39 protein-coding genes and 5 pseudogenes are annotated in these 49110 nt (G+C 39.4%); 15 read left to right on the forward strand and 29 right to left on the reverse strand.

Annotation, left to right across the window (positions count from 1 at the left end):
* Nucleotides 1-111: 111 nt before the first annotated feature.
* From nox to H7T99_RS08285, 6 genes are all read right to left on the reverse strand, one after another.
* Nucleotides 112-1485 carry a H2O-forming NADH oxidase gene (gene nox / locus H7T99_RS08260; protein ID WP_037600755.1) on the reverse strand — a complete coding sequence of 458 codons (1374 nt, stop codon included), beginning with the start codon at nt 1483-1485 and terminating at the stop codon, nt 112-114.
* A 289-nt stretch (nt 1486-1774) separates the two neighbouring features.
* Nucleotides 1775-3313, reverse strand: a complete 1539-nt coding sequence (locus H7T99_RS08265) for an ABC-F family ATP-binding cassette domain-containing protein (protein ID WP_004182134.1) — start codon at nt 3311-3313, stop codon at nt 1775-1777.
* Nucleotides 3314-3451: 138 nt separating this feature from the next.
* Nucleotides 3452-3982, reverse strand: coding sequence for an ECF transporter S component (locus H7T99_RS08270; protein WP_004182018.1), 531 nt, complete (start codon nt 3980-3982; stop codon nt 3452-3454).
* Complete coding sequence (locus H7T99_RS08275) at nt 3972-4829, reverse strand: pyridoxamine kinase (protein ID WP_037600752.1); 858 nt, start codon at nt 4827-4829, stop codon at nt 3972-3974. Before H7T99_RS08275 ends, H7T99_RS08270 begins: the two co-directional genes overlap by 11 nt.
* Nucleotides 4830-5339 carry an ECF transporter S component gene (locus tag H7T99_RS08280; RefSeq protein WP_037600748.1) on the reverse strand — a complete coding sequence of 170 codons (510 nt, stop codon included), beginning with the start codon at nt 5337-5339 and terminating at the stop codon, nt 4830-4832.
* A 138-nt stretch (nt 5340-5477) separates the two neighbouring features.
* The gene (locus H7T99_RS08285; RefSeq protein WP_002891182.1) at nt 5478-6008 is read right to left on the reverse strand and encodes a DUF5067 domain-containing protein; all 531 of its coding nucleotides are present in this window, start codon (nt 6006-6008) and stop codon (nt 5478-5480) included.
* A 159-nt stretch (nt 6009-6167) separates the two neighbouring features.
* Here H7T99_RS08285 and H7T99_RS08290 point away from each other — a divergent pair, with 159 nt between their 5' ends.
* Entirely contained in the window at nt 6168-7433 is a 1266-nt protein-coding gene (locus tag H7T99_RS08290; protein ID WP_037600745.1) for a PLP-dependent aminotransferase family protein, read from the forward strand.
* A 39-nt stretch (nt 7434-7472) separates the two neighbouring features.
* On the opposite strand, the gene H7T99_RS08295 is transcribed toward H7T99_RS08290, so the two are convergent.
* The 5 genes from H7T99_RS08295 to pheS form a co-directional block, all read right to left on the reverse strand.
* Nucleotides 7473-7811 (reverse strand): ATP cone domain-containing protein, encoded by a 339-nt coding sequence (locus H7T99_RS08295; protein WP_037600742.1) that lies wholly within the window; start codon nt 7809-7811, stop codon nt 7473-7475.
* A 91-nt stretch (nt 7812-7902) separates the two neighbouring features.
* Nucleotides 7903-8484: a hypothetical protein gene (locus H7T99_RS08300; protein WP_037600739.1), complete on the reverse strand. Its 582-nt coding sequence runs from the start codon at nt 8482-8484 to the stop codon at nt 7903-7905.
* Between the two features lie 68 nt (nt 8485-8552).
* Complete coding sequence (gene pheT, locus H7T99_RS08305) at nt 8553-10967, reverse strand: phenylalanine--tRNA ligase subunit beta (RefSeq protein WP_398577654.1); 2415 nt, start codon at nt 10965-10967, stop codon at nt 8553-8555.
* A 295-nt stretch (nt 10968-11262) separates the two neighbouring features.
* Nucleotides 11263-11781 (reverse strand): GNAT family N-acetyltransferase, encoded by a 519-nt coding sequence (locus H7T99_RS08310; RefSeq protein WP_037600733.1) that lies wholly within the window; start codon nt 11779-11781, stop codon nt 11263-11265.
* A 16-nt stretch (nt 11782-11797) separates the two neighbouring features.
* Complete coding sequence (gene pheS, locus H7T99_RS08315) at nt 11798-12841, reverse strand: phenylalanine--tRNA ligase subunit alpha (protein WP_037600730.1); 1044 nt, start codon at nt 12839-12841, stop codon at nt 11798-11800.
* A gap of 439 nt (nt 12842-13280) precedes the next feature.
* Here pheS and H7T99_RS08320 point away from each other — a divergent pair, with 439 nt between their 5' ends.
* Both H7T99_RS08320 and H7T99_RS08325 read left to right on the forward strand, forming a co-directional pair.
* Nucleotides 13281-13478 (forward strand): helix-turn-helix transcriptional regulator, encoded by a 198-nt coding sequence (locus tag H7T99_RS08320; RefSeq protein ID WP_021145166.1) that lies wholly within the window; start codon nt 13281-13283, stop codon nt 13476-13478.
* Nucleotides 13479-13504: 26 nt separating this feature from the next.
* Nucleotides 13505-14050, forward strand: coding sequence for a DUF3278 domain-containing protein (locus tag H7T99_RS08325; RefSeq protein WP_037600725.1), 546 nt, complete (start codon nt 13505-13507; stop codon nt 14048-14050).
* A 389-nt stretch (nt 14051-14439) separates the two neighbouring features.
* On the opposite strand, the gene smc is transcribed toward H7T99_RS08325, so the two are convergent.
* From smc to H7T99_RS08360, 7 genes and pseudogenes are all read right to left on the reverse strand, one after another.
* On the reverse strand, nt 14440-17973 hold the full coding sequence (smc, locus tag H7T99_RS08330) for a chromosome segregation protein SMC (RefSeq protein ID WP_037600724.1): 3534 nt from the start codon (nt 17971-17973) through the stop codon (nt 14440-14442).
* Between the two features lie 2 nt (nt 17974-17975).
* Nucleotides 17976-18665, reverse strand: coding sequence for a ribonuclease III (rnc, locus tag H7T99_RS08335; protein WP_021143992.1), 690 nt, complete (start codon nt 18663-18665; stop codon nt 17976-17978).
* Nucleotides 18666-18826: 161 nt separating this feature from the next.
* A complete protein-coding gene (gene dapA / locus H7T99_RS08340) occupies nt 18827-19762 on the reverse strand; it encodes a 4-hydroxy-tetrahydrodipicolinate synthase (protein WP_013990425.1) in 936 nt (311 codons plus the stop codon).
* A gap of 222 nt (nt 19763-19984) precedes the next feature.
* The gene (locus H7T99_RS08345) at nt 19985-21061 is read right to left on the reverse strand and encodes an aspartate-semialdehyde dehydrogenase (protein WP_037600721.1); all 1077 of its coding nucleotides are present in this window, start codon (nt 21059-21061) and stop codon (nt 19985-19987) included.
* Nucleotides 21062-21380: 319 nt separating this feature from the next.
* Entirely contained in the window at nt 21381-22268 is an 888-nt protein-coding gene (locus tag H7T99_RS08350; RefSeq protein WP_037600717.1) for a hypothetical protein, read from the reverse strand.
* A gap of 73 nt (nt 22269-22341) precedes the next feature.
* A pseudogene (locus tag H7T99_RS08355) lies at nt 22342-22665 on the reverse strand (phospholipase D-like domain-containing protein); the annotation flags it as partial.
* A 126-nt stretch (nt 22666-22791) separates the two neighbouring features.
* Nucleotides 22792-23949 carry a hypothetical protein gene (locus H7T99_RS08360; protein ID WP_037600712.1) on the reverse strand — a complete coding sequence of 386 codons (1158 nt, stop codon included), beginning with the start codon at nt 23947-23949 and terminating at the stop codon, nt 22792-22794.
* Nucleotides 23950-23984: 35 nt separating this feature from the next.
* On the opposite strand from H7T99_RS08360, the gene H7T99_RS08365 reads away from it, so the two are divergent.
* Nucleotides 23985-25163 (forward strand): DNA cytosine methyltransferase, encoded by a 1179-nt coding sequence (locus H7T99_RS08365; RefSeq protein ID WP_079119926.1) that lies wholly within the window; start codon nt 23985-23987, stop codon nt 25161-25163.
* 556 nt (nt 25164-25719) lie between these two features.
* Nucleotides 25720-25806, forward strand: a pseudogene (locus tag H7T99_RS10735) (IS3 family transposase); the annotation flags it as partial.
* 169 nt (nt 25807-25975) lie between these two features.
* Here the strand turns inward: H7T99_RS10735 and cls (H7T99_RS08375) are convergent.
* From cls (H7T99_RS08375) to cls (H7T99_RS08385), 3 genes are all read right to left on the reverse strand, one after another.
* A complete protein-coding gene (cls, locus tag H7T99_RS08375; RefSeq protein ID WP_037600708.1) occupies nt 25976-27550 on the reverse strand; it encodes a cardiolipin synthase in 1575 nt (524 codons plus the stop codon).
* Nucleotides 27551-27678: 128 nt separating this feature from the next.
* Nucleotides 27679-28191: a GNAT family N-acetyltransferase gene (locus tag H7T99_RS08380; RefSeq protein ID WP_037600706.1), complete on the reverse strand. Its 513-nt coding sequence runs from the start codon at nt 28189-28191 to the stop codon at nt 27679-27681.
* Nucleotides 28192-28271: 80 nt separating this feature from the next.
* Nucleotides 28272-29822 (reverse strand): cardiolipin synthase, encoded by a 1551-nt coding sequence (cls, locus tag H7T99_RS08385; RefSeq protein WP_195950893.1) that lies wholly within the window; start codon nt 29820-29822, stop codon nt 28272-28274.
* A gap of 145 nt (nt 29823-29967) precedes the next feature.
* Between cls (H7T99_RS08385) and H7T99_RS08390 the strand changes: the two genes are divergently transcribed.
* From H7T99_RS08390 to H7T99_RS08400, 3 genes are all read left to right on the forward strand, one after another.
* Entirely contained in the window at nt 29968-31068 is a 1101-nt protein-coding gene (locus H7T99_RS08390; RefSeq protein ID WP_037600704.1) for an IS30 family transposase, read from the forward strand.
* Nucleotides 31069-31202: 134 nt separating this feature from the next.
* Nucleotides 31203-32753, forward strand: coding sequence for a BCCT family transporter (locus H7T99_RS08395; RefSeq protein WP_002885312.1), 1551 nt, complete (start codon nt 31203-31205; stop codon nt 32751-32753).
* Nucleotides 32754-32967: 214 nt separating this feature from the next.
* The gene (locus tag H7T99_RS08400; protein ID WP_261787309.1) at nt 32968-33324 is read left to right on the forward strand and encodes a potassium channel family protein; all 357 of its coding nucleotides are present in this window, start codon (nt 32968-32970) and stop codon (nt 33322-33324) included.
* A gap of 12 nt (nt 33325-33336) precedes the next feature.
* Here the strand turns inward: H7T99_RS08400 and H7T99_RS08405 are convergent, their stop codons facing one another.
* The 3 genes from H7T99_RS08405 to H7T99_RS08415 form a co-directional block, all read right to left on the reverse strand.
* Nucleotides 33337-33576 (reverse strand): protein rep, encoded by a 240-nt coding sequence (locus tag H7T99_RS08405; RefSeq protein ID WP_002885362.1) that lies wholly within the window; start codon nt 33574-33576, stop codon nt 33337-33339.
* Nucleotides 33577-33888: 312 nt separating this feature from the next.
* Entirely contained in the window at nt 33889-35673 is a 1785-nt protein-coding gene (uvrC, locus tag H7T99_RS08410) for an excinuclease ABC subunit UvrC (protein WP_037600702.1), read from the reverse strand.
* Nucleotides 35674-35744: 71 nt separating this feature from the next.
* On the reverse strand, nt 35745-36440 hold the full coding sequence (locus tag H7T99_RS08415) for a YjjG family noncanonical pyrimidine nucleotidase (protein WP_037600698.1): 696 nt from the start codon (nt 36438-36440) through the stop codon (nt 35745-35747).
* A 276-nt stretch (nt 36441-36716) separates the two neighbouring features.
* Here H7T99_RS08415 and sdaAB point away from each other — a divergent pair, with 276 nt between their 5' ends.
* Together sdaAB and sdaAA are read left to right on the forward strand one after the other, a co-directional pair.
* On the forward strand, nt 36717-37388 hold the full coding sequence (gene sdaAB / locus H7T99_RS08420) for an L-serine ammonia-lyase, iron-sulfur-dependent subunit beta (protein ID WP_037600696.1): 672 nt from the start codon (nt 36717-36719) through the stop codon (nt 37386-37388).
* Between the two features lie 12 nt (nt 37389-37400).
* Entirely contained in the window at nt 37401-38270 is an 870-nt protein-coding gene (gene sdaAA / locus H7T99_RS08425) for an L-serine ammonia-lyase, iron-sulfur-dependent, subunit alpha (RefSeq protein ID WP_014634647.1), read from the forward strand.
* 83 nt (nt 38271-38353) lie between these two features.
* Here sdaAA and H7T99_RS08430 read toward each other — a convergent pair whose 3' ends face one another.
* The 3 genes and pseudogenes from H7T99_RS08430 to H7T99_RS08440 form a co-directional block, all read right to left on the reverse strand.
* Nucleotides 38354-42268: a GH32 C-terminal domain-containing protein gene (locus tag H7T99_RS08430; RefSeq protein ID WP_230578904.1), complete on the reverse strand. Its 3915-nt coding sequence runs from the start codon at nt 42266-42268 to the stop codon at nt 38354-38356.
* A 251-nt stretch (nt 42269-42519) separates the two neighbouring features.
* Nucleotides 42520-43440: pseudogene (locus tag H7T99_RS08435) on the reverse strand (multidrug resistance efflux transporter family protein).
* Nucleotides 43441-43564: 124 nt separating this feature from the next.
* Nucleotides 43565-44086, reverse strand: a complete 522-nt coding sequence (locus H7T99_RS08440; protein WP_225791432.1) for an RDD family protein — start codon at nt 44084-44086, stop codon at nt 43565-43567.
* Between the two features lie 217 nt (nt 44087-44303).
* Between H7T99_RS08440 and H7T99_RS08445 the strand changes: the two genes are divergently transcribed.
* The 4 genes from H7T99_RS08445 to H7T99_RS08460 all read left to right on the forward strand — a co-directional run bounded on the left by H7T99_RS08445 (nt 44304) and on the right by H7T99_RS08460 (nt 47912).
* Nucleotides 44304-45224, forward strand: coding sequence for a helix-turn-helix domain-containing protein (locus H7T99_RS08445; RefSeq protein WP_014632992.1), 921 nt, complete (start codon nt 44304-44306; stop codon nt 45222-45224).
* A 72-nt stretch (nt 45225-45296) separates the two neighbouring features.
* On the forward strand, nt 45297-46133 hold the full coding sequence (locus H7T99_RS08450; RefSeq protein WP_037600683.1) for an ABC transporter ATP-binding protein: 837 nt from the start codon (nt 45297-45299) through the stop codon (nt 46131-46133).
* The gene (locus H7T99_RS08455; RefSeq protein WP_004182331.1) at nt 46126-46845 is read left to right on the forward strand and encodes an ABC transporter permease; all 720 of its coding nucleotides are present in this window, start codon (nt 46126-46128) and stop codon (nt 46843-46845) included. Before H7T99_RS08450 ends, H7T99_RS08455 begins: the two co-directional genes overlap by 8 nt.
* 155 nt (nt 46846-47000) lie before the next feature.
* Entirely contained in the window at nt 47001-47912 is a 912-nt protein-coding gene (locus H7T99_RS08460) for a helix-turn-helix domain-containing protein (RefSeq protein ID WP_037600678.1), read from the forward strand.
* Nucleotides 47913-47999: 87 nt separating this feature from the next.
* Here H7T99_RS08460 and H7T99_RS08465 read toward each other — a convergent pair.
* Together H7T99_RS08465 and H7T99_RS08470 are read right to left on the reverse strand one after the other, a co-directional pair.
* Nucleotides 48000-48098 (reverse strand): annotated as a pseudogene (locus H7T99_RS08465) (XRE family transcriptional regulator); the annotation flags it as partial.
* Nucleotides 48099-48275: 177 nt separating this feature from the next.
* The gene (locus tag H7T99_RS08470) at nt 48276-48788 is read right to left on the reverse strand and encodes an NAD(P)H-dependent oxidoreductase (RefSeq protein ID WP_037600676.1); all 513 of its coding nucleotides are present in this window, start codon (nt 48786-48788) and stop codon (nt 48276-48278) included.
* 32 nt (nt 48789-48820) lie between these two features.
* On the opposite strand from H7T99_RS08470, the pseudogene H7T99_RS08475 reads away from it, so the two are divergent.
* A pseudogene (locus H7T99_RS08475) lies at nt 48821-49017 on the forward strand (transposase); the annotation flags it as partial.
* Between the last annotated feature and the right edge of the window lie 93 nt (nt 49018-49110).

Raw genomic sequence — 49110 nt, forward strand, 5'->3', positions numbered from 1 at the left:
AGGGGGACTTTTTTGATACATCGCTAAAAGCTTTTCGGAACCACTAGCACAGCTAGTGGTTTTCGTGAGACAAAAAAAAACAGCTAATTCGACTGAATTAGCTGTTTAAGATTATTTAGCTGAGATAGCTGCTTTAGCAATATAGCTAAGCGGTTGGTTAAAGTGTGGCAAGAAGAACAAATCAAGCAATTGAAGACGGTCAATAGTTACACCTTCTTGGATAGCCAATGAGAACATGTGGATTCCCATAGAGATGTCCATGCGTGATACCATTTGAGCACCAAGAACTTTGCGTGTATCTTTGTCATAGACGATCTTGATTGTAACGTCTTCATTTTCATCTTCCATAAAGGCAGCTTTTTGAAGATCTGTTGAAGATACTACTGCTGGATTGAAACCAAAGCGTTTTGCTTTTTCTTCTGTCAAACCAGTTGATACCATGTTCAAACCATAGATTGAGATACCATTTGATCCTTGAACACCGTTTGATTCAACATCGCCACCACCGGCATTATGACCACCGACAATACCTGAACGAACAGCGTTTGAAGCCAAGGCAATGTAGTTCACATCATCAAGGGCATTGTCATAAACGGTAGCACAGTCACCAACTGCATAAACATCTTTGATTGATGTTTCTTGTTTCTTATTAACAAGGTAAGCGCCATTACGGAATGTTTCCAACTTACCAGCACCGAGAGCTGTGTTAGGACGGAAACCAACAGCAAGAACAACCATATCGACATCGTAAGCATTTTTATCTGTAACGATGCGTTCTACCTTAGTTTCACCTTCTACTGCTTTAACAGTTTCACCAAATGCCAATTTAATACCGTGGCTTTCCATATTTTTAGCCATAAGGTCAGTCAAATCATGGTCGTAATAACCTGCCAAACATGTATCAACAACATCGATAAGGATAACTTCTTTTCCATGACGTTGGAAAGCTTCAGCCAATTCAACACCAATGTAACCAGCACCTACAACCGCTACACGTTTGATATCTTGAGATTTGTCGTTCAATTTATCAATAACTTCTTGAGCGTTTTGGAAAAGTTTAACGAATTGAAGGTTTTCAAGCGTAGCTTCGAAAGTACGGCTACCTTCTTTAATTTCGGCACCTTCGATTGGAGGCAATATTGGTTGAGAACCTGTAGCCAAAATCAATTTGTCATATGATTCAACATGCTCTTTACCATCTACGAGGGCTGTAACAGTTTTACCATCAAAGTCAATAGACTCAACTGGTGAGTTCATATAAACTTTAGCGCCCTTGCTTTCAAGTCCTTCTTTGTTGGCATAGAAAAGACCATCAGAACCTGAGATTTGATTACCGATCCAAAGGGCCATACCACAACCCAAGAATGAAATGTTAGAGTTTTGGTCGAAAACAACTACTTCATTTTGGTCTCCGTAATTATCGAGAATAGTATTAATACTAAAAGTACCAGCGTGGTTAGCACCAACAACTACGATTTTTGACATAAGTTTGTCCAACTTTCTTTTGATAATAGTTTACTGTTTTATTCTACCATAATCGGAAAACGGTTACACCTTTTATGCTCAGACTTTGTTACTTTTTGAACAAATTAAATTTGTATGCTCAAAACCCAAATAGGTCACGACAAAATCTGTAGAAAAACACTTTATGATGATGACGACCTTCCTCTACACCATCTCCGTCTTATCAAATCTTAGTAAGTCTACTCGGCTCTTTAACATAAAAAAAGAGTGAGCAACTCTCTCTTTAGAGAATGCCAACACTCTTTTATCACTATACTAACTCATTAAAATCCCAAACGTCTGTCCAACCTTCATAAAATTCTGGTTCGTGACATACCATAAGGATACTGCCCTTGAAGGCCTGAAGGGCACGCTTCAATTCATCCTTGGCGTCAACATCCAAGTGGTTGGTAGGTTCATCCAGAACAAGAACATTATTTTCACGATTCATAAGGAGACAGAAGCGAACTTTAGCCTGTTCTCCACCTGAAAGCACTTGAATTTGGCTTTCAATATGCTTAGAGGTTAATCCGCATTTGGCTAGAGCCGCACGGACCTCAGCTTGATTTAGGGCTGGGAAGGCATCCCAAACCGCTTCAAGAGGCGTCTGACGTGACCCTTCTGCTTCTTGCTCGAAGTAACCTAGGTCAATAAAGTCACCTGTTTCAACTTCTCCTTCTAGTGGTTGAATAATACCAAGCAGGCTCTTAAGCAAAGTAGTCTTACCGATACCATTGGCACCCACGATAGCTACTTTTTGATTACGTTCGAAGGTTAGATTCAAAGGAGCCTTGGTCAAAGGGCGGTCGTAACCAATAACGAGGTCTTTGGTTTGGAAAATAAAACGTCCAGGTGTACGGCTTTCCTTGAAATGGAATTCAGGTTTTGGCTTCTCAGCCTGCAATTCAATAATTTCCATCTTATCCAATTTCTTCTGACGAGACATGGCCATATTTCGCGTAGCAACACGCGCCTTGTTACGGTTAACAAAATCCTGAAGGTCTGCAATTTCTTTCTGCTGACGTTCATAGGCAGCTTCCAATTGTGCCTTTTTCATAGCATAGACAGATTGGAAATTATCATAATCACCTGCATAGCGAACCAAGTCTTGATTTTCAACATGATAGACAATGTTAATCACATCGTTTAGGAACGGAATATCATGCGAAATAAGAACAAAGGCATTTTCATACTCCTGAAGGTAACGTTTAAGCCAGGCAATGTGTTCTGCATCCAAATAGTTGGTTGGCTCGTCGAGAAGCAAGATATCTGGTTTTTCAAGTAGCAACTTGGCCAAGAGAATCTTGGTACGTTGACCACCTGAAAGGTCTGTTACATCTGTGTCCATACCAAAATCCATGACACCAAGAGCACGAGCAACCTCATCAATCTTAGCATCTAATGTATAGAAATCACGCGTTTCCAAGCGATCCTGAAGCTCTCCTACTTCTTCCATCAGAGCATCAACATCAGCACCCTCTTCAGCCATAGACATGTAAATCTCGTTGATGCGTTCTTCAGTTTTAAAAAGCTCATCAAAAGCCGTACGAAGGACATCACGAACTGTCATTCCCTTTTCAAGAACTGCATGCTGATCCAAGTAACCCGCTGTAACATACTTAGACCACTCTACCTTACCTTCATCTGGTTGCAATTTTCCAGTAACGATAGACATGAAGGTTGACTTTCCTTCACCGTTAGCACCGACAAGACCGATATGCTCACCTTTGAGCAAACGGAATGAGACATTTTCAAAAATAGCACGGTCACCAAATCCGTGACTAAGATTTTTGACTTCTAAAATAGACATAGTATATCTGGGCTAAACCTGCTTTCAGCCCTTTCCTTTCTTGACATTAACTTTACTATTTTACCATTTTTTAGTGAAAATTTGGACCTCTGCTTCTGGAAAATTAAAAAGAAAAAGCAGGACAAACCTGCTAAATCCTTAATGTTTCTGTAAAATACGTTTGAAGACAGGATAGAGGAGAGGCACCGCAATGATTGTCACTACTGATGTCCCAAAGGTCCCACCAATTTTAGTAAGTGCCAATGCCATGGCAGCATTTAGTGGTAAAGCCGCAACGACACTATTAATAATCGTATACTTAACAAAATTCAAAATAATTTTGGTTACTGCAGCTATCACGCCAACAATAATGATGTTCATCATTTTGTCATTTGATTTGAGTAGCTTTTCAAAAACAAGATAGAGAACAAAACAAACAATCAAAGATTCTAAAATAGTAATCCAAACCTCAGCAGCATAACCATTGAAAATATCAAATAAGCCTAGGCCCACTGTTGCGACTAGCGCACCTTTTCTAGCACCGAAAATCAAAACAGCAATCACAACTAGGGCATTTCCCAGATGGACAAATTGAGGTCCAAAAGGAATACGAATAAACTGTACACTCACAATAATTAAAGCTGCATACAAACTCAATTCAACTAATTCACGTGTTTTATCACTTTTCATTTTTCTCCTCCAATAGAGCATTAAAACCACTGAATAAATAACCGATATGAGGCTCATAGCAAAGACCATATTTTAAAGGACGACCATCAGACAGTGTTGACGAAAGAACCCTATCCATAACATCCAAGGCCAAATCACAAACCTTTAGTAAATCAAGATTATAAAAGTAACCTGCTGATAAGATTGCCGTTAGCAAATCGCCGCTTCCATAAAAATGATAGCGATAACGTTTTTGCATGCGATAAATCGTTCGATTAGTCTCTTTATCAAAATAAGCCAGCCCAATTTTATCTGTCTCAAATGAGATACCTGTCAAAATAACTTTTCTAGGTCCAAGCTTGGTCAACTCTCTCAGAAGCTTTTCAATAGTGGCCTCATCATAGGAACCTTCTTCAAGATAGGGAGTATCCGTCAAAAAGGCAGCTTCTGTCAGATTGGGAATGATGACATCTGCTTGTTGACAGAAAGCTTTCATGGCTTCTACATAGTTTCTATCAAAACCTTGATAGAGACTACCATTGTCACCCATAATAGGGTCAACAAATAGAGCTATCTGTTTATCGCGAGCCAATTGACCTACACATTTTAGTGCTTCTTCTGACTTAAAATAACCACTCACAAGGCCATCTACTATAAAATCCAAGTGCTCCCACTGCTTACAAAATCCCTTTAGGTCATCCGTAAGATCCCGTACATAGATATTTTCAAACTCTCCTGTATGCGAAGATAAAAGAACCGTTGGTAAAGGAAGGACTTCAGTTTGACAAGCTGACATGATAGGGAGGCTACTAGTTAAAGCAACCTTACCTAGACCAACCAGGTCATTGGCAACAATTACTTTGATCATCTATTTTCCTTCCCAGGTCTTTTTAAACTGTTTAACAAAACCTGTGTGGAAATAAATGTAGTAGGCCACTCCTAAACCAAGAATAGCAGCTACAATGTCAAAAGGAATCTTCATAATAGCATAGGCAGGCGTACCATAGATAAAGGCTCTTCCTAAGCCATAACCGACTAAGTCAATAATAGCCCCAATCAAGAGACCTAAAGCTGCCCTAGACTTACTCAATTTTCCTAAGCGTCCTCCAACAATGAGTGTAACAGCGAGAACTTGAAGGCTATGTGTTACTAGAGTTACCCACATAGGAAGGGGGTAGAAAAGAAAATCTCCAATAAAGGAACCTACTCCGGCAATAATAACTGCTTCTGTAGGTGGGAAAATTAAACCAACTAGGAAAATAATAATCCCGTTAAAATAGAAATGACCTCCTGGCACAGGAATAGATAGGAGACTCGAGCTCAAAATAATGACAAGTGCCATGAAAAATGCAGAAATGGTTAAACGTTTTGCTGACATACCTAAAACTCCTTAGTCAATAAATATAGTATAAGTTTATGAAAATTCTGACGATTAAACAAGATAGTATTTTCGTTACTGTCTGGGTACAGATTTAAGACAATAAAAAAACACCACACATTCATGTGGTGACAGGACTTATTGAGCTTTTTTATCAAAGTATTTGACAGGTGCCTTTTCAAGATTTTGTAGTGAAAGCTTGGCAGTCGCGTTTGCCTCAGTACCGTAATCAGAGAAATCAATGCTAAGATCATGATCAAAATCAGCAACGGCATAGTCAACAACGATTTCTTTAACTTCCTTAGGAGCAATCTTGGTCTTATTTGCAATCTTATCTCGATCATCATCTTTAGAAAAGACCAATGTAGCAACCTTCAATTCTTCCTTCTCTTGTTTCACATCAAGGACCACCTTCATCAAAAGAGTGTAGGCATTCATAGTTTCTTTACTTGAGTTGCTAAGTTTATAGTGAACGCGTACAGCTTTTTGACCTTCCGGTGATTCGATTTTAGTTGCAGAAAGAACTTGTACACTAGCATCTTGTCCTGTAAATAGCATTTTGTTTTTATCGTAGGTCCAAGTAGGCTCTTTCTCTGGTGTGCAAGCTGACAAACCGATAATGGTTAAGCATGCAAGAGCCAGAAGTCCTAAGATTTTCTTAAAAGTCATTCTTACAATCTCCTTAAACTTGTTTGGGATGGAAATTTAGTATTTCCTAATAACCTTTTTATTATGTCAAAATCTAATAATCTTGTCAAATGTCTCCAGACATCTTGCTCTCAGAGGACAAGTAGGGTACAATAAGGAAAAATCTGTAAGGGGTCAGTTATGAGTATTTATCAAGATATTGTCGAGACCATCATCAAAGATATCCAAAATGGGACTTTGAAAAAAGGGAGTAAGCTCCCCTCTATTCGTCAACTAAGCCAGAATTATGCCTGTAGTAAGGACACAGCCCAAAGAGCACTCTTGGAACTAAAGTATCAAAACTATATTTACGCCGTACCCAAAAGTGGCTATTACGTCCTCGAAGGTCGCAATGAAATCGATAATAAGGTTCTTCTTAACCTTAACGACTACAATCAATTGGCCTACGAGGATTTTAAGCTGTGTTTAGATGAAAGTTTGGCGGGTCATCAAGACTATCTCTTCAACTATTATCATGAACAAGCCGGACTCAAAGATTTGCTTGAAGCCTTAAAGAGTCGATTAATAGCTGACGATATTTATGTCAATTCGGATCAGATTGTCATAACCTCAGGAAGTCAACAGGCCCTCTACATCCTTTCACAGATGGATTTTGGTAATGGGGGCTACAAAATTCTCTTAGAACAACCTACCTATCATCGCATGAACCAGCTCGTCAACCGTCAGAATCTAGCTTACGAGACGATTAACCGTGGTTTTGATGGTTTAGATTTTGACCGCTTGGAAGAGTACTTTACATCTGGACAGATTAAGTTCTTCTATACCATCAGTCGTTACTCCAACCCTCTTGGATTAAGCTATTCTGCCAGTGAAAAAGAAAAGCTAGCCCAACTTGCCAATCAGTACAATGTTTATATCGTCGAGGATGACTATATGGGAGACTTTAGCGATAGTAAAAATCTCCCGATTCACTACTATGACACCAAAAATCAGACCATCTACATCAAATCCTTTTCCATGGCTCTTTTTCCAGGTTTACGTCTAGGTAGCCTTGTCTTACCTCCTAATCTTAAGCCTACCTTTTTGAGCCACAAGGGACTTATTGACTATGATACCAATCTCATTATGCAAAAAGCACTTTCCGTTTATCTCGCAAATGGCATGTTCCAAAAAAACATTAAGAAGCTGGGTGACCTCTTTCAACAAAATATGGCTAAAAGTCAAGCAATCATTGAGAAATCTAAGGTTAGCATTCCTTATCAGATTTCTCCTAGACATGTGACTTGGCAACTTCCTAAGGAGTTTTCACTTGAAAAATTCAAAGCCCACAAGCAGATTCGCTTTTTAGAATCCTCCTTTATTAGACCAACTTCTGAAACTTATCTGCAGATAGGTCATGGACAGGAACTGGAATCCTTTATAAAACTTTTAAAAAAGACAAAGTGACAATCAGACACAAAAAAAGCCATCGCTTGATGGCTTTTCTTATTTAGTCTGCTCAAAGCGTAGGTGTACAATGACCTTGTCACCATAACCGTTACGCTCCAAATCTCGTTGCAAACGGTATGAAATATAATGCTCGGCAATATTGATAAAGCCTGCTTCCATGAGACGATTTTCAACCAATGACTGAATCATGTTAATGGTTGGGCGTTCCACCTGAGCATCTTGAAGATCAAGCACTACTTTTTTCGTCACTTGAGCAAGGTTTTGGCGCCAAGAATCATCAAGAACATACACAGTCTGTGCTGCTTTTAAGATGGCTTGGTAAATTTTATCAGGATCAAATTCAGCAACTTGACCATTACGTTTAATAATTTGCATGGCTACCCTCTTTTCATGGCTTTTTCTTTTATTATGCAGAGAATTTACATATTTGTCAAGTGCAAATCCCTGAAAGAGCTATCCAGACCGCTTATTCCCAGAATTTAGAAATGTAAACTGGTTTGCCATGTTTATCAAAGGAAAGTGTTGCTGTGTAGGACTCTGACTTATGATGGCGCATATAATTAGCGATTCTCTTATCACCGTTTATCAGGTGAATGTCATAAGTCTGCCCGTCAGAGCTTACAAAGTGAGCATTAATCCTAGCACTACTCGTTTTTGTCCCAACATGACTAATATCTATTTGTTCCACTTGACCATCAATGGTTTTAGCTATAGGGCCTCTATAGTCTTTGTAAATAGTGACGGTAGCCAAAACATCATCAACTAAAACATAGGTCATTCCGAAAACGAACAAATAAACTATTGGAATGACAATGAAAGATAATTTAGTTTTGCGGAACGTTTCTTTATGCCAAGCCCAAATATCCTGAGGTGACATGGTTAAAAATTTTTTAAAATATTGATGAACGAGTAACCTGTAGACTAATAATACAAATATTACTTGCCCCAAGGGATAAGCAAGACTGGGTAAACCACCAATCAGAACATTGACTTTATCAGATTCAAAAGTGTAATGTCCTAATACCCCATCAAAAAACTCTAAAAACAAATTAACTCCTTTTTGTAATATAGTCTAGTCACTTAAAAATCCATCTTCTCAGATGGATTTTTTAACTATTAACGAACCTCTGCTTCGACTTTCTCAGTAAGAGCTTTGGTGATTTTTTCCATGTATTTAGCAACCTCTTCGTCTGTGAGGTTGTCATTTGGATTTTGGAAGGTAAGGCTATAAGCCATTGATTTCATTCCAGCACCAAGTTTTTCACCTGCGTAAACGTCGAAGAGTTTAACGGCAACCAAACGTTTCACTCCTGCAGAGTAGATAGCATCAAGAACTTCTTGATGAGTGATTTCTGCCTTGAGAAGAAGGGCGATATCACGTGATACTGCAGGGAATTTTGTGATTTCAACAAATGGTTGATCCGGTTGCAAGGCTGCTTCTACAGCACTAAGGTTAATTTCAGCCACATAAGTTTCTGGAATACCGTAGTTTTTAGCAGTTTGTGGGTGAACCTGACCAAGGAATCCAATCGTTTGACCATCAAGGACAATAGCAGCTGTACGACCTGGGTGCATACTTGCTAGGTCTTTTGTCGGTACATAGTCAACTGAAACTTCAAGTTTATCAAAGAGAGCTTCAACAATCCCTTTAGCATAGAAGAAATCAACTGGTGTTGCTTTAGTTTGGAAATCTTTTTCAGCTACAAGACCAGAAATAGCGAAGGCAAAGGTATTGATTTCATTTGGCAATTCCTCTTTTGGATTACCATTTTGTTCAAAGACCTTACCGATTTCGTAAATAGCAACGTTACTATTCTTACGGTTAACATTGTAAGCAACGGTATCAAGCATACCAGAGACCATGTTCTGACGGAGGGCTGAACGGTCAACAGTCATTGGCCACATCAACTCAGTCAAGTTAGTAGGTGTCACAGCAAATTCAACAGCTTTTTCAGGTGTTGTCAAAGCATATGAGATGATTTCCGTCAATCCAGCACCTTCAGCAATGGTACGAACCTTACGACGAAGCGCTTGTGTTTCAGTCAACTCACCAGCTGTTCCTGCTGCCTCTGGAAGTGTCGTAGGCAATTTTTCATAGCCGTAGATACGTGCAATTTCCTCAACCAAGTCTGCTTGGATACTGATATCCCAACGACGACGTGGTACAGATACTGTGAATTTATCAGCATCACCAGTCAATCCAAAACCAAGTTTCGCAAACACATCTTCAATATCCGCAAAAGTCAATTCTGTACCAAGGCGAACATTTACGTAGCCAAGGCTTGTAGAAACTTGAACTGGCTCTGTATCAACAAATCCCGCTTGAACACGGCCTGCAAGAACCGTTCCATTTGCCAATTCTTGCAACATAGCTGCAGCAAAATCAAGGGCTTCAAGGACAGTATCATTATTGATACCTTTTTCAAAACGTGATGATGATTCTGAACGAAGGTTGAGACGGCTACTTGTCTTACGAACTGATTTTCCATCAAAAACAGCAGCTTCGAGAACGACATTTTTAGAATTGTTGTCAATTTCAGTTGAAGCGCCACCCATAACACCTGCGAGAGCAACTGGTTTGTCAGCAACTGTAATAACAATATCTTCAGCAGTCAATTCACGTTCTTCACCATCGAGAGTGACTAATTTTTCCCCATCACGGGCATCACGAGCAACGATATGTGAGTCTTCAAATTTATCCAAATCGAAGGCATGCATTGGTTGTCCAAAGTAAAGAAGAACATAGTTTGTCACGTCAACCACGTTATTGATTGGACGGATACCAGCATTCATAAGAAGGTTTTGCAACCATTGTGGACTTGGTTGAACATTAACATTCTCAACCACACGACTAGCATAAGTAGCCACTTTATCACTTTCAATGGCTACTGAAATCTTATCAGAAGCTGGTTTGCTATCTTCAGTAACCGTTTTTTCTGGGAAGTGAACAGATTTTCCATAGATTGCAGCGACTTCATGTGCCACACCACGCATAGAAAGAGCATCCGCACGGTTGGGTGTGATTGACAATTCGATGATTTCATCATCAAGGTCAAGATATGGGAAAATACTATCTCCAGGTACAGCATCTTCAGGCAAAATTTGGATACCATCCGCAAATTCCTTAGGAATAATGCTATCTGGAAGTCCAAGCTCTGCCAAAGAACAGATCATCCCGAGAGATTCCATGCCGCGAATCTTACCTTTTTTGATTTTGTAATTGTCTGCAATACGGGCACCAGGAATGGCAACAATTACCTTGATGCCAGCAGTGACATTTGGAGCACCACAAACAATTTGACGTGGACCTTCAGCATCTCCTGTATCTACTTGACACAAGTGCAAGTGTGTTTCAGGCACATCTTCACATGACAAGACATGACCAACAACCAATTTTGACAAGCCTTCGGCAGGTGTCTCAACACCTTCCACTTCAATACCTGTCGTCGACATTTTTTCAGCGAGTTCAGCAGTGGTAACATCCACATCAACCAACTCTTTTAACCATTTATAACTAACTAGCATAATTATGATATTAAGACCGTGTCCTTGCAAAGCAAGGACCAAAGTGACAAGATTTTAGGAAGTCGCCTGAAATCCTGATTTCAGTAGCGACTTATCTAAATCTCGAACTTTGAGGTCGTATTCAAATCCTTTCTGTAAAATTATCAGTTCAACTGATAAATGAGAGAAGAGTTCAAACCTCTACTTAAGCGGGTTCAAATCCTTTCTGTAATTTAGGAATATGTATATCTGATATAAGAGGAAGACGAACTAACACGTTTAATCGCCTTTTAAACTCCTCTCTATCAACTTAATAATAGGTTTATAGTTTTAATTTAAGCAACCAGTCGCGGTCAACTTTACCATCACCAACTGGAAAATCGTGTTCTGCGAATTTTTCGAAGCCATATTTATCGTAAAATATCTGTGCTTTGAAATTCCTTTCCCAAACACCCAACCAGGCCCAATCACAACCTAGATCACGAGCTTCTTGTAAGGCAAACTCAAAGAGTTGCTTACCCAAGCCCATGCCTTGGAAGGCCTGACTGATATAAATACGTTGAATTTGAAAGGCATTATCCAAGTGCTGCTCTGTTTGAGCAGAACCTACATTAGTCTTTAGAAAACCTGCCTTTTCACCATCAACGAGAATGAAAAAGTAACGCGATTCTTCATGAGTGATTTCATCTAAGAGAACTTCCTCAGAAAGTGCGGTATCAAAGTAACCTTGCAACTGGTCTTCGGTATTATCATGAGCAAAAGTCTCTCTAAAGGTATCTTCGGAGATAACTTTTAATTCTGCTACTTCTTCCGGAAGAACCTTACGAATAACGACTGACATGACAACCTCCTAAACCTTATTTAAACTGTTCTGAGAAACGAACATCCCCTTGGTAGAAACCACGAATGTCGTTGATACCATAACGAAGCATGGCAATACGTTCTTGACCAAGACCAAAGGCGAAACCTGAATATTCTTCAGAATCGACACCAGACATCTCAAGCACTTGTGGGTGAACCATACCAGCACCCAGGATCTCAATCCAACCTGTCTTCTTACATACGTTACATCCTTTACCACCACACTTGAAGCATGACACGTCAACCTCAACTGAAGGCTCAGTGAATGGGAAGTAAGATGGACGCAAACGGATTTGACGTTCTGCACCAAACATTTTTTGGATAATCATTTCAAGCGTTCCCTTAAGATCACCCATTGAGATGTTTTTACCAACGACCAAACCTTCGATTTGGTGGAACTGGTGACTGTGAGTCGCATCATCTGTATCACGACGGAAAACACGTCCTGGTGAGATCATCTTAAGTGGACCTTTAGAAAAATCGTGTTTATCAAGTGTACGAGCTTGGACAGGACTTGTGTGAGTACGAAGCAAAATTTCTTCAGTAATGTAGAAGGTATCTTGCATATCACGCGCTGGGTGGTCCTTAGGCAAGTTCATACGTTCAAAGTTATAGTAGTCAGTCTCAACTTCAAAACCATCAACGATTTGGAAGCCCATCCCTAAGAAAATGTCTTCGATTTCTTCAGCTGTTTGGCTAAGAATATGACGGTTTCCAAGTTTGACTTGGCGTCCAGGAAGGGTTACGTCAAGACTTTCAGAGTCAAGTTGTGCTTGAATTTTAGCGGCTTCAACAATTTTAGCGGCTTCGTCAAAAGCTTCAGTCAAAACGTCACGAACTTCGTTGACCATTTTACCAACTTTAGGGCGTTTTTCATTAGGAAGGTCTTTAAGCCCCTTCAAAAGATCCGTCAAAGAGCCTTTTTTACCCAAAACTGCAACACGCAATTCTTGTAATTCTTTAGAGTGTTCACTACGCATTTCAGCCAATTTAGCCTGCGTTGATGTTTTCAACTCTTGCAATTGTGTTTGTAAATCCATGAGATTCCTTTCTGATGTAACAATTTCGAATCGCAAACAAAAAACCACATGCCAAAACTCCAACCCGGAGCGTTGACACGCGGTACCATCCGTTTTTTATCTGGTTACCCAGACCTTGATTCGTCAGTCGTTTTCATGAGTGAATTCGCCGAACTTCCCTTGAGGAGGCTTCCAGTCCATGACCTCCAATCCCTGTCAATTTCCATAAGGTTACTAGTCTCTACGACTTCTATTCAATTACTATCAATTTTACCAAAAAAACAAAAAGCTTTCAAGAGCTGACAAAGAATCCTTTAGTTAATGCCAAAATGGAAAATATGTCTAAGATAATTGACACACCTATACAAATTTGCTACAATTATGTCAGATAAAGTTGACATAATTAATAAATTGCGACTTACAGCAACACATTAGCTTGTCTTTCAGAAGGAGGCCCATTATGAATCAGGTCAGGGAATTTAGAAAGAATATGGGGCTTTCGCAATTAGAACTCGCAAAATCTATTGGTGTTTCCCGACAGACCATTAATATGATTGAAAATAACAAATATAACCCAACACTGGAGCTCTGTCTAAATCTAGCTAAAGCACTAGACACAGATCTTAACAGTCTCTTTTGGGATGGAAATGGCGAATAAAGATAAAAGATAGAAAGAGGTAAATCATGGTTAAAGAAACCTTCACTGACAAACTAATCAAACGTTTTTACGGTATTACTGGTCCTTTAGATGAACAAAAGCGCCAACAGGTTGATCGAATGGGTAACATAGCTTTCATAGTTCTTTTCTTTACCTTACTTTGTGGTAATTGTATTGCCTTTCTTATAGGCTTTAAGTATCCCGAACTTGTAGCTCGTATTTATCCTATCCTCCTCTTGATTATCATTCTGTTAGTTAGCAGCATCCTTACTTATAAGTTAAAGATAAGTGCTGTTAATGCTTTTGACGAGGAAGAACTGACTGAGAAAGAGAAAAAACAACTTAAGCACGTGGGGCTTAAGTCAGGTTTATGCTTTGGGACTAGCATGTTCTTAGGCATGCCCCTAGTTCACTTCTTAGTTGACAATAAAGACTATTTGACAGAATTATTCTCAATCCATAATATGCTATCAGGCATTTTTGAAGCTATCCTTTTTGGGGCTATCATGCAGGGCTTGGTCAATGCTGGTATCAAACAAGCCAAATCTCAAGCTGAGAAAGGTGACCAATAAACTAAAAAGACAAAGAAAAATCCAGGTTTCCCAGCCTGGATTTTTCGCTCGAAAGAAGACTTCTTAGACTTGTATACGCGAAGCCTAAATGTGTCCAGAAAATCGTATCTTAACACATACACTATAACTAACTTCAAAAAACACCATATCCCCATATGACATTTCCTTAAATATTGTAACATGTCAGTGCAAAATAACAAGTCACCCTCTCTCTCATAAACCCCAAAATCCTAATCATAGCCTTTGTTAAGCCATTTTACGCAATCGATTGCGCAATTTTGAAAGCGCAAACTTAATGTTTTTCTGAAAGTCCTTACAAATTTTTTGAGACTATGAAAAAAGATAGTGATAAAGCTATCAACTATCTTTCATGAAAATATAATCTATTTTTAGTCTAAATCAAGGTCTTTCAGTTTGACCGAGACGATTTTCGAGACACCTGATTCCTGCATGGTTACCCCATAAATAGAGTCTGCCGCAGACATCGTTCCCTTACGGTGGGTAACTACAATAAATTGACTGGACTTGTCAAAACGATTAAGGTAGTCACCGAAGCGTTTAACATTGGCTTCATCCAAAGCCGCTTCTACTTCGTCAAGGATAACAAATGGAATGGTTTTAACACGAATGATGGCAAAGAGAAGGGCAAGAGCTGACAAGGCCTTCTCACCACCAGACATAAGGTTAAGTGATTGAATTTTCTTACCTGGTGGCTGCACAGAAATTTCTACTCCAGCCTCTAGGAGATTGTCTGAGGTCAAAATCAAGTCTGATGAACCTCCACCAAACATCTGGGTAAAGGTCTGTTTAAAGCTTTCTCGGATAGCCTCAAAGGTTGCTTTAAAGCGTGATTTCACTTCATCATCCATGTCATTTATGGTATTCAGAAGGAGACTCTTAGCTTCGAGCAAATCATCCTTTTGTCCGTTCAAGAAATCAAGACGTTGCTTAACCTCTTCAAATTGGGCAATAGCATCTACATTGACCGGACCTAAAGCTTTGATTGAACGCTCAAGACCTTGCAGGTTCTGGCGTGTTTGTTCGACATTGTCAAGTGGGCTAGCCTGACCTTTGGCGACTTCAAGTGTCATCTGGTAATCTTCAGCCAACTGAGTCGCAAACTTACGAAGTGATTGACTAATCTGACTTTCACGTTCTTCCAAACGAGTCTGCTGACGAATCAAGTCCTCATTACGATTGCCAGCTTTAGCCAAACGCTCCTCCAAGTCTTCCAACTGACCTTCGTAATCTTGCACCTGAATCTTGGCACGGACAAGAGCTTGTTCCAAATCGTCCTTACGTTGGACAGCTTCTTTATGCTGTGCTTGCAAATGCGGAAGGCGGTCAGTTTGGTCATCATTGACCTGATTATTAAGGAGCGCTTTAAGACTATCCGATTCCTTCATTAACTCAGACAAGTCGGCTTGAAGACGATTACTTTCTGTCTTAGCAAAACGCAATTCTGCTTGCAAATCACGTTCCTTCAACTGAAGTTCTGATTGCTTGTCTAAGAGAACCTGTTTTTGTTGGCCAAGAGCGTCTTTATCTTCCTTAATAGCCTCAATACGGTCGTTAATGGCCTCACGCTTAGATGCAATTTGTGCTAACTCTGCTTTAAGTTGTTCAGCCTTATCTTGAAGATTTGCCCCATCAGTTCCCTGAGAATCCTGTTTGAAACTATCCACTAGGGTTTGATTTTTCTCCACCTCTGACAAGGCTTGTTGGTGTTCTAGGTCTAGTTTTTGCTCTTGCAGACGAGCATTTTCACCATCTACCTTAAGGTCTTCTAACTCTTTCTGTAGAGCCTTACGTTTGATCTTGAGGGCTTCAACTTTAGCTTCACTATCACTTAATTGAGCCTTAATCTGGTTAATTTCAGTAGTTAATGCATCCAGTTCAGGCTTGATAAAGAGATTATTGTTTTGTTTGTTGGTACCACCAGCGAAGGCACCACCGGGACGAATCTCAGACCCGTCAAGAGTAACCATACGAACTTGGAAACGAACCGCTCGAGCTGCCTTATTAGCATTGTCAATGGTATCAAAGATTGCCGTTACCCCTAGGAGGTTTTGGAAAATGTTAGATAAGCGGTCCTCATAGGTAACCAAATCGGAAGCCATACCAATAAAGCCAGGTGCATTGGCTAGACTTTGGGCAAATTGTCCGTTAAGTTGACGTGGTTTAATAGTGGTCAACGGCAAGAATGTCGCACGACCCTGACGATTGCGCTTCAAGTAGTCAATCGAACGCTTAGCAGCCGCTTCGTCCTCCACAATAATATTTTGCCCACTAGCTCCCATTGCGATTTCAAGAGCCGTCTGATAGCGCGTATCAAAGGTCAAGTGTTCACTAACTGCACCAATAATTCCTTGAATGGATTGGGCATTTTGAAGGACAGCCTTAACCCCTGCATAGAAATTACTATGATTTTTTTGGATAGACTCTAAACTTTGACGACGAGCATCTTTACTCTTAAGGTGATCCATGAGGTCAAACATCTGCTTTTGAGCCTCTTGATAGTCCTTATCAAGAGCCTGATAAGCCTGGGCCTTTTCTTTGTAGCTAGCTAAGAGGCTTTGAAGACTCTCTTTGGCTGCTTGATAAGCTTTTTGGGTTTCGCTAGCCACTTCCTGAGCGGAAAGCAAATCTGCCTGAGCTTGTTTATATTCTTCAGCTTGAGCTTCTAATGCTTGTGTCTGACTGTCCATGTCGTGAGTGACCTGAGTCAAACTGTTAGAAACCTTGGCTTCCTCCTGCATCAGACCAACATAGTCCTCACGTAAACGTTCAATAAGTGTATCTGGATCATCAGAAAATTGCTCTAGTTCTTTTTGAATAGCAATCAGCTCTTGGGCAAGGCTATCCAACTCCGCATTCAATTCAACTTGGCCTTGATTAACCTTATCAAGTGCTGCCTGAGCTTCTTCTTTCAAATGCTCTAACTCACTGAGACGAGCTTCAGTTTCTTCTTTTTTCTCTGAACGCTGCTGACTCTCCATGGTATAAAGATCAATTTGACGCTCAAAATCACTAATAAGACGTGTGACATCCACCAAGGTTTGTTGGTCAGAAGAAATTTGTTCTGAAATTTGATGGCGTTTTTGCTTGAGTTCTTGATTTTCAGTCTCTAGACGATGACGTTCCTCATAATAGCTAGTTAATTTTTCCTTGACCGCTGCCAAACCCTCTTGGGTCTGGCTCAAATCAGATTTACCAACTTCAATATCGTGGACCAAAAGATTAAGCTGAGTCTGTCTACGTTCCTCATCTAATTCCAAATAACGTTTGGCAGTCGCAGCTTGCTTTTCAAGCGGTTTAACCTGACCATCTAACTCGTAGATGATATCTTCCAAACGATCAAGATTATCTTGGGTTTGATTAAGCTTGCTTTCCGTTTCTTTCTTACGTGTCTTATATTTGAGAACCCCTGCTGCTTCTTCGAAAATAGCGCGGCGTTCTTCAGGTTTGGCATTAAAAATAGCCTCAACACGACCTTGGGAAATAATGGAAAAAGAATCACGCCCTAAACCTGTATCCATGAAAAGGTCATGAATATCACGTAGACGAACCTTACGACCGTCAATCAAGTAATCATTGTCACCGTTTCGATAAATGTGGCGTTCCACACGAATTGTTTCACCAGCACCCGCGATAAAGCCATCACTGTTATCAAGTGTGACCGCTACTTCCGCATAGTTGAGAGCCTTACGAACCTCTGTTCCTGCAAAAATAACGTCAGGCATCTTGCCCCCACGCAAGCTCTTGGCAGATGATTCACCCAGTGCCCAGCGCAGACTCTCTGTAATATTTGATTTTCCCGATCCATTTGGACCTACAACGGCTGTTACTCCCTTGTCAAAGATGACTTGCGTCTTATCCGCAAAGGATTTAAAGCCCTGCATTTCAATTGATTTCAAATACATGCTTAATTTCCTAGTTGTTCAAGGGCAGCCTTTGCCGCTGCCTGTTCAGCTAATTTCTTAGATTTTCCAAGACCTGTGCTGAGTTCCTTACCATCAACAGCTACCTGCATAGTAAATTCTTTGGCATGAGCTGGTCCAGACTCGTCGATAACAGTATAAGTAATATCAACCGTTCCATTGACCTGAAGACACTCTTGCAAGGCTGTCTTATAGTCCGTGACGCGGTCAAAGTTTCCCTTTTCAACCTGAGGAATCATGACCTGATTCAAGAATTTCTCAACAGCAGGCAAGCCTTGATCCAGATAAAGGGCACCGAGGAAGGCCTCCCAGAGGTCACCAAGGATAGTGGCACGTTCACGTCCACCGGATTTTTCTTCCCCTTTACCAAGACGAATATACTGCTCGAATCCGCAAGCCTTAGTAAAACCTGCCAAACTTTCTTCACGAACGATAGTACTACGCATCTTAGACATTTCCCCCTCTGGCTTGTTAGGGTAGCGATTGTAAAGATAAACGGAAATGACTAATTGCAGAGCCGCGTCTCCTAAAAATTCCAAACGTTCATTATGTGAAATGTTTAGGAGGCGGTGCTCATTGGCATATGAGGTATGGGTAAATGCTGTTTCTAAGAGGTCTTTTTGGCTAAAAACAATACCAAAATCCTGCTCAAGTTTTTGTTCAAGTTGATTCATGAAACTTCCTTTCTTTTTAAGCACACTAATTATAATTATATCAAAAAAAGCTGATTTTCATGATAGAAAACTGCTTTTAGAGCCTAATCTGCTGATTTTGTGAGATTTAACCTATTCAACTAAAAAAGCTGAGCAATCTGAATCTGCTCAACTTCATTTTCTTAATAATCTGGACGAACAACACCTGTAACTGTCTCACGTGTTGCTTCGACATCTTCTTCAAGAACGACCTTGATGATACGTTTAGCTTCTTCTGAAGTACATGCAACCAATGGCAAACGAAGTGGTCCAACTTCGAAACCAAGATGGTTAAGAACAGCCTTAACAGGTGCAGGACTTGGTACTGAGAAGAGAGCGTTAACTTTAGGAATAAATTTACGTTGGATAGCTGCTGCTGTCTTGAGGTCACTATTTTCAATAGCTTCAAGCATAGCATGCATCTCATCTCCATTTGTATGAGAGGCTACTGAGATGACACCGTTAGCGCCAAGGTTCATAGCGTGGAAGGCATCCCCATCTTCACCGGTATAAACCAAGAAATCTTCTGGTTTATGTTCGATAAGGTAGGCCATATTTGCAAGGCTAGTACATTCTTTAACACCGATGATATTTGGATGTTCAGCCAAACGAAGCATGGTATCAGGAGCCATTTCAACAACCACACGACCAGGGATGTTGTAAATGATGATTGGCAAATCAGAAGCATCCGCAATGGCTTTGAAGTGTTGGTACATACCTTCTTGTGATGGCTTGTTGTAGTAAGGTACGATAGCAAGACCAGCTGCGAACCCACCAAATTTGGCAACTTCTTTAGCAAACTCGATAGAGTCGCGTGTATCGTTGGTACCGACACCAGCAATCAATGGCACACGTCCATTAACAATTTTCTGAACAGCCGCAAAGAGTTCCAACTCCTCATCGTGAGTAAGTGTTGGACTTTCAGCCGTTGTTCCCGCCAAAAGAAGAGCTTCTGTATGGTGAGCCAAAAGATGCTCAATCAATTCTGGAAGGGCATCATAATTGATAGAGCCATCTTCGTGGAAAGGTGTAATAAGGGCTGTGATCAGTTTGACATCTCTTAATTGATCAATTGACATAATATTCTCCTTCAACCGTTTTCTAATCCTTTCCATTTTACCATAATTTTGACCAGACAGACAGATAAGTTGACAATTTTCTGAAAACGTGAGGACTGACTGTTTCAATTTGATGGCTAATAAACAAAAAAAACAGAGAGAAGTCTCTCTGCTTTATAGGATTCAGCTTGATTTTAGTATTTGAATACAACATTAAATCCTTACTGATTTCTGTTTCGCTCCCTATTTCAATTCAAATTTCAATTCTGAAGTTGGGCGAACCAAACCACGTTCGTGGAGTGTTTCTGCGATTTGGACTGAGTTCCAAGCGGCACCTTTAAGGAGGTTATCTGAAACAACCCACATGTGGATACCTTTTTCAGCATCCAAGTCTTTACGGATACGTCCGACAAATGTATCACGTGAACCTACAGCATTAACGGCTTGTGGGTAGACTTGGTTAGCAACGTCGTCTTCAAGGACTGCACCTGGGAATTCTGCAATAGCAGCTTTCACTTCTTCAATTGGTGCCACTTCTTTTGTTTCAATGTAGACTGACTCTGAGTGAGCTGACAAGACTGGAATACGCACACATGTTGCTGATACAGCAATGCTATCGTCTTCCATGATTTTCTTAGTTTCGTTTGTCATCTTCATTTCTTCGTAAGTGTAGTCATTTTCAGTGAAGACATCGATTTGAGCCAAGGCGTTGAAGGCGATTGGGAAGTGTTTCTTATCACCACCACATGGCAAGATTTCAGCTTTAACATCACGTGGGTTAACGCCGTCATTCAAAACTTCTTTCAACTCACGTTGTGTTTCAAGGATTGCTCCCATACCAGCACCTGATACGGCTTGGTAAGTTGACACGATGATACGGTCCAAGCCCCATTTTTGACGAACTGGCTCAAGGGCAACCATCATTTGAATCGTTGAGCAGTTAGGGCAAGCGATAATACCGTTGTGAGCATCAAGCGCATGTGCATTGACCTCAGGTACAACCAATGGTACATCTGGGTTTTGACGGAAGTAAGATGTATTATCAACGACTACTGCACCAGCTTTAACAGCGTATGGTGCGTATTTAGCAGAGGTAGATCCACCAGCTGAGAAAAGTGCAATATCTACACCTTCAAATGCGTCTTCAGTCGTTTCTTCGATGGTCACATCTTGACCTTTAAATTGCAAGACTTTGCCTGCAGAACGAGCAGACGCAAGGTAGCGAATGTTATCGATTGGAAGTGTTGATTCTTCCAACATTTTGATCATTTGAGCACCAACGGCACCTGTAGCACCTACAACAGCAACTGTGTATCCCATAGTAAAACCTCTTTCGGAATTTTCTATCAATTTAGTTTAGTGAATCTATTATACTACGTTTAAGCCCAGTTGAAAAGGGTTAAAACGCCAAGAATAAATAAAATCCCCTACCAAATGGTAAGGGATAGGAGGCATCTTTCGATGAGAGTAGCAGGTTCACACAACTACTCAAGGTCCGCTCCTGCGTTACAATCTAATGTAGACCTCCTCAGCGCAAAAGGCTCTAAAGAGCCAATCGACTCATCGCATAATCCTATTCTAGCATAATAGATCACAGAGTCAAGTCATGAATACCATGGAAATATCTTAGCTATTGTTCTTACTTTCCATCATCATGACCATCTTTATAACCACGTAGGTATTCTGTTTTTTCTGAAGTTGTTGTGAATTTGCCAAAAAGAGTTGATTCCTTTGAGTATGAATCATAATTATCAATGCCTTTGTCGGCATCCGCAAAGCCATCCTGATAGCCCTTGGTATAAGCGTTATTATTCACTTTTGAATGGTATGAATTCCCATAGCGATGATAAGAACGTCTGCTCATATACATCCAGAACCAGGGATTACGGATGACATCTTGTCTGTAATAACGGTCACGGATTTGATAGTCGTCATTATTGTCAAAAACACTTTTGGACTGTTCATCTGAAAAATCATCATTTTGTTTGGAATACTTTTTGAGTGTCTCATCGTCACTAACTTTTGCACCTGATTGAAAGTTAGAACGTTCAGAGTCATTTAGCTCAGGAGATGACATCTTAGGCTTTGTGTATTCTGAATTTGTATCCGATTTTGACTTGCTAGAACTGTTACCAGAAGAGGAATGACTGTCTGAATAGCTCTGACTGCTACTTGATTTGGTACTAGAGTCAACGTCTGAATCCGAACTATGCGAGCTACTAGAACCATAAGTTTTACTAGATCCATTGTAACTGTCATGATCACTACTTGACTTGTAACTCTTACTAGACCCACTATCAGATTTATACCCTTTTCCTGAATTGCCATCAGAATGATGTCCTTTGCTTGAGCCAAAACCAGATTTGGATCCACTTCTGCTACCTCTACTTGAAGAACGCGAACCACTACGTCTGCTTCGTAGAGCGATGATGTTTTCAGAAGTTTCTTGAGCTTTAACTTCTTGTGCTGTTGTCAAAATTAGTCCTGAAACTAAGGTCACCCCTAAGAGAGTCAATGCTTTTTTCATTAAAAAATCCCCTTTTTCATCTAATGGTCTTATTATACCATAGAACAAAAAACGTGGAAATTTATAAAGAAGATTACATCAAAGGTCCAATCAGAGAAAAGAGATAGCCGCCTAGACGATGAGCCATAGGTATTTTAGACAAACTTTCCAGAGTGACTTCCTCTGAGAGTGCTTGGGTTTTCTCAAAATCTTGTTCAATGTTAAGCACTACCAGATTTTTATAGAGATAGACCCCATCTTCAAAATTTTGATAGAGACTCCGGTAATCAGTGTTAATGGTACCTACCACAGCTTGTTTGGCGTCAGAAACATAAACTTTAGCATGGATAAAGCCTGGGGTATAACGGAAAATACGGACGCCAGCATCCAAGAGCACTTTAAAATAGGTAGTCGCTAGTCTCTATCAAAAATTGATAGATAAGCGTGTTTCTTTGAATTATGTGGAGGATTTAGAATTATTAAGGACTAAATAATTTTCATCATTAACATAAGACGCGGTGATTGACGCGTCTTAATTATAGTGTTATAGTTTACAGTGTGAAGAGATTTTGCTCGATAGAATACTTGTTTTATCATCAACGTCTAATTCTCCTAGTTCTTCACGAATTATATATCGAAGGTTAGACTCATTCTCTAAATAATTTAAATGAGCTTTGTAAGATTCGATGAAGCTAATATCATCATAGTTAGCTTCGTTTTCACTTCCGTTCCAAATAGTGAGTAAAGTTTCCTTAAAATCGCTCAATTCTCCTTTATCAAGCTTCTCTAAAATAATATAAATTTTATTTCCCAAAACTGAGAATTTTTTGAAAACAGCAGGAAATTTTGGAGGTGTTTTATCATCCAATAAACCTTTTCTACCACCATTAGAAAATTTATCTCTTATAGATGCACTAAATACGAAATAATCATCTAATAAATATCGTAGTATCCCTTTATAGTTACTGTCCATTAAATATCTCTGTGAATCTAGTGATTGTTTAACTCTGAAAATATCAGACGAAAAAAGAATAAAACACTTTGCTAAAATCTCACTCTGAAGTTCTTTTTTTAGGTCTTCAAAGAGCATCGGCTCCGCTTGTCCGTCTGTAGACTGGACATACCAGAGATTCTGACCTTCTTTTTGTTCTTTAAGAAATTTTTGAAGATATTCTGTTTTTTCTTCCTTACTTTGTTGTTTAAATGCGACAAATTTATCCCAGTTTTCAAAAAAGCTTGTTTCAGCATCTTCTCTAACACTTATTTCAAATCTAGGGCTATGAGTAACTTTTATATCTTTCACAGCTTTCCAATATTCAGTAAGTTTAACTTTAAAAGCGTTTTCCTTTTCCTTAAAGCTACCAAAAAATACAAAAATATCTTCAAAATCGTTGGTTGGAGTATTTTCAAAAACTGAATTTCCAGGGATGGTCCAATTTCCCTTTTCACTTGATTTAATTTCGACTCCATATTTTTTATTATTATAGTTTAAGATAAAGTCTGGAAACTTATGACCTCGAATATCTTCTAACTTAATGCCTTGAAATTCTTGTTTCTCTAGAATTTCCTCACATTTTTTCTTAAAAACATTTTCAAAATATTCACCGTCAATTTTACTAAAGTCAATCCCTAAATCGTCTAAAGGTTTATCTTCTATTAACTTTCTTACCTCACTCAAGAGGTATTCGATTTTCTCTTCCATTATATTAATATTCTCCTATTAGAAAGGTGCTGTACATGTCTTCAGTATTCCATGAACATACACAATTTGTAAACGTAACTGAAATTGATGATTTAATTCAAGATATTTTAAACACCCCCATTCACTATAATGTACTAAGTTTATTCTCTGGTGCCGGAGGAATGGACTATGGATTTAAAGGTGGTTTTCAGCTCTTCAATCAAGAATACTCACAAAACCCTATCAATCTAAGATATGCCAACGATATTTTTCTTCAAGCAACTCAAATTTACAAAGATAATTTTGACATTGATCACGATGTAGATACTACAAACATTAACGAAATTGATTTAGAAGAAATTGACCAAAAATACGGCTTCATTCCAAATACTCGGAATGAAAATCAAAATAACCCAAATGGCATCGATATTATTTTAGGTGGTTTCCCTTGTCAGACCTTTAGCATAGCTGGTAAAAGGGCTGGACTAAATGATGAACGTGGACAATTATACCTTCAAATGAGTCGTTTTATCCAGCATTATCAACCAAAAGTATTTGTTGCTGAAAATGTCGATGGAATTCGCAATACACGTAATAATAACTTAGAAAACGTTAACGCAACAGCATTAGAAATCATTATGAACCATTTTAATGAAATTGGATATAATGTACAATACAACGTATTAGACGCAGCAGATTATGGCGTTCCACAATCAAGAAGACGAGTTATCATTGTGGGAGTTAGAAGTGACTTAGGTAGGAATATTGATATTTCTTATCCAAGTCCTACACATGCGACAACTCCACGTACAGCTTTTGATGGTTTAGAAGATATCTGGAATTTATTTAATACAAACCAAATTCCAAATCATAATTGGAATAATGTATCTCATGCGAAATTCTATGGCGACGATATAAAACGACAAGGAAATAATCAAATTCAACGAAATGCCCCTGCTCCCACGATACGTGCTGAGCATCACGGCAATATTGAAGCGCATTATAATACAGATCCTAACTATACCAATAATCCTAATGATCACCGAGATAAACAAGGATGGAGAAGGCTATCCGTTAGAGAATGTGCTAGGATACAATCTTTTCCTGATAATTTCATTTTTAACACTAGCACATCATCAGCATACAAGGCTATAGGAAATGCAGTTCCTCCTATTTTAGCTTGGCACATAGCAAGAGCTGTTATTTACTCACTTCACAACCTTGAAAATCATTAAGAATAAACTATTCATAGTTTAAAGTCTTAACTGTAAAATTGCAATACTGTATAAAAAAAGTTCACTATATGAGTGTAATGCACCCCAAAAGTTAGAGAGAAAAAATCTAACTTTTGAGGTGTTTTTTTTTATGAAATTGACTTATGATGACAAGCGTAAAATCTATGACCTTAGAAACCAAGGATATAGCTTAGAGTAACTTGCAAATATCTTGAGTATAAATATTCCTAACCTTAAGTACATGATTGAATTAATTAACCGTTATGGAATAAAAATCGTTAAAAAGGGGAAAGATTGTTGCGATTTCCCTGAATTAAATAAAAAAATAATTAATAAAATTCTACTGGAAGGTCGTTCACAGAGAAGTGTATCAGCGTCTTAGACTTTACCTAATCGTTCTATGGTGACAATGGTTAGTATCATACACGAAAAACGAGTATACAATTATTGGGAGAAGAAAAAGAGCAACTAAAATACCCAGAAGACAGGTTCGAAATCTTATAGCGAGAAAGCAAGAGACTATTAAGGAAGAGTTACAGAAAGTTTCCGATAAGACTTAGATTATATTGATTATTACAACAATAAACGAATTAAGGTAAAACTATTTTTCATCAAATACCTTGATACACTTGACAAATGGTAGAAAAGGACTTAGTCCTGTGCAATACATAACTAAATCCTTTTCTTAAATACATTGTCTAACTTTTGGGGGCAGTTCAGAGAGTCATTGCTTTTTTCATTAAAAAATCCCCTTTTCATCTAATGGTCTTATTATACCATAGAACAAAAAACGGGGAAATTTATAAAGAAGATTACATCAAAGGTCCAATCAGAGAAAAGAGATAGCCACCTAGACGATGAGCCATAGGTATTTTAGACAGACTTTCCAGAGTGACTTCCTCTGATAGAGCCTGGGTTTTCTCAAAATCTTCTTCAATCTTTAGCACTTCCAGAGTTTTGTAGAGATAGACCCCATCTTCAAAATTTTGATAGAGACTTCGGTAGTCTGTATTAATGGTTCCTACCACAGCTTGTTGGCCATCAGAAACATATACTTTAGCATGGACAAAGCCTGGGGTATAACGGAAAATACGGACGCCAGCATCCAAGAGCACTTTAAAATAGGTCGTCGCAATATCAAAGGCATACTGTTTATCTGGAATTCCTGGCATAATGATACAAACATCAACACCTCGTCTGGCCGCAAAGGTCATGGCTCGAACCAATTCGTCATCCAAAATCAGATAAGGCGTCATGATATAGACATAATTAGTTGATGTATTTAGAAGATGTAAATAAACATTTTCTGCAACCTTGTGGTAGGTCAGCGGTGAATTGCCATAAGGGAGTACAAAGCCCTGGCTCTTTCTTTGTTGAGGTTTTTCTTGTAGATAGTGCTCCATTTCCCTTTTATCTTCTATTCCAGTCACTGACCACATGGTCAAAAAGAGAGCTTTTAGCGTTTGAACTGCTGAACCATCTAAGCGAAGGGCCGTGTCCTTCCAATGACCAAAGCGTTCTCGTTTATTAACATACTCATCAGCGATATTAACGCCACCAGTATAACCAACCAGCCCATCAATCACTGTGATTTTTCGATGGTCTCGGTAATTGTAATAGGTTGATAGAACGGGTTTGACTGGTGAGAAGGCCTGGGCTTTAATACCAACCTTGTGTAGTCGCTCAATATAATCGTAGGACAAGGTAGTCATCTCATTCATCCCATCAAACATGACACGAACGTCCAGACCTGCCTTGGCCTTCTCCTCTAAAATGGTTAAAATCTCGCCCCACATGATTCCTTCGTCAATGATGAAATATTCCATGAAGATATAACGCTCCGCCTTTTTCAAATCCTCCAACAAGGCTGGAAGCATGTCATCTCCAAGTGGAAAATAGGTAACCTCTGTGTTTCTGTAGATAGGAAACTGTGCTGGACTATGCTCCAAAAAATAAGCTAATTTCTGTAATTGGCGATCACTTTGGGATAAATAATCAGCAACTTCTGGATCGGTACTTAGATAGTCGGATACCTGCACTGTAGCATCCTCAAGCCGTTTCTTCAAGCGTCTCACACCCAAATCAGCCAGTGAAAAGTAAAGCAGAGCCGTCCCAAAAATTGGAAAGAGGGCAATGATAATCATCCAGGACAGTTTGGAACGAGAATCCATGGAACGATTGAGCAAGTAAAAGAAGGTAAAGACACTCAACAAGTGTTCCCATAAGATAATGGATGGGAAATGCTCTTGTAGGCTGAGATATGAAAAGACAAGAAAGGCCAATTCCAGTAAGAAGAACAGGAGAATGGGAACCTTTCGGTTAAGTAGAATTTTAGCCCATCTGGAGGGCTTTTGAGGTAACAGTCTAGCACTGCTTACTTGAGACATATAAGCTCCTTCATGTAGGGGAGACCATCACAACTTTCCGATCTCTTTCAATAATTTTATTAGTATCGTTTTAGCCTATGCAAAAGGCAGGGATAATTAGCCATTGTGGTTTACAAATGTCGTGATTTCTACTGTATTTTCCTGACAGGACCATCTATGGTCTTTTGCATCCAGACGATGTCGTGCCATTGCTCAAACTTGTAGCCAACTTTTGGAAAATGGGCAACTTGAACATAGCCACGTTTTTCATGCATGGCAATGCTGGCCTCGTTAGGAACTGCAATGCAGGCTAGGAAACGCAAGTACCCACGCTTCTCAAGTTCCTTCTCTAGGGCATCATAGAGCTGGCTTCCCAAACCTCGACCACGGGCATCTTCATGCAAATAGATGGACAATTCAGTTGTCCAATTATAAGCTGTCCGGGCATAGTAGGTTGAAGCATAGGCATATCCGAGAACTTGTCCATCCTCTTCAGCGACCAGATAAGGGTAAGTTTCAAGGGTTTTATTGATACGATTCTCAAATTCTTGAACACTGGGAACTTCATATTCAAAGGTAATGGCCGTCTTCTCAACATAGGGTGCATAGATGACCTGAATAGCTTGTGCATCAGCCAAGTTGGCTGGACGAATGGTTAACATCATTTTCTCCTTCGACTTCATTATCTTTATTTTATACTATAAAAAAAGAGGGCTCAACCCTCTTCTTACAAAAATTGACATTACATCAATGGCGCCACTAGTTTGGTCAATAAGCCTAAGGCCTTTTGATGGAATGGAAGTTTTTCAACGTCAGTCGTGCTGACTCGGTGACACTGGTCTTTTGTCGCTTGGAAATCTTCCTCAATAGCAAGAACCGAAGAAGTCCTATAGAGATAGGTCGCACACTCAAAATGATGATATAGACTTCGGTAATCTAAATTAATGGTTCCTACAACAGCCCTACTATTATCACTTACAAAGACCTTGGCATGAATAAATCCAGGTGTGTACTCATAGATTTTAACGCCAGAGGCTAGCAGTGTTGGGTAGTAGGTCTTAGCTAGGTAGTAAACTGACTTTTTATCAGGAATGCCAGGCATAATGATACTGACGTCTACCCCACGCTCAGCCGCAAATTTCAAAGCATGCAGTAACTCACCATCTAAAATGAGATAAGGGGTCATGATATGAACAAAATCACGAGCATGGTTAAGAATATCAATATAGACATTTTCACCGACCTTATCCTTATCAAGTGGATTGTCCCCGTAAGGTACGACAAAACCAGGAGTGTCAAAGCCCTCATGTTCAACCATATAGGATGTCACATCTAGCAGTTCATGAGAGTAGGTCCACATCTGAAGAAAGAGGACTAAGAAAGTATCAACCGCTGGCCCCTCCAGCATGAGTGCAGTATCTTTCCAATGACCGAAACGCTCAATCTTGTTAATATACTCGTCAGCTAAATTAATCCCGCCTGTAAAAGCAACCTTACCATCAATCAGCAAGATTTTTCTATGGTCACGGTAATTATAATAGGTAGACAAGAAAGGCGTCACTGAGGCAAAAACACGAGATTGAATGCCTATATTTTGCAAACGTTTCTTATAGTCGAAACTTAAGGTTGAAAATTCATTCATACCGTCATACAGAACTCGAACTTCCACCCCTTCTTGAACCTTCTGTTTCAAGATTGCTAGGATTTCACCCCACATTTCACCTTCACCAATGATGAAATATTCCAAGAAAATGTACTTCTCTGCTTTAAGGAGCTGTTTCTTCATTTCCTCAAACTTAGCTTCCCCACTTGGGAAATAGGTTGTCTTCGTGTGACGATATACCGGAAAATGCCCATTCACATTTTCGAGATATTGGACCAAGTTATAGTTACTTGTGTGACGCTGTTTAAGCTCTTCGAGGGCCTGATCATCTTGTTTCAAAATACCAGAACTGCGGTCAATATTGCTCTGAATAGCACGCTTCATCCCTGTGTAACCTAGATCAAGTTTCGTATAAGCCAAGAGCAAGGTTCCGATAATAGGAAAAGGCAATACAAGCAGGAGCCAAGTATTGACGGCTGTTGATTCCATATCACTCTGGAAGAGATAAATAATGGCCAAAATACGAAGGACTACTTCTGTCACCTGAAGATGGACCCTATATTGTTGCAACCATAAGTAAGACATGGCCACAACAACAAGCTGCAGTAAGATGATTAAGAAGATAATCGTAGCACGACTAAAGATTCCACGAAGAAAGCCGCGACGACTCTTATCATAAAGACGTTCAATTTTAGTTTCGTTTTTGATAGCATGACTCCTTATCTTTTTTTGTTAATCTTATTATAACAAAATTTGTAAAATTAAGCTAGACAGAAAAAGCCATCTAGGCTAGTCTCAGATAAACACCACATTTATCTGAAAGGAACTAACATAAATGACCTATGCTCATCTTACCACAAACGATCTTGTAATGATAGAGGCTTATTATCAAGAAAACATAAAAGTTTTAGATATTGTGACTTCACTTGGCAGATCAAAACAGACAATCTACAATGTCATCAACTATCTGAAAGAGGGGCACTCTGCTTATGATTACTATAACCGATATAAAATCAATAAGAAACGCTGTGGCAGGAATAAAACCAGTCTTACGCAAACAGAAAAAGATTTTATCCAAACTCATTTAGTACAAAATTGGAGCCTTGATGTCATTAAAGGAACTTATCCAGATAGAGTTTCTTGTTCTATGAGAACTCTCTATCGACTAGCAGACCGTGGTATTCTAAAGAAAGAGGATCTCCCTTGGAAAGGCAAAAGAAAACCAAATGGTCATAGCGAAAAACGAGGAAAACAAGTGTTGCTCAGAGATTTACGTGAGAGAGCAGACAGTTATCCTAATTTTAAGACGGAATTCGGTCATCTAGAAGGGGATACAATTGTGGGAGAAAAACACAAAAATGCAGTCATTACCTTAGTAGAACGCTGCTCAAAAGCCATCATCACACTGAAAACCAATGGACGGAAAGCAAGTGATATTGAGGCCTCCATCAATCAATGGTTGTCTCAAGTTTCCAGTCATCTCTTTAAGTCGATAACTTTTGATTGTGGGAAAGAATTTTCTAATTGGAAATCTATTTCGAATGCACATGACATTGATAGTTTCTTTGCGGATCCAGGATGTCCTGGTCAACGAGGTCTCAATGAACATTCTAATGGCTTATTAAGACGAAATGGATTACCGAAACAAATGGATTTTACGAATGTTTCTCAAAATTATGAGGCTGGGACAAAAGTCCTAGCCTCTCAATTTGTCTTTGGATTGTCGAGAAAGACGCAGTGGTTGAGTGGGCTCTACTACGCTGATTTCATCAGCTTTTACTGCCCTACTCAACTGTGCGGAGGTGGGACGACGAAATCGAATTCTAACGAATTACCGATTTCTGTCCCACTCTCAAGAAATAGAATTCCTAGGAAATCATTGAATTATCAATCACCCTACCAAGTTTTTCTGAGTTACTTGAAAAGTCTAACTTAATTTGACAATTTAGGTTCTTAAACGTCTCTAGTTAATCAACTAAAAATTATAACTAGCTGGGTGTTATCTAATCTCCCCTCATTTTTAAGTTATTATCATTTTTGATATAATGGTAGAGAATGAAAGGAGATTTTATGTCAACTAAAAATTTAACGCCGGTCTTAAAAACCTCTTTTGTGCTACTGGCTATCCTGGTCCTTCTTGGTATTGTTATGCCTGACGGCTACCAAGTTTGGTCAGAACAACTAAGGGAAGTTATTTCAGATAAACTTGGCTGGTTTTACTTATTACTGGTCACGTCAATCGTTCTACTTTGTGGCTTTTTCCTGGTTAGTCCCGTTGGGCAAATCAAACTGGGGGAACCCAATTCGGTGCCTGAACACTCTACTATCTCTTGGATTGCCATGATATTTTCTGCTGGAATGGGAATCGGCCTTGTCTTCTACGGTGCCGCAGAGCCCTTATCCCATTATGCCATTTCAACGGTACGAGCTACCCCAGGGTCGCAGGAAGCCTTAGCCGATGCTTTCCGTTACACTTTCTTTCACTGGGGCATCCATGCCTGGGCAATATATGCTTTAATCGCCCTGGCCCTTGCCTACTTTGGTTTCCGAAAAAAAGAGAAATATCTTTTATCGGTTACCTTAAAGCCCTTGTTTGGTAAAAAAACAAACGGTAGCCTTGGTAAGATCGTAGATACGATTACAGTGGTCGCTACTGTTATCGGGGTGGCAACCACTCTTGGTTTTGGGGCAGCCCAAATCAATGGGGGACTCAACTACCTCTTTGGTATTCCAAACAATGCCCTTGTGCAAGTTATTATCATAATTATCACAACCATCCTCTTTACCATTTCAGCCCTTTCTGGTCTTGGAAAAGGGGTAAAAATCTTATCAAACACCAATCTTATTTTAGCGGTTGGACTACTCGCCATCACCATAATCATCGGTCCCACAGTCCAGATTTTTAATACCTTGACCGATAGTATCGGACTGTATATTTCCAATTTCTTCCGTATGAGTTTCAGTGCTGGTTCCTTTGGTCAATACAATCGTGACTGGATCAATACTTGGACGATTTTCTATTGGGCTTGGTGGATTTCTTGGTCACCATTCGTGGGAGTTTTTATTGCCAGAATTTCTAAAGGACGTAGTATCAGACAATTTCTATCCATCGTCTTATTAGCACCGACTGTATTAAGCTTTTTATGGTTTTCTACCTTTGGAACACTTTCAACGCATGTTCAATCACTTGGAAATGTAGATTTAACACAGTTTCCAAGTGAGCAGACCTTGTTTGCAACCTTCAGTCAACTGCCATTTGGTTTTATTGCCTCCGTTGTTGCCATCATCTTGATCATTACCTTCTTTATCACGTCAGCAGACTCTGCGACCTATGTGCTAGCTATGCTCTCTGATGATGGGAATCTCAAACCAAAGAATAACCTTAAAATCTTCTGGGGCGTACTCCTTGCGACTATTGCCATCGTCTTACTTCTTTCAGGGGGCTTAGTAGCCTTGCAAAATACGCTGATTATCGTAGCCTTTCCATTTTCACTCATCATGGTACTGATCATGGTTTCCCTAGTCATTGAATTGCTACACGAAAAAGACAAGATGGGACTGTCAATCACACCGACACGATACCCTAAAAAAGATCAACCCTTCAAATCTTATGAAGAATAAATAACCCAATTTGTAAAATTAAGCTAGACAGAAAAAGCCTATGTTAGGCTCAGATAAACACCACATTTGTCTGAAAGGAACTAACATAAATGACCTATACTCATCTTACCACAAACGAGCTTGTAACGATAGAGGCTTACTATCAAGAAAACATAATAAAAATTAATATAAAAAGTGTCTAAAATACATATTTAAACACTTTTTGTATGCTATAATTTTCATTAACACTATAACAAAGGAGAACCAAATGAAACGTTTAAATACTCTATTTCATATTATAAAAGTTACAGGATTTAATCAATTTTTGATAAGTTTTGTAAGTTTTATTTTTATTTCAGGAGGAATACTTTTATTAGTTGAACCTCAAATAAGTAATTACTGGGATGGACTATGGTATGCTTTTGTCACATCAACAACAGTAGGTTACGGAGATATACTAGCTACTACTCTAATCGGACGTATTACTAGCGTCTTTTTAACTGTATATGGACTTATTTTTTTTGGATGCTTATCAGCCGTAATTGTCAATTACTACAGCAAATTAAATACACCTAATAATAAAACTGACTAACATATTTCTTAGTTACTGTAAAAAATAATTCTTTCTCTGCCAATTCCAAACGGCTACAATTTCCTGACCTCGCGATACTTCTTGACTATCCTCTCCAGTCTGAACAAGATTACCATCTTCGACATCATCTAAGTCTAATTCTTTCTTGATAGTCTTGAAGAGTTTGCCAAATCCAATCTGTCGTTTCCGATAAAGTCCCTCAAACAAATCACCCGTTATCCGTTCTTTCGTCTCTTCAGACAAGACAATCACTTGTTTGTCATTCTCTTTCTCGACATCAAATGGATTTTACTAATATTTCTCAAAATTATGAGGCTGGGACAAAAGTCCTAGCCTCTTTATTGTTTTTGGATTGTCGAGCAAGACGCAGTGGTTGAGTGGGCTCTACTACGCTGATTTCATCAGCTTTTACTGCCCTACTCAACTGTGCGGAGGTGGGACGACGAAATCGAATTCTAACGAATTACCGATTTCTGTCCCACTCTCAAGAAATAGAATTCCTAGGAAATCATTGAATTATCAATCACCCTACCAAGTTTTTCTGAGTTACTTGAAAAGTCTAACTTAATTGTTATCATTTAATTTATCTAACAGAGCCTCTGCTACTTTTTCAGGGATTCCAAGAGCTTGAATGTCTTCGGCACTGGCTTTTTGGATAGCTGTCATAGACTTGAAGTGTTTGAGAAGTTTTTGTTTGCGCTTAGGTCCTAACCCCTCCACGCCATCAAGTTTAGAACTGAAACTATTCTTACTACGGACTTGACGATGGAAGGTGATGGCAAAGCGGTGTACTTCATCCTGAATACGGTGAAGGAGGAAAAATTCCTCGGATTGACGTGGCAAATCAATGACTCGCAAAGGATCTCCAAAAAGCAATTCATTGGTTTGGTGCTTGTCATTTTTCTGAAGACCTGCAACTGGGATAGATAGATTGAGTTCCTTGCGAAGCACATCCTTGGCTACATTGACCTGACCTTGACCACCATCCATGATAATGAGGTCTGGTGGCGTTAGACCATCACGTTTGACACGACTATAGCGACGACGAATGACCTCACGCATACTGGCATAATCGTCAGGGCCTTCAACAGTCTTAATCTTGTATTTGCGGTACTCTTTTTTATTAGGTTTACCATTTTCAAAGACAACCATGGCAGAGACAGGGCTAGTTCCCATGATATTAGAGTTATCGAAAGACTCGATACGGACCGGTGTCGGAATCCCCATGAGTTTGCCTAGATTTTCAATAGCTCCTTGGGTCTTAGCCAAGTCTTTTTCGAGGAGATCAAATTTTTGGGTCAAACTGACGCGGGCATTTTTCGTCGCCAGATTAACCAACTGCTTCTTCTCTCCACGTTGAGGTTTAAAGACCTTGACCTCATCTCCAACTAGAGCCTCAACAGACTCTTGATCAATGTCTCCTGGAATGAAAATCTCCTTAGGCTTGAGATGACGACTATCCAGATAAAACTGACCCATATAGGTTAGGAAATCTTCCTCAGCATCATTATAATAAGGGAACATATTGACATCACGCTGAATGAGTTTCCCTTGGCGAACAAAGAAAACCTGAACACACATCCACCCCTTATCCACGTAGTAACCGAAGATATCACGGTCCTGCATGTCTTGACGGATAACCCTTTGCTTGGTCCTAAGCGTCGAAACCGCCTCAATCAAATCGCGATACTCCGCAGCACGCTCAAACTCCATCTGGTCAGACATATCCTTCATCTTGGCCTTAAGCTGATTAACGATTTTATCATCATGACCGTTTAGGAAATTCTTGACATCTTCAACCAAACCTTGCCAATAGTCCTCAGTGGTGTGACAGATGGTGTGGGCATTACATTGGCCAATATGGTAATAGAAACAGACCTTATTGGCCGGATTTTTACATTTCTTAAAGGGGAAAATACGGTCCAAAAGCTTCTTGATTTCATTGGCCGCACCAGAGTCTGGGTAAGGACCAAAATAGAGACCGCCATCCTTCTTAACCTGGCGGGTAATCAAGAGCCTTGGATAGAGCTCCTTAGTAATCTTGATAAATGGATAAGACTTGTCATCCTTGAGGCGGATGTTGAATTTAGGCATATTCTCTTGGATAAGATTAATTTCCAAAAGCAGGGCCTCAATATTGGACTCGGTTACGATAAATTCAAAGTCTGCAATCTCAGATACCAAAAGCTCCGTCTTAGTATCATGACTTCCACGAAAATAGCTACGCACACGATTTTTTAGATTTTTAGCCTTACCGACATAGATAATATTGCCGAATTTGTCCTTGTGGAGATAGCACCCCGGGTTGTTTGGGAGCAATTCCAGCTTATGTTTAATCAGATTATTCATGCTTTCATTGTAGCAAAAAAAGAGCTGAAAAGCTCTTAATAGTCATGGGTAAATACAATTTGAAAAGAGGTCTATTTGCTCAAAATCGTCAAAATTTCTTGGTAGTTTTTGACTTGATAGGTTGGAACAGCTGGAGTCTCATTAACCAAACCTTTTGGATTAAACCAAATGCTGTCAATTCCTGCATTATTACCACCTTGAATATCAGCAGTTAGACTATCACCAATCATGAGGGCCGAATCGGGATGAAAGTCATTCACCTGATCCGCAATTTTTTCAAAAAAGTCCGTAGACGGTTTGTGGGCACCCACTTCATCTGAAATGAAAATATCGTCGAAGAAAGGCAAGATGCTTGAGGCTTGCAGACGACCACGTTGGATGTAGCTAACACCATTAGTTGCTGCATAAATCTTGTGACCGCGATTTTTAACGTTCGATAAGAAAGCATGGGCCTGAGGCAACTCCTGCCCCTGTTGGCTCAAGAAATGCTGGTAACGGCCAGCTAAGTGACTGCCATCAACCTCCTGTCCAAAATGCTCAAAAAGACGAGAAAAGCGAGTGCGAAGCAATTCCGGCTTAGTGATTAAACCATGATTGAGATCTTCCCACATGGAACGATTCATGGGGATATAGTGATCCTTGTAAACTTTAAGATCTCGTGAAGCCACCCCAGCCCCTTCAAGAAGGTAGGTCAAAGCCAAATCTTCAGCACGGTCAAAATCTAGGAGGGTGTGGTCAAGGTCGAAAAGTAAATGCGTGTAGGTCATGGTATATCCTTTCTAACTGGAAATCTTTAGGCTCTATTTTACCACAATCCAGCTACATATAATTAAAGAAACACAAAAGGGCGACCCACAGGCCACCCTCTCAGATTTATGAAAAATAAGTATTGCTTACTTAATAGACTGCTATTATATCCATTGAAGCTTAAAGAAAGCTTAAAGTAGGTTATTTTTTTTGATTCTATAGATTTTTACTTAAACAGCGAATCTCTTTAATTCGTGGTATACTGAAAATACAAGATTAATCAAACGAGGCGTGTTATGAAAAATTTAAAATTTCAATCCGTTTTTGACATCATCGGACCTGTCATGGTCGGGCCTTCCTCTAGTCATACTGCAGGAGCTGTTCGTATTGGCAAGATTGTTTCTGCCATCTTTGGTGAGACACCGACTGAGGTAGAATTTCAACTTTTTAATTCCTTTGCCAAAACCTATCGAGGTCACGGGACAGATGTGGCTCTAGTGGCTGGTATTTTAGGTATGGAAACGGACGCCCCTGACATCCCACGCGCTCTGGATATCGCATACGAAAAAGGCATTAAGGTCTACTGGAAAATTAACAAGGATAGTAATGCGCCACACCCCAATACGACTCGTATCACCTTAAAAAATGCTACAAAAACCATTTCTGCCACAGGCGTTTCTATCGGTGGAGGAAATATCCAAGTAACTGAACTCAATGGTTTTGCGGTCAATCTCAAGATGAATACACCGACTCTCATCATTGTCCACCAAGACGTTCCAGGAATGATTGCCCTTGTCACAGATATTTTGTCGCGTTATGGCATCAATATCGCCCAAATGACTGTTACTCGGGAAAACGCCGGTGAAAAGGCCATTATGATTATCGAAATTGACTCGCACCAGTGTGATGAGGCCGTCACTGAAATCGCTAGAATTCCTCATCTACATAATGTCAACTTTTTCAGCTAAGAGGGGGATTGCATGTTTTACACTATTGAAGAATTAGTTCAACAAGCTGACCGAGATTACCAAGGTAATATCGCCGAACTCATGATTGCTACAGAGACAGAGCTAACTGGACGGGAACGTCCTGAAATCCTAGCTCTGATGGCTCGAAATCTTGAAGTGATGAAGGAGTCTGTTCAGGCTGGTTTGTCTCCTGAGAAATCACCAACTGGCTTAACCGGGGGAGACGCTGCCAAACTGGATGCCTATATCAAAAATGGAAAGACCTTGGCTGATTCTGCCGTCTTAGGTGCTGCTAGAAATGCCATGGCAGTCAATGAATCTAACGCCAAGATGGGCTTGGTTTGTGCCACACCAACTGCTGGATCAGCTGGTTGTCTACCTGCTGTTCTTACAACTGCTATCGAAAAACTGGGCTTAACCGAATCACAACAATTGGATTTTCTCTTTACTGCTGGTGCATTTGGCTTAGTCATCGCAAATAATGCCTCGATATCTGGTGCCGAGGGAGGCTGCCAAGCTGAAGTCGGTTCCGCCTCTGCTATGGCTGCTGCCGCTATTACAATGGCTGCTGGTGGAACACCTTTCCAAGCCAGCCAGGCCATCTGCTTTGTGCTTAAGAATATGTTGGGACTCATTTGCGACCCTGTAGCCGGATTGGTTGAGGTCCCATGTGTCAAACGTAATGCTATGGGGGCAAGCTTTGCCCTAGTAGCTGCGGACATGGCCTTGGCAGGCATCACATCAGCCATTCCAGTCGACCAGGTCGTTGATGCTATGTATCAGGTTGGTTCAGCTATGCCAACTGCCTTCCGTGAAACTGCTGAAGGTGGCTTAGCAGCAACTCCGAAAGGAAAAGCACTCGCAAAAGAAATTTTTGGATAATTTTTAGTAGAAACAAAAAAACTTAGAAGCACTCATACTTCTAAGTTTTTTTCTTATTACATAGCCTTTTCAACGTTTTGATTTTAGCTGAATAGCCATTTTGTCAAAAAGTGCCATGTTTCTTTGGCAATACTTGCAAGAAAAGTTGAGAGACTAAATGCGTTGAATTTTTTGAGAAGGTTCTCAACTAGTGGAGTGACAGTCTTAGGTGTTTCCACTGGAGCCTTACTTTCTTCTTGCTTACTAGTATTATCCTGAGATGGATCTGGCACTGTGTTTGTACTGTCGTGACCATTATTTTGTCCTGTCGGTTCAGGCTCTGGAGCAAGCTCAGGCTGATGCTCAGGTTCATCTGTTTTATTTTCTGGATTTGGCTCTGGACTAGGTTCTAGCTGAGGATCAGGTTTAATTGGTTCGTCAGTAGTGTCACTGCTTGTGTTTGTCATTTTTTCAGTAACGAAGAAGTTTTGGAATTCTACTGAGCCATCCCAAAGACCAACACCTACATGGGCTTGATTGAAGTAATTATCCACAGCATCAAATTGATGATGAAGCACTTCCTTGCCATCGACATAGACTGTCATGGTGTCCTTGCCCTTTTCAACCTTGACGTGGTGGTACTGGCCGTCATTGATAGCCTTATCCAAGTGAGCTTCAGCGATGGTTTCACCACCAAAACGGAAGAGACGAACAGTATCGTTATCAGCAAATTGGACAGAGTAGGCACGACCTGGTTCTTCACGTTCCGCAGCTACAAAGAGGTTGACCAAGCCATGTTGGTATTTGACATCGATATCATAGTCAAATTGCTTGAAGCCATTACTTTCATAGGCCATGAAGAAGTCATTTGCACTAACATTGCTATCGTAAAGGGTATCGTCATCAATATACCAATCACCAGTGACAGCTTTCAAGCCTTTAAGGTTGGTCGCAAAATTATTGAGCGTAATGTCAATATTAAAGGTCTTGGTCAATGATGGGTTTTCAACTGAAGTTGCTGTGACAGTGAGATGACCCTTGTGAAGGGCTTTGAGAGAAAGTTTATTGTCATGTTCAGTATAGGACACCAAACTTGGATCACTTACTGTCCATGTCACATCCTGCTCTTCAGAAGCTGGTGCGAGGTAAACTTGCAAATCCTTACTTTGACCAACTTCAAGAGCCAAATGACCTGCAACTGTGGTGTTCATGGCAACAGCCTTAGTGACTTCCTTCTTGTCAGTCCAAGTACTCTTAATTGGGTAGATAGCAATATTTGCTTTGGCTGGACCACCTTCAACCAAGACGCTCGCTCCAACGGCTCTTGGGCTTGGGAAAATCTGATTAGCACCAGCTACCGTATTCCCCTTAGCAAAGACTTCTACACTCGCACGGTCCACATAAAGATGCAAATCAATAGAACCATCTTCATTGCGAGTCACTTGTTGACTATTAACCTTAGTAAAAGCATCAGAAAGGATAGTACCAGATTGGCTACGGTCAATAGACAAAGTTTCCTTAGTTAAATCGTAAATGACCTTAGTAGCTTGACCATCACCAACGCGAAGATTAAATCCAACTGCTGTCGTGTCCTTACCTGGTACAAAGTGAGAAACCACTTCATAAGTATCGCCTTTGAAATCTTTAAGCAATTCATTGTCAGAAGCCACTGTGACATTTTCAAAATATTGAGCATTGTCTGTATCACGAAGGCTTTCGTAGGCCTTAACAGGGGTTTGGGTTAAGATGTAACGGTCGCCCGATTTGATCAATCCAAGGTCAAGGTTAAGGTTAAAAGTACCATTAAATTTTTGACCAACAGTATCTGCAACCAGATTGCAATAATCTTCCCAAGTGTTCATCCAGTTAATTTCAGTCAATTGTGGGATGTTTGGATGGTCAGCTGTTCCAAAATCATGAACATAATAAGTCATGGCAGCATAGGAATCCTTACCAAAATTCAGGATTTCGTCATGGTCTTGGTAAACCTCATCAGCTACAAAGGCCCATTTGCCATCCACTTGTTTAAAATCACCAACCTTGTAAGAACGACCACCACGTGAGAGGACCCACTTGAGAGCCCCATCATTGGCCACAATCGGATAGAGGTCAGGACATTCCGTATGCAAATCCTTATAGGTCGTTTCCACTTGCCAGTTCTTTAAGTCTTGTGAAGAATAAATGCGGAGTGGACCACCTGCAAGGACCATAAACCATTGGTTATCCCAGCGGAAGACCTTAGGGTCACGGAAATCTTGGTTTTGAAGGGGATCCTGAGACCAGTCGGCAACTACCTTGTCATATTTTTGCCAAGTTCTCCCCTCGTCCTCACTGTAGGCAATTTCAATCCGTTGCCCATTACCATTTGAAGTGATAATAGCTACCAGACCACCTTCCGGAGATTTGAAGAGGCCTGAACTATTGGTACTATCAACCACGACAGAGCCTGAGAACATGTGACCTGTTGCATCTGGATAGAAGGCTATAGGCTCTTCATCCCAATGAAGCAAGTCTCGGCTGGTCGCATGGGCCCAGTGCATTGGCCCCCATTTGGTATCATCGTAAAATTGATAGAAGAGATGGTAACGTCCCTTGTAGAAGACCAAGCCATTAGGGTCATTAGCCCAGCCATCCTTGACAGAATAATGATACTGATCACGATAAAGCTCGTTGTAATACACATCATCACTCTGTCTGCGGTGGATATTAACACGATAAGTCAAGGTCACAGGACGGCCTAGTGAATCAGTCATACTACTTTCAATAATAAAGTAATTGGCACCTACAGCCACTGGCAATTGTGAAATATCTGTGTAAACATTTCCCTTGGCATCTTCTACCTTGATAACAGCATTTGGATTATGCTTAGTGATGTCAAAGCCTACTGTCTCTGCATTGTGTCCCACATATTGGATATGGAGTGGTTCTTCAGAGAAGAATTGGGCTTGTTTTTCAACAGATCCTGTTTTTGAGGTCACAACAAGATTGTCAATCAAAGGAAGACTGGCATCATCAAGATTAACATAGCGGGTGTTTTTGAAAATGACATTGGCATTCCAATTAAGAAGTCCAAAGTAACCTTCTGGAAGGACTTGAGGTTGACCCTTATCACTTTTTTGAAGAACAGCGTCGCCTGTACTTGCGACAAGCACATCATTGACATAGTAAGAAAGCCACTGATTAGCCGCAACTACTCTAAGATTGTAGGTTTCATCGGCAGTTGGTGTTACATCTTTTTCATCTACAAGTTGAATATCATGATTATTGACCCAACGCCAAAACTTAACCTTATGGTTACCAGAGTCTACGTTGACCCCGTACATATTTTTATCGCTACTATCATTGTTACCACGGAAAATGAGGGCAGCAGCACCACCAGCTTCCTTGAAGGTCACATCTGTTGAATAGATAAAATTCTTGCCCTCGGATTGAGAATAAAGGAAAGAGTCTCCCTTGTCTTTAGCTTCTGAATGAATACCGTCAGCCTGCATTTCCCAGTGACCATTTTGGTCTGCGGTCATCCCTTCTAGATTGGTAACCGCTTCATTATTAGGCAAATCCGTTTTTTCCGCTGTCACATGAACAGGACTGGTGCTATTCGTTACAACTGGAGATTGTTCTTGATTGGTCTGATTCAAATCGGCTTCTTGCGTTTGGTTAGTCACTTTCTCAGCCTCGCTAGCCTGTGTTTGTACTTCTTTTGACTGGTCAGGGCTAGGCTGAGTGGGATTCTCTTGAGCTGTTTGAGCAGATTCGGAAACAAGAGACGGGCTCGGCTCTACCACTTGGGGGACTTCCTTGGTCGTGCTAGGAGCAAGCTCCGCTTGAGGGGCAACTTGATGGTCAGTTTGAGCTACCACTTCTTGAGGTGTTGGGCTCACAGTTGCCTGTTCCACTTGGTCCGCATAGACAGGACCAGCCAGGGCCAAACCTGCAAAGCTTACCAAGGCACAGCCGTAGACCCAAGTCTTCCCACTTTTACGCATAAACCAATTTTTACAAACAGTATCATTCATGATTCTTCTCCTTCTTTAGAGTAACATTAAATGTTATCTCAGTTTTCATGAAAATTCAAAGTCAATACATTCGCCTTTATTAATAAGCCTGTCAAAGTTTCCGGAAATATCTCTAGGATTTACATTAAAACGGTAAACGCTTACTTTTAATATCATTATAGCACTATCGTCTGAAAATGTGGCATTTTTCTATAATATTTTTAATAGAAATAAAAAACTTCCGAATTTGCCATTCGAAAGTCTCATACTTATGCTTAATCTGAGCCTGTTAGCAGGCTATTTCCAATAATACCAATAGTTACAATAGCAATCCCAAAGAATCCCAAAAGGCTAGGTAGACTATCTCCGAGGAAGAGGCAACCACCCAAGAGGGTAAAGAGAACTTCACCAGCCTGAGTAGCCTCAACTACTGCCAGTTGCTTATGGTTATGCTTAACTAGATTAGTTGCCTCGAAGAAAAGCAAGGTTGCGACAACCCCAGAAAAGACAGCTACAATTAAAGACTGTAAAATCTGTCCACCTGATGGAAGCCCAGCATCTGCTACAGCAAAAACTGACAAGAGCAACCAAAAAGGCGTACTCATCAAGGTCATCCCAAACACGCGCTGCGTCGTTGAAAGCTGATCCTGCTTACAGTGGACCATCATCTTACGATTGCCCAAAGGATAGGCAAAAGCGGCCAGTAAAATCAAAAGACTAGCACGGACCACACCGCTACCAAGACCACTACCAAAGTAAGGAATCTGGATGAGAATAATCCCTAAAAGGATAACCAATGTCATAAGCAGTTGCTTACCAGGTACCCTCTACCCAAATAGAGGCGTCAAGAGCAGACCAGCTAGAATGGTAATCTGCCAAGTAGCCGCCACAAACCAAGACTCGCCATAAATGGACGCTAGAGACAGCGGTCCATAAAAAAGACCAAAACCCACCGTACTCCAGACCAACCAGGTCAAGGGTTCTTTCTTAATGGCAGACAGAACACCTGCCAGCTCACCCTTACGCCAGGCCAAAACAGCCAGCATAGGCAAACTAAACAAGTAACGTAGACTAGCACTCCACACCCAGGACCCACCCGAAAGATTCATACTACGGTTGAAAATAAAAGTAAAAGCAAAAAAGAGAGCACCCAGAATACCATACCAAAGCGCCCTCGCAAATTGAGATTGTTTCATAATTGTAAACTCCTGTAATCATTCTATTGTACAGTATTTAGAGCAATAAAAAAAGGAGGTCATCATAATGACTTCCTTTAATCGTATACAGTTTTCCTTAAGAATCAAGTAAGCAACCTGTATCTTAGTCACCTCTTAGCTGTACTTGTGTACGGGCTAGTAGGTCTCCTAGATGCCTCTTATCTTTCCTATATATCGTCATTGCCAGTAGCAAAACTGCAAGTAGAGTCGCCGAAAACGAGAGGATAATGGATAACACATCAAAATCACTATATAAGCCATGAATCGTGCCCATATGACCGAGTTGCCAAGGTAAAAATTTGATGACATTTCTAATCAAGCTAGCCTGCACTGTTTTTTTCTGGTAGACCAGTTCAAGTCCCGCTTTTACCTTCCCAAAACTGTCATCATTTTTATAATCCAAGAATGTGAAAAGGAGCGTGATTGGCAAAACAGAGGTGAAAAATACAAGCCACTGCGACTGAATTTCTGTAAACTCTGGGACACCATTAAAAAAGATGATGTAAATAAGCATCGAACTTAAAAACAGAAGAACTAAATAAGCTAGAATGAAAAGATAATCAAAGAGAAATTCAATCATTCTTTTTTTAAACGGAATAGGGTTTATTGCTATAATTTTCATCATCGTCTCCCCCTTTCTCATCTCCTATTATAACATTTTTAATATTCTAAATAATATTTGAGAAGAAAATCTGCTGGCTAGCGCCCTCGCAAATCAAGATTGTTTCATAATTGTAAACTCCTTTAGATTCTACTATACACTACTTCTATTATGGCTTTTGGACTTTATTTCAATTTTACGTTATATTATTATTAAAAAACTAAATCATAAGGAATTATGTATGTCAGAAGATATTAAAATCGAGATTGGAAAAAGAATTCGTGAAGAACGTGAACGTCAAGGGTTAACACGTGAGCAAGTTTGTGATACCGAAGAAGAATTAACCGTCAAACAACTGATGAGAATTGAGCTTGGGCGTTCTTTACCAACTATTGTCAAACTTCAATACATCAGTGATAAATTAAGTGTTTCCCTCAACTATTTGTTAGGTGAAACAAAACTAGACATTCCTGAAGACTATTACAAGGCTAAATATAAACTTATGAAGTCTCCTGTCTATGGTGACTCGGAACGTATCAAGAAAAAGCTAAAAGATATTGAGGAACTCTACGACAACTATATTGATGTGCTACCAGAGGACGAGCTTTTAGCTATTGATCTCATTGAAAGAACCCTGAATTTTATGATTAGTGAGGAAGAAAGTCTTATTGAATCTGTATTTGAAGACTATTTGGTTCAAGCTTTGAAAAAAGAAACATATTCCTTAAATGACCTTCTATTAATTTCATACTATGCATTTCGATGTCAGGATTATGACTATGATAAAGAGAGAATTGAAAAATTTAGACGAAAATTAATTAATCAAGAATTACAAGGTGAAGAGCTGTTTAATGTTGAACTGATAGGTGCTTTATCAGCTATAGCTGGGATATATGTAATGCATCATGACTATAAAGAAATGAAGTCTGTTGTTGATAAAATGTATGTTCTTATTGATAAGACACTTCAACAAGCTTATAAACCCGCAGTACTTGTTTTTGAAGCGAAATATTATCTATTCTATGAGAACAATAGAGATAAAGCAACCGAGCTCTATAATACAGCTACCGTACTAGCCGAAGCTTTTGGTGACCAAGTCTTCATCAAAAATCTTAAAATGGAAATGGAAAATGATTTAGATACAAGTAACGAATCAAAGTGACATAGATGTCCTTTTGATTCGTTATTTTTTTGTTTATACTCGTTCATATAATCAAATAGGAGAAATCAAGATATGACAAACCTTATCGTAGCAAAACAGTTAACCAAAGAATTTCAAAAATATAAAGCAATCGAAAATCTAAACTTCACAGTTGAAAAAGGTGAAATTCTAGGTTTCCTTGGACCATCAGGTTCTGGTAAAACGACAACAATCAATATCTTAACAGGTCAACTCACTCCTAGTCAGGGAGAAACTTATATTTTGGGCAAATCATCCCTTCAGTTAAAAGAAGATGATTTGTCAAAGATTGGTTTAATCACTGAAAATAGTGGTTTTTATGAAAAATTGACACTTTATGACAATCTTCTATTCTTCGCAAAACTCTATAATGTTTCGACAGAGTATGTTGATGATTTGTTAAAACGTGTAGGTCTTTATGACCATCGTAAAACCTTGGCAGAAAAGCTCTCTACAGGGATGAAACAACGGATGCTTTTAGTGAGAGCTATCATAAACAAGCCAAAAGTTCTCTTTCTTGATGAACCTACTTCTGGACTAGATCCATCAACGTCTCAAACCATTCATTCTCTTATTGAAGAACTAAAACAACAAGGAACAACCATTTTTCTGACGACACATGACATGCACGAGGCTACAATTTTGTGCGATAAGATTGTACTTCTAAATAAAGGTAAGATTGTCGAAGAAGGTAAACCTGCTGAACTTATTCAGAAATATAATACAAATAAAATGGTAAAAGTGACCTACTGCTCAGGTCAAGAAAAAGTGATTCCTTTCTCTGAATTAAATCATATTAGTGCTACTCAAGATATTCAAACCATCCACTCATGTGAACCAACTTTAGAGGACATCTTCATCCAACTTACAGGAGGAAAACTTAATGTTTAACCAATTAAAATCTTTACTATGGCTTAGAAAGCGAGTTATCAAATCTAATAAAACCATTATCCTACAAATTCTCCTTCCTTTAGGGTTTGCCTTTCTCTACAAACATATCTATGAGATTCAAGGTAGCCTAAACAACTCAATGAAAGTCAATCTATTAGTCAACTGTTTAGCCCTATCTTTGAGTTTATCAGTTGGAAATCCAATCAGTACTATTGTTTCCGAAGAAAAGGAAAAAAATATTTTAAGAACCTTATTTTTAAGTGGTGTTAACAGTAAAAACTATATTCTTTCAGTTTTATTTTATCCAGTGCTTATTAGCTTAGTTATGACAACTGCTATTCCGAGAATACTCGAACTTAATATTGAAAATAATTATGGTCCTTATCTTATCATCTCGCTTGCTACAGCTTTAGTAATGATGCTGATTAATCTTTTCATCGGATTAATCAGTAAAACTCAAGTATCTGCCCAAGTAATTAGCCTTCCAGTATCAATGATTAGTATGTTTATTCCAATGCTTTCAGGGATTAGTAAAGATTTCGATAATGTCACGAAGTACAGTTATATGGGATTGTTCACAAAATCTATAAGCCAGCTTGAAAGCTTTAAGTGGCAAGACCAAATAGCAAGCTCACTTTCTCTACTAGCCTGGTTGCTCCTCTTTGCTACACTGACCATTCTACAATCTAAGAGATTACGAAAAATATCCTAATTCCAAACCACAACCATCTAAACTGAGTGTTAGATGGTTATTTTGTTTATTCCCCATCTTTTTCTCTAACCATAAAAAGACAAATCCCTGGAGTCTTTTCATTCACATGATTTTAAGGTATATTATTATATAATTAAAACTCAAAGGAAATACAAATGTCTGAAGAGATTAAAATCGAGATTGGAAAAAGAATTCGTGAAGAACGTGAGCGACTTGGTTTAACACGTGAGCAAGTTTGTGATACCGAAGAAGAATTAACAGTAAAACAACTGATGAGAATTGAGCTTGGGCGTTCTTTACCAACCATTGTCAAACTGCAATACATCAGTGATAAATTGGGTGTTTCCCTCAACTATTTGTTAGGTGAAACAAAACTAGACATTCCTGAGGAGTACTATCAGGCTAAATATAAACTCATGAAGTCTCCTGTCTATGGCGACCTCGAACGTATCAAGAAAAAGCTAAAAGATATTGAGGAACTCTACGACAACTATATTGATATTCTACCAGAAGAAGAACTATTAACCATTGATATCATTGAAAGAACCCTGAATTTTATATCTGAAGAGAAGAAAGAAGATCTTGTTGAGATTGTATATGAAGACTATTTGAACCAGGTATTAAAAAAAGAAGAGTACACCTTGAATGACCTTCTGCTAATAAAATACTATACCTTTCAATGTCAAGTTGGTGACTATGATGAAGAAATTGTTGAAAGTTTTCGATGTAAATTAATTAATCAAGAATTACAAGGGGAAGAGCTAGTTAATGTTGAACTACTAGGGGCATTGTCAACTATAGGTGGAATCTATGTGATGCATCATGATTATAGAAATATGAAAACTATTGTCGATAAAATGCATACTATTATTGATAAGACGCTACAACATGCTTACAAACCCGCCGTACTCATTTTTGAAGCGAAATATTATCTTTTCTATGAGAACAATAGAGATAAAGCGACTGAGCTTTATAATACAGCTACCGTACTAGCTGAAGCTTTTGGTGATCAAGTCTTCATCAAAAATCTTAAAATGGAAATGGAAAAAGATTTAAACATAAAATAGAAAATATATCATCAACATTTTAAACATGATTCATTCCAAATGTAATAACTACCAAAGAAGCATCTGAAGTTAAACTCAGATGCTTCTTATCTTTCCTGAATATCGTTGAGTAAACGAAAGTTTTTCGGCAACGAATTTTTGAGTGAAATCATTGTCTTCTCTCAAATCCCTTAAACGTCGGTACATCAATCTTTCTCCTAAGGAAAAGTATAGAGGAAAAATTTTATGTATTGTCCTAATTGGACAATATGAAATATACTCAATAATATCCACTAGTATTCAAGTATATTGATTGATGCTTTATTGTTTGAAACAGAAAAATAATAAAGTATATTCCATTTATAGAGGGTTGATATGTCTTATTTATATTATTTGTAGGTATTTATTTACTTTATTTGATAATAACTCTTGATCCATGTTTAAAGTACCAGTTATGATAAGAGGTTCCAGAAATGTTAGAACTGTCAAATACTGAATCGTAGTGATAGGCTTTAAAATCTCTTCAATTGTTACATGGAAGCGGCCGTTTCTCGTGTAGTCATCTTGCCCAGCTCCAAAACTAGCTACCAACATGACTTCCTTGCCTTGTAAGGCAGTACCAGTCGAACCATAGGCCCAACCGTATTCAAAAACAACGTCAAACCACTGTTTCATGAGGGCTGGCGTTTGGTACCAATAAATTGGGAACTGGAGTACAATGCGATCACTTACCTCTAGAATCTTTTGCTCCGTTTTGACATCAATGTCAAAATTGGGATACAGTTGGTACATATCTCGCACGTCATAACCAGCTCCAGCAGCAGCTGTTGCCAGTTCTTTATTAATGCGTGAGCCCGTTTTTAATTGAGGGTGAAATGTAAAAATTGTGGTTTTCATATCGTTTCTCTTTCTTATCTTAATTATGCTTGACCTTCCTTAGACACAAACCATACATCAAAAACGCACTAGAAACACATTACTCAAATGCAAAATTGGAGGGGACCAATAAGCTTATCAAAGACATCAAACGTCTGGGCTTCGGTTTTAGAAACTTTATTAACTTTAGGAAGCGTGTTTTCATCACTCTGAACATAAAAAAAGAGAAAACCTATCAGGTTCTCTCTAGATGTTAGCTTTTCGTCACCCACTACAGTTGACAAACATACTAAGATTAGTAGTGAAGAAATCTCCGACGGGAGAGAGTACTCACTACTTTTTC

It is taken from the genome of Streptococcus sp. 17.1, from assembly GCF_016648655.1.
GTDB classification, from domain to species: Bacteria; Bacillota; Bacilli; order Lactobacillales; family Streptococcaceae; genus Streptococcus; species Streptococcus salivarius_E.

Excerpts from the sequence above, each read along its gene's own strand:
- nox (WP_037600755.1), bottom strand. The coding sequence starts at position 1,485 with ATGTCAAAAATCGTAGTTGTTGGTGCTAACCACGCTGGTACTTTTAGT.
- H7T99_RS08265 (WP_004182134.1), bottom strand. The coding sequence starts at position 3,313 with ATGTCTATTTTAGAAGTCAAAAATCTTAGTCACGGATTTGGTGACCGT.
- H7T99_RS08270 (WP_004182018.1), bottom strand. The coding sequence starts at position 3,982 with ATGAAAAGTGATAAAACACGTGAATTAGTTGAATTGAGTTTGTATGCA.
- H7T99_RS08275 (WP_037600752.1), bottom strand. The coding sequence starts at position 4,829 with ATGATCAAAGTAATTGTTGCCAATGACCTGGTTGGTCTAGGTAAGGTT.
- H7T99_RS08280 (WP_037600748.1), bottom strand. The coding sequence starts at position 5,339 with ATGTCAGCAAAACGTTTAACCATTTCTGCATTTTTCATGGCACTTGTC.
- H7T99_RS08285 (WP_002891182.1), bottom strand. The coding sequence starts at position 6,008 with ATGACTTTTAAGAAAATCTTAGGACTTCTGGCTCTTGCATGCTTAACC.
- H7T99_RS08290 (WP_037600745.1), top strand. The coding sequence starts at position 6,168 with ATGAGTATTTATCAAGATATTGTCGAGACCATCATCAAAGATATCCAA.
- H7T99_RS08295 (WP_037600742.1), bottom strand. The coding sequence starts at position 7,811 with ATGCAAATTATTAAACGTAATGGTCAAGTTGCTGAATTTGATCCTGAT.
- H7T99_RS08310 (WP_037600733.1), bottom strand. The coding sequence starts at position 11,781 with ATGTCAGTCGTTATTCGTAAGGTTCTTCCGGAAGAAGTAGCAGAATTA.
- pheS (WP_037600730.1), bottom strand. The coding sequence starts at position 12,841 with ATGGATTTACAAACACAATTGCAAGAGTTGAAAACATCAACGCAGGCT.
- H7T99_RS08320 (WP_021145166.1), top strand. The coding sequence starts at position 13,281 with ATGAATCAGGTCAGGGAATTTAGAAAGAATATGGGGCTTTCGCAATTA.
- H7T99_RS08325 (WP_037600725.1), top strand. The coding sequence starts at position 13,505 with ATGGTTAAAGAAACCTTCACTGACAAACTAATCAAACGTTTTTACGGT.
- smc (WP_037600724.1), bottom strand. The coding sequence starts at position 17,973 with ATGTATTTGAAATCAATTGAAATGCAGGGCTTTAAATCCTTTGCGGAT.
- rnc (WP_021143992.1), bottom strand. The coding sequence starts at position 18,665 with ATGAATCAACTTGAACAAAAACTTGAGCAGGATTTTGGTATTGTTTTT.
- dapA (WP_013990425.1), bottom strand. The coding sequence starts at position 19,762 with ATGTCAATTGATCAATTAAGAGATGTCAAACTGATCACAGCCCTTATT.
- H7T99_RS08345 (WP_037600721.1), bottom strand. The coding sequence starts at position 21,061 with ATGGGATACACAGTTGCTGTTGTAGGTGCTACAGGTGCCGTTGGTGCT.
- H7T99_RS08350 (WP_037600717.1), bottom strand. The coding sequence starts at position 22,268 with ATGAAAAAAGCATTGACTCTCTTAGGGGTGACCTTAGTTTCAGGACTA.
- H7T99_RS08360 (WP_037600712.1), bottom strand. The coding sequence starts at position 23,949 with ATGGAAGAGAAAATCGAATACCTCTTGAGTGAGGTAAGAAAGTTAATA.
- H7T99_RS08365 (WP_079119926.1), top strand. The coding sequence starts at position 23,985 with ATGTCTTCAGTATTCCATGAACATACACAATTTGTAAACGTAACTGAA.
- cls (WP_037600708.1), bottom strand. The coding sequence starts at position 27,550 with ATGTCTCAAGTAAGCAGTGCTAGACTGTTACCTCAAAAGCCCTCCAGA.
- H7T99_RS08380 (WP_037600706.1), bottom strand. The coding sequence starts at position 28,191 with ATGTTAACCATTCGTCCAGCCAACTTGGCTGATGCACAAGCTATTCAG.
- H7T99_RS08390 (WP_037600704.1), top strand. The coding sequence starts at position 29,968 with ATGACCTATGCTCATCTTACCACAAACGATCTTGTAATGATAGAGGCT.
- H7T99_RS08395 (WP_002885312.1), top strand. The coding sequence starts at position 31,203 with ATGTCAACTAAAAATTTAACGCCGGTCTTAAAAACCTCTTTTGTGCTA.
- uvrC (WP_037600702.1), bottom strand. The coding sequence starts at position 35,673 with ATGAATAATCTGATTAAACATAAGCTGGAATTGCTCCCAAACAACCCG.
- H7T99_RS08415 (WP_037600698.1), bottom strand. The coding sequence starts at position 36,440 with ATGACCTACACGCATTTACTTTTCGACCTTGACCACACCCTCCTAGAT.
- sdaAB (WP_037600696.1), top strand. The coding sequence starts at position 36,717 with ATGAAAAATTTAAAATTTCAATCCGTTTTTGACATCATCGGACCTGTC.
- sdaAA (WP_014634647.1), top strand. The coding sequence starts at position 37,401 with ATGTTTTACACTATTGAAGAATTAGTTCAACAAGCTGACCGAGATTAC.
- H7T99_RS08440 (WP_225791432.1), bottom strand. The coding sequence starts at position 44,086 with ATGATGAAAATTATAGCAATAAACCCTATTCCGTTTAAAAAAAGAATG.
- H7T99_RS08445 (WP_014632992.1), top strand. The coding sequence starts at position 44,304 with ATGTCAGAAGATATTAAAATCGAGATTGGAAAAAGAATTCGTGAAGAA.
- H7T99_RS08450 (WP_037600683.1), top strand. The coding sequence starts at position 45,297 with ATGACAAACCTTATCGTAGCAAAACAGTTAACCAAAGAATTTCAAAAA.
- H7T99_RS08455 (WP_004182331.1), top strand. The coding sequence starts at position 46,126 with ATGTTTAACCAATTAAAATCTTTACTATGGCTTAGAAAGCGAGTTATC.
- H7T99_RS08460 (WP_037600678.1), top strand. The coding sequence starts at position 47,001 with ATGTCTGAAGAGATTAAAATCGAGATTGGAAAAAGAATTCGTGAAGAA.
- H7T99_RS08470 (WP_037600676.1), bottom strand. The coding sequence starts at position 48,788 with ATGAAAACCACAATTTTTACATTTCACCCTCAATTAAAAACGGGCTCA.